Here is a 46,472-nt window from a genome sequence, read left to right as displayed (position 1 = left end):
GCCGGGCGGGTGCCGTGGGGGTGGTGCAGTGTTCGGGTGGTTGATCGGGGGGTTGCCGGGCGGATGGTTTTCACCGCCGGCCCGGACGCCGGATTGTTCAACGGCCGTCACGCCGCGTCAAGGCGGGAAAGCGTGCCTTGACCCGGCGTGACGGCCGCTGATGCGGCTGCGTATCGGGCCGGCGGGGGAGTGTGGCCGGAGGGTGGGGCTGGTGGCGGGTTGGGCTGCGGGGTGCGGCTGGGTTCGGGGCTGGGGTGCGGGCTTCGGCGCCTTCGGCACTCGGGCTGCGGCAGGTTCGCGCGCGGCGGGCTTGCGCTGCGGGTTCGCCACATTCGGCGCTCGGGCTGCGGCAGGTTCGCGCGGCGGGTTCGCCGCCTCCGGCGCTCACGCTGCGGCGGCCTTGCACCTCGAGTCGCCGCCGGCTGCACCGCCGCGCAACCCTCCTTTTGGTCTGGACAATTTACATATTGGTCTAGACAATAGGAACCTCCCCTGACTGGAGGACCCGATGAGGCGTTTCCGACTGTCTGCCATCCTCGCCGCGTTCGTGCTGGCGCTCTCCGGCCTTGCCGTTGCTCCCGCCGGTGCCGCCAACCTTCTGGCCAACCCCGGCTTCGAAGCCGGGTCGCTGTCCGGCTGGACCTGTGCCAATGCCGCCGTTGCCGCCACCCCTGTGCACGGTGGTGGCTATGCCCTCGCCGGTACGCCCGTCGGTGCTGACTACGCTCAGTGTTCGCAGAGCGTTTCCGTTCAGCCCGGCTCCACCTACTCCGTCTCCGCCTGGGTGCGGGGCAATCCCGTCTACCTCGGGGTCACCGGCGGGCCCTTGACCTGGTCCGGCGATTCCGGCGCCTACAACCAGTTGCACCTCACCTTCACCGCCGGCGCTACCCAGACCTCCGCCCAGCTCTACCTCCACGGCTGGTACGGGGCCGGTACCTACTACGCCGACGACGTCGTCTTCGACGGGGCCGGTGGCGGCACCCCCGGGACGCCCACCGCTCCCGGCACCCCGCAGATCACCGCGGCCACGACCAGCTCCATCGCCCTGAGCTGGGGCCCCGGCGCCGGCGCCGGGACCGTCACCGGGTACCGCGTCTACGAAGGCAGCACCGTCGTCGCCACGACCACCGGGACCACGGCCACCATCGGCGGCCTCACCGCCTGCACCACCCACAGCTACGCCGTCGCCGCCTACAACTCCGCCGGTGAGTCGCCGAAGAGCGGGACCGTCACCGGGAGCACCAGTGGCTGCGTCGATACCGGCCTGCCCAAGCACGCCCTCATCGGGTACCTGCACGCCAGTTTCGCCAACGGCTCCGGCTACGTCCGGATGGCCGACGTGCCCGCCGCCTGGGACATCATCGATCTCGCCTTCGGGGAACCCACCTCCGTCACCTCCGGGGACATCCGCTTCACCCGGTGCCCCGTCACCGAATGCCCGAACGTCGAGAGTGACGCCGACTTCATCGCCGCCATCAAGGCGAAGCAGGCGCAGGGCAAGAAGGTGCTCATCTCCATCGGCGGGCAGAACGGCCAGGTCCAGCTGACCACCACCGCCGCGCGGGACAAGTTCGTCAGCTCCGTCTCCGCCATCATCGACAAGTACGGCCTCAACGGGCTCGACGTCGACTTCGAGGGGCACTCGCTGTCGCTCAACGCCGGTGACACCGACTTCCGGAACCCGACCACGCCCGTCATCGTCAACCTGATCTCCGCGCTCAAGTCGCTCAAGGCCAAGTACGGCTCCGGGTTCGTGCTCACCATGGCGCCGGAGACGTTCTTCGTGCAGGTCGGCTACCAGTTCTACGGCGGGACCAGCGCCGGGGACGCGCGGACCGGGGCCTACCTGCCCGTCATCCACGCCCTGCGGGACTCGCTCACCGTGCTGCACGTCCAGGACTACAACTCCGGGCCCGTCATGGGGCTCGACAACCAGTACCACAACATGGGCGGCGCCGAGTTCCACATCGCGATGACCGACATGCTCAAGGCCGGCTTCAGCGTGGCCAACACCGGCCAGTTCTTCCCCGGCCTGCGCCCGGACCAGATCGCCGTCGGCCTGCCCGCCGCGGTCAGCGCCGGCAACGGCTACACCTCGCCGTCCGAGGTGCAGACGGCGGTGAACTGCCTGGTCAAGGGCACGGGCTGTGGCTCGTACACGCTGCGCGGGGGCACCTCGCCGAGCCTGCGCGGGCTGATGACCTGGTCGATCAACTGGGACAAGTACTATAACTGGGAGTTCCAGAACAGCCACGAACCGTTCCTGAACGCGCTGCCGTGACGTCGGCGGTGTGCCCCGCCGCCGGGGTGGGGCACACTGCTGACGTGGTGAAACCGGCGCTGGGCGAGTCCGTGCTCTCGCGGGTCGTCCGCATCTTCGAGACGTTCGGGCCGGACACGCCGGCGCTGCGCGTCACCGACATCGCGCGGCGGGCGGACCTGCACGTCGCGACGGCATCGCGGCTGGTCGAGGAGCTGGTCGGGCACGGCTGGCTGCGGCGCGACCCCGACCGGCGGATCCGGGTGGGGGTCCGGCTCTGGGAACTCGCGTCGCGCGCGTCGCCGACGCTCGGGCTGCGCGAGGCCGCGCTGCCGTTCATGGAAGACCTGCACGCCGTCGTCGGGCACCACACCCAGCTCGCGGTGCTGGAGGACCGCGAGGTGCTGTTCGTCGAGCGGCTGTCGGCGCCCGGAGCGGTCGTCAACGTGACGCGGGTGGCCGGGCGGCTGCCGCTGCACGCGTCGTCGTCCGGGCTCGTGCTGCTCGCGCACGCCGCCGCCGACCTGCAGGAACGGGTGCTGGCGGGCCCGCTCGAGCCGTTCCGCCGCACGACGCTGACCGAGCCGGCGCGGCTGCGGCGGTTCCTCGCCGACGTCCGGCGCACCGGGTACGCGCTCTGCGCGGGGTTCATCGACGAGGAGACCACGGGCATCGCCGTGCCGCTGCGGGGGCCGGGCGGCGACGTCGTCGCGGCGCTGTCGGTGATCGTGCCGAACGACCGGAACGCGCGGATGCAGATCCCCGCGTTGCGGGCCGCGGCGCGCGGGATTTCGCGGGCAATGGGGAATTCCTCTCACTGAATGAGAACATTGTGGTGACGGGCGGGGGTGGCCGTCCATGCTCGGGCTCTGTCGCGGAAAGGACGTTCTCCAGTGCGCACCCAGGTCGTCATCGTCGGCGCCGGCCCGGCCGGGCTGCTGCTGTCCCACCTGCTCGGGCTCGAGGGCATCGACTCGGTGCTGCTCGAGCGGCAGACCGCGGAGTACGTCCAGGCGCGCATCCGCGCCGGCATCCTCGAGGCGGGCACGGTCGGGCTGCTGCGGGACGTCGGCGTCGGCGCCCGGCTCGACGCCGAGGGCATGGAGCACCGCGGGATCCACCTGCAGTGGCCGGGGCACCGGCACCACGTCGACTTCGCCGGCCTGATCGGCCGGTCGGTGACCGTCTACGGCCAGACCGAGGTCACCAAGGACCTGATGGCGGCGCGGGAAAAGGCGGGCCGCCCGGCGTACTACTCGGCCGCCGACGTCACCCTGCACGACGTCACCGGGAAGCCGTCGGTGACCTTTGTGGACGCCGACGGGGTCGCCCGGAAGGTCGACGCGGACGTCGTCGTCGGCTGCGACGGGTTCCACGGGCCGAGCCGGGCGTCGATCCCGGCGCCGCAGGTGTGGGAGCGGACGTACCCGTTCGCGTGGCTGGGGGTGCTGGCCGACGTCGCGCCGTCGACCGACGAGCTGATCTACGCCTGGCACCCGGACGGGTTCGCGATGCACAGCATGCGCTCGCCGCGGGTCAGCCGGTTCTACCTGCAGGTGGCGCCGGACGAGGACATCGCACGCTGGAGCGACGACCGGATCTGGACGGCGTTGTCCGAGCGGCTCGGCGTTCCCGGGTGGACGCTGGAAACGGGGCCGATCACCGAGAAGAGCGTGCTGCCGATGCGGAGTTTCGTGTCGACGCCGATGCGGCACGGGAACCTGTACCTGGCCGGGGACGCCGCGCACATCGTGCCGCCGACCGGGGCGAAGGGGCTGAACCTGGCGGTCGCGGACGTCGCCCTGCTGGCGACGGCGTTGACGGAGTCCTTCCGCGGCAACGACGAACTCGCCGACGCGTACTCGGAGACGGCGTTGCGGCGGGTCTGGCGCTGCACGCACTTCTCGTGGTGGATGACGTCGATGCTGCACCGCCACGGCGACGACTTCGACGCCCAGCTCCAGCTCGCCCAGCTCCGCCGCACGGTCACGTCCCTCCCGGCGAAGACCGAGCTGGCCGAGAACTACGCCGGCCTTCCCCTGTGACCGTGTGACGGAAGGGGCATCACGCGTGATCCGGCGGGCATCAGCCGCCGGGTGACCCATCGGCTGGGGCGTCCTCCGCGACGGCATCCGGCGGCTGCGCGTCCCGCACCCCGGCACCCTCACCGCGATCCGGCTTCGGCAGCCGGACGGTGAACGTCGAGCCGGCGTCCACTTCGGACTCGACGGTGACCGTGCCGCCGTGCGCCGCGACCAGGTGGCGCACGATGGCGAGGCCGAGCCCGCTGCCGCCGGTCTGGCGGTTGCGGGACTTCTCGGCCCGCCAGAACCGGTCGAACACGTGCGGCAGGTCCTCGGCGGCGATGCCGGTTCCGGTGTCCGCCACGGCGAGCGTCACCGCGTCCACAGTGGACGAGGTGTGGATGGTCACCCGCCCGCCCACCGGTGTGTGCCGGATCGCGTTCGTGACCAGGTTGCCCACGACCTGCCGGAGCCGGACGGGGTCGGCCGTCAGCGCGGTCTCGCCGTCGGCCGCGACGGTGAGCGTGACGCCGGCCGCGGCGGCCCGGTCGGCGTGCGCCGCGGCGACGTGGTGGGCCAGCTCGGCCGCGTCGAGCGGTTCGGGGTGCAGCCGCAGCTGCCCGGCGTCGGCGGCGGCGAGGTCCTGCAGGTCGTCGACGATGTGCTGCAGCAGCACGGTTTCCTCGAGCAGGGACGCGGTCAGGGCCCGGTCGAACGGCAGGTGCCCGTCTTCGGCGGCCTCCAGCCGGCCGCGGATGACGTTGAGCGGGTTGCGCAGCTCGTGGGCGATGTCGCTGACCATCGCCTTGCGCTGCTCCTCGATGCGTTCGCGGCGCGCGGTGAGGTCGTTGAACGCGGCGGCGAGGTAGCCGACCTCGTCGCGGGACTTCACCGGCGCCGGCCGGTCCTGCTTCGCCGCCTCGGTCAGCGCGCGCAGCGGCCGGGAGAGCCGGGTCGCGACCAGCGAGGTCAGCGCGACGGCGAGAACCAGCACCCCGCCGGTCACCGCGAGGATCCGGGTCAGGTTCTCCCGGGACAGCGTGAACGTCGGCAGCTGCGAGCCGCCCGGGCCGAGCGTGAAGAGCAACGCGGGCGGCGCGACGTACGGCGTGAGCTGCTCGCGGCGGCCCGCGTCCAGGCAGCCCTGGGTGGGCCGCTGGTCGGCAACGCCGAAAACCGCCAGGTCGAGGCCGATTTTCACGGTCTCGGCGCCCTGGCTCTGCAGGCAGCGGTTGACGGCGTCGTTCAGGCTGATGAGCGCGGCCGCCTCGGTCGGGGTCGCTTCGGCCAGCTCGTAGAGCCTGCACTTGCTCGCGAAGTAGCGGGCGGACAGCGGGTCCAGCCCGGCCAGCTGCGGCCGCCCGCTCGGCGAGTCGCGCACCTGGCTGGGCAGGCCGACCGAGGCGAGGCACGCGGCCGTCCTCGTGGCCAGGGCGGTGAGTTGTCCGCGTTCGGCCGGCGGCAGCTTGAACGGGCCGGCCGCGCGCGGGTCGATGCCGCTCGTCCCGGCCTCGGGCAGCAGCACCGGGTCGACGTGCAGCGGGTCGACCGACGCGGTCGCCTTGACCGGCAGGGTGACCGGCGCGCCGCCGGAGTCGCCGAGGACGCGGCGGTCGAGCGTGGTCAGCACGATCCGGCGGCCGGTCTGCTCCGACAGCGTCCGCAGCCGGGGGCCGACCTGGCCCCACGTGTGGTTCACCGCGGCGAAGCCGAGCAGCTCGGTGTAGATGGTGGCGTCGCCGGAGAGCGCCTGGCCCTGCTCCTGCTGGATCGCGCGGGTGGTGGTCTGCACGGCGAGCCACGCGGTCGCCGCGATGGAGGCGAGCGCGATGAGCAGGGAGACGGCGGTGAGCCGGACGACGAGGCTGCGCCGCCGCGGGAAGCTAGGCGTCATCTTCCGCCGTCAGCTTGTAGCCGACGCCGAAGACGGTCCGCAGGTAGACGGGCTTCTGCGGGTCCGGTTCGAGCTTCTTGCGCAGGTTGAGCACGTGGACGTCGATGATCCGGGTGCTGACGAACCGGTCGTCGCCGCGGGTCAGCTCCAGCAGCTGCCGTCGGGTGAACACCCGGCCGGGCTGCCGGATGAGGGTCTCCAGCAGCTGGAACTCACCCGGCGTCGTCTCCACCGGCCGGCCGTCGACGGACACCTCGTGCCGCACCGGGTCCAGCCGCAGCCCGCCCGCGCGCAGGGCGGTGTCGGGCGGTTCGCGCCGGCCGGCGGTCCGCCGGAGCAGCGTCCGGACCCGCGCCATGAGCTCGCGCGGGCTGTAGGGCTTGGTCAGGTAGTCGTCGGCGCCGAGGTCGAGCCCGAGCAGCAGGTCGTCCTCGGTGGCCCGGGCGGTGAGCATCAGCACCGCGACATCGGACTCGCCCCGCAGGATGCGGCAGACGTCAAGCCCGTCGACCTTCGGCATCATCACATCGAGGACCAGCAGATCGGGCCGCTCCCGGCGGGCCGCGTCGAGCGCCGCCCGCCCATCGGGGGCCAGCACGACGGTGTGGCCCTCGCTTTCGAGGTAGAGCCGGAGGACTTCAGCCTGCTTCTCGTCGTCCTCGGCGACCAGTACACGTGCGCACACGGCGTCGAGGGTAGGCGTCCTGACGAGGTGATCACCCGATCCTGACCGGATCTTCATACCTTGGAGGCCGGCACGGCTTCGCCGGGCAGGCGCCCGAGGACGAAAGGAACCGGGCCGGGAGCAGTTCGCTCCCGGCCCGGTCGCCGTCAGGTCAAACTCGAACAGGGTCTTGCATCAGGATCCTGAGCCCCCTTCGGCACCCATCGCACGTTCGCGAACGATGCCTGGAACGCGCCGTCGGTGTACACCAGGAACGGGGTGTTGATGTGCTCGAAGTCCAGCCCGTTGTTGAAGCAGGACACCGGGATCTTCACCGTCGTCTTCGCGCCGCCCGCGAGGTCCGTGAACAGCTTCGTCGCGTTCACCTCGGAGAAGCACGGGTAGACGCAGTGCATGCTGATCACCGTCCGGTTGGCCGGTGCCTGCTGGACGATCGTGTCGAACTCCAGCGCCGCGTCCGCGTTGAGGTAGCCGCGCAGGTCGTTCGTGCCCGCCGTGTTCTGCATGTACAGCTGGGCCGCGCCGGTGCCCGTCCAGGTGGCCTTCAGGCCGTCGCCCTGGACGTTGACGTCCGTCGGGACGACGTTGAGCTCGCTGTGCGACGCCGTGCCGTCGGGGCCGATCACCGTGCCGCCCCAGTTCTCCGCCGAGCCGATCTGGCTGGTGTACGGCGGGACGTCGGTGCGGTCGAAGATCGACAGGTCCTCGGTCGCGGTTCCGCCGCCGCCGGTCGAGCCGCAGGCCGCCGGGCCCGGCGTCTCGTCCAGCTGGCCGATCGTGGTGCGCTGGCCGGTCTTCAGGCCGTAACCGAGCTTGAACAGCGGGTCGTAGCCCTCGGTCCACGGGTTGAGCGGCGACTGGCACGCGCTCTTCGGCCACGAGTACGACAGCGTGCCCTGGTAGCCGTTCCCGTCCTTGCCCTTGACCAGCATGTCCGCCACGCCGCCGCCCTCGGTGCCGGGCAGCCAAGCCGCCACGAACGCGTCGGAGCGGTTGATCTCCTTGTTCACGTACAGCGGCCGGCCGCTGACGTACACGGTGACGACCGGGGTGCCCTTGCCGCTGACCTTGTCCAGCACGGCCAGGTCCTCGGGGTAGAGCCGCGACGCCTCGAGGGTCTTGCGGGTCAGGTCGCCCACACCCTCGGCGTACGGCGTCTCGCCGATGACCGCGATGACCGCGTCGAAGCCCTTCGGGTCGACGGTGCCGGTGGCGTCGAACGTGACGTTCGCGTCGCCCAGGTCCTGCTTGAGGCCGGTCAGGATCGAAGTGGCGTTCGGGAAGTCGGCGTTGGTGTTGCCGGTGCCCTGCCAGCTGAGCGTCCAGCCGCCGGTCTGGTTCTGGATGTTGTCGGCGCTCTTGCCGACGACCAGGACCTTCGACGCCGGCTTGAGCGGCAGCACGTTGCCGTTGTTCTTCAGCAGCGTCTGCGACTCGCGGACCGCGTCGCGGGCCAGCCAGTTGTCCTTCAGCGCCTCGTCGGAGTTGGCGTAGGAGCGATCGGACGGCTTCTGCGACTCGAACAGGCCGTCACGCAGCTTGACGCGCAGGATGCGGGTGACGGCGTCGTCGATGCGGGACATCGGGATCTGGCCGCCCTGCACCTGGGCGACGGTGTTGGTGATGAACGCCTTCCAGTCGTTCGGCACCATCACGATGTCGATACCGGCGTTGATCGCCTGCGGGCACGAGGAGTTCGTGCACCCGGTGACCTGGCCGATGCCGTTCCAGTCGGACACGACCAGGCCGTCGAAGCCCATCTTGCCCTTGAGGATCTGGTTCAGCGCCTTGTCGCTGCCGTGCAGCTTGCCCTCGTTGATGCCGAGGTCGGCGTTGGTCCAGCTGTTGAACGACACCATCACGGTCTGCGAGCCGGCGGCGAGCGCGCCGTAGTAGCCCTGGCCGTGGATGTTGATCATGTCGGCCTCGGAGGACGGGTTGACGCCCTGGTCCTGGCCCTTGAGGGTGCCGCCGTCGCCGATGAAGTGCTTGGCAGTGGCGATCACGCCGTTGTAGCCGATGCGCTTGGTGGCGCCGTCCTGCAGGCCGTTGATGGCTTCGAAGCCGTACGCGCGGGTGATGCGCGGGTCCTCGGAGAAGCCTTCGTAGGTGCGGCCCCAGCGGTCGTCCTGGACGACGGCGAGGGTGGGCGAGAAGGCCCAGTCCTGGCCGGTGGCGCGGATCTGCCGGGCGGTGGCGCCGGCGACGTCGCGGACCAGGCAGGGGTCGTGCGCGGCGCCGAGGCCGATGTTGTGCGGGAAGACGGTGGCGCCGTAGACGTTGTTGTTGCCGTGCACGGCGTCGATGCCCCAGATGACGGGGATCTTCGTGCGGCTGGTCTTGGAGGCGTTCCAGTAGGAGTCGGCGAGGTTCAGCCAGTCCTGCTGGGTGGCGTGCTTGTTGCCGCCGGGCCACGAGCCGCCGCCGTTGAGGACCGAGCCGATGGCGTACTGGCGGACCTCGTCGGGGGTGATGGCGGCGATCTCGGGCTGCGTCATCTGCCCGACTTTTTCCTCGAGCGTCATGCCCTTGAGGATTTCGGCGATCCGCTGCTCGTCGCCGGCCTTCCCCTTGAGCCGGCTGTCGACCTTCGGCCAGTCCGCGAGGGTCGGCAGGCTCTTCTCGATCTTGGCGCAGCCGTCCTTGTCTTTGGCGGGCTGCCCGATGACGGGCTGAGCCGGCGCGTCGGCCTGGGCCGGCGTCGCTTGGGCCGCGGCGCCCAGCAGGCTCAGGCTCATCAGCGTGACGAGCGAACTTCGGCGCGCACGTGTCCACGCGCGGGATCTTCTGGCCATGGTCTGGTCCATTCTGCGATGAACGGCGGACCGGCCGATCCTCACCGGGCGACGGGGACGGCGTCAATAGGTTTCGAGGTAGTTATTTCTCGGCATAAAATAAGAGTCGTCCGGCGAGCGGGTGACGTGTTGTCCTGTCTAGCTCTTGCTGCGGGGGCGGGCAAGGTCCTTGCGGGCAGGGGTGTTGCCTCTTCGACCGGGACTGTCCCGGTCACCGAACCGCGGCGCCACAGGTGAATTCGACGAATTCAGCCGAGCACCGAGCCCGGCAGCTCCTCGAAGATCAACCACGTCCGCGTCGACCGCACCCCCTCCAGCGCCTGCAGCCGCTCCAGCACCACGTCCCGCAGCGTCGAGTTGTCCGGCGTGCGGACCAGCAGCAGGATGTCGAAGTCGCCGCCCACCAGCGCCACGTGGTCCACGTACGGGATCTCGTGCAGGTCCGTCGCCATCGTGCGCCAGGACGTCTGCTCCACCGTCACCATGATGTACGCCGACGTGCCCAGGCCCGCGCGGCGCGGGTCGATCCGGGCGCCGAAGCCCGTGATCACCCCCTCCGCCATCAGCCGCTCCAACCGGGCGTACGCGTTCGTCCGTGAGATGTGCAGGCGCTCCGCCAACGCGCGCACCGCCAGGCGGCCGTCCGCCGACAGCTCCGCCAGCATCGCCCGGTCCGTCTCGTCCAGGGCCGGGACCGTTCGTCCCGCCCACCCCCCGTGGGGCAGGGTCTCGGTGGACGTTTGGTCCCCTGAAGCCGCCTCAGGAGGCCGTTTGTCGCTCATTTCCGCCAACCCTTGAACAGAACACCGCCGAGAACCACCATTTCAGCATCATATGTCTGCGAGAGGTGGTGCGCGTCATGGTTGTGGAGACCCTGCTGCCGTCCGCAACCCCGGTGCGGTTCGTCGCCGAAGACGGGAGCCGGGCCGGCGAGCACGGCGCGTACGGCGAACCCGGCGGGGAACGGCTCAAAGAGGCCTACCGGCTGATGGTCCTGGGCCGCCGGTTCGACGTGCAGGCGACCGCGCTCACCAAGCAGGGCCGCCTCGCCGTCTACCCCTCCAGCGCCGGGCAGGAAGCCTGCCAGGTCGCCGCGGCGCTCGCCCTCGGCAGCAAGGACTGGCTCTTCCCGACCTACCGCGACTCCGTCGCCCTCGTCGCCCGGGGCCTGAAGCCCGGCGAAGTCCTGACGCTCCTTCGCGGCGACGCGCACTGCGGCTACAACCCGGCCGAGACGCGCGTAGCGCCGCAGTGCACTCCGCTCGCGACGCAGACGCTGCACGCCGCCGGGCTCGCGCACGCGATGCAGCGTCGCGGCGAAGACGCCGTCGCGCTCGCGCTGATCGGCGACGGCGCCACCAGCGAAGGCGACTTCCACGAAGCGCTCAACTTCGCGGCCGTCTTCAAGGCGCCCGTCGTGTTCTTCGTGCAGAACAACCGCTTCGCCATCTCGGTGCCCTTCGAGAAGCAGAGCGCCGCCGCCGCGCTCGCGTACAAGGGCATCGGCTACGGCATGCGCTCGGAGCAGGTCGACGGCAACGACGCCGTCGCCGTCCTCTCCGTCCTCGACGACGCTGTGAAGCACGCCCGCGAAGGCAACGGGCCGGTCCTCGTCGAGGCCCACACCTACCGCATCGACGCCCACACCAACGCCGACGACGCCACCCGCTACCGCGACGCCGGCGAAGTCGCGAAGTGGCGCGAAGCCGACCCGCTCAAGCGGCTCGAAACCTTCCTCAAGACGGAGAACCTCCTGCAGGACACCGAAATCGAAGCGTTCGCGGCCGACGCCGAGGTGTTCGCCCGGTCCGTCCGCGACACCCTCAACGCCGAGCCCGAGCTCGACCCGCTGTCGCTGTTCGACCACGTCTACGCCGAACCGACCCGCCAGCTGCAAGCCCAGCGCGCCACCCTCGAAGCCGAACTGGAGGCCTGATGACGACCACCATGGCGCAGGCCCTCAACGCGGCCCTGCGCGACGCCCTCAAGGAAGACGACCGTGTCCTCGTGTTCGGCGAGGACGTCGGCACGCTCGGCGGCGTCTTCCGCGTCACCGACGGCATCACCGCCGACTTCGGCGAGGAGCGCTGCTTCGACACGCCGCTGGCCGAATCCGGCATCGTCGGGTTCGCCGTCGGAATGGCGATGGGCGGGTTCCGGCCGGTCGTCGAGATGCAGTTCGACGCCTTCGCCTACCCCGCGTTCGAGCAGATCACCTCGCACGTCGCCAAGCTGCGCAACCGCACCCGGGGCGCGCTGGAGGTGCCCATGGTCATCCGGATCCCCTACGCCGGCGGCATCGGCGGCGTCGAGCACCACTGCGACTCCAGCGAGGCGTACTACACGCACACGCCGGGCTTGCGCGTCGTCACGCCGGGCACCGCGCAGGACGCCTACGACCTGCTGCGCGACGCCATCGAGTCGCCCGACCCGGTCATCTTCCTCGAACCGAAGTGCCGCTACTGGTCGAGCGAAGAGGTCACCTTCACACGCAGCGGCCCGGCCATGGACCAGGCCGTCGTCCGCCGCCACGGCAAGGACGTCACGCTCATCGCGTACGGCCCGATGGTCGCCACCGCACTGGAAACCGCCGAGGCCGCGACGGCCGAGGGCTGGGACGTCGAGGTCGTCGACCTGCGCTCGCTGGCGCCGTTCGACGACGAGACCGTGACGGCGTCCGTGCGCCGCACCGGGCGCGCGGTCGTCGTGCACGAGGCCGCCGGCTTCGGCGGGTACGGCGCCGAGGTCGTCGCACGCGTCACCGAGCAGTGCTTTCACCAGCTGCACGCGCCCGTCCTGCGGGTCACCGGGCTCGACATCCCGTACCCGGCGCCGAAGCTCGAGCGCCACCAGCTGCCGGACGTCGACCGGATCCTCGACACGATCGCGCGCCTGCAGTGGGCCGACACGCCGGTGGTGGCCGGTGCCTGACTTCCTGCTGCCGGACCTCGGCGAGGGCCTGACCGAGGCGGCGATCGTGGACTGGCGGGTCAAGGTCGGCGACACCGTCGACGTCGACCAGGTCGTCGTCGAAGTGGAGACGGCGAAGGCGGCGGTCGAGGTGCCGGTGCCGTTCGCCGGCGTGGTGTCCGCGCTGCACGGCGAGCCGGGGCAGCTGCTGCCGGTCGGGGCGCCGCTGCTGAGCGTCGGCGGGTTCGCCGAGCCGGGCGTCACGACGTCGGCCGGCAGCGGCAACGTCCTGATCGGCTACGGCACCGCGCCCGCCACCCGCCGCAAGCGCGCGCGGCGGCCGGTGAGCGCCACCGCGCCCACCCGGCCGACGCACGCACCCGCCGTGATCTCGCCGTTCGTCCGGAAACTGGCGTCCGACAACGGGATCGACCTGGCGAAGGTCGACGGCAGCGGCCCGGGCGGGATCATCCGCCGCGCCGACGTCGAGGCGCTGCTGAAGAAGCCGGCCGGGGGTGGCCGGCGGATCCCGCTGACCGGGGTGCGCAAGGCCGTCGCCGACAAGCTGACGGCGTCCCGGCGCGAGATCCCCGAGGCCACCGTGTGGGTCGACGTCGACGCGACCGGGCTGGTCGCCGCGCGGGCCGCGCTGAACGCCAAGACGGACCGGCCGGTGAGCCTGCTCGGGCTGATCGCGCGGTTCGCCGTCGCGGGCCTGCGCAAGTACCCGGAGCTGAACTCGCGCGTCGAAGGCGACGAGATCGTGCTGCTGGACCGGATTCACCTCGGGTTCGCCGCGCAGACCGACCGTGGCCTGGTGGTGCCGGTCGTGCGGGACGCCGGATCGCTGTCGACGCGGGACCTGTCGGCGGCGATCGGCGACCGCGCCCGCACGGCCCGGGAGGGCAAGCTCGCGCCGGCGGACCTCACCGGCGGCACCTTCACGGTGAACAACTACGGCGTCTTCGGCGTCGACGGCTCGGCCGCGATCATCAACCACCCCGAGGCGGCGATCCTCGGCATCGGCCGGATCATCGACCGGCCGTGGGTGGTCGACGGGGCGCTGGTGGCGCGGAAGATCTGCGAACTGACGCTGGCCTTCGACCACCGCGTCTGCGACGGGGGCACGGCCGGCGGGTTCCTGCGGTTCGTCGCCGACTGCGTGGAGTCGCCGGTGACGGCCCTCGGCGACCTGTGACGACTCACCGGCCGCGTTGGCCGGTGGCGACGTCGGCGGCACTTAAAGTGGCCGGGTGACGACTCCGGCCCAGCACGACCGTGACCTGGCGGAGGGGCGCGTCGCCCGGCTCAAGCAGGACCTGCGGGACGGGCTCACGCCCCCGCCGGGCGACGTCGCGGCGATGGACGAGCTCGTGGCGACGGCCCACCGGCTGCTCGACGCCGAGCTGGCGTTCGACGAGGCCCGCCGCCGGCTCGCGGACGCCGAGCTCGAGTCCCGGCACGCGGCGACGCAGCGCGCGGTGGTCTGGTTCGCGGCGGCGCCCGTGCTGGTGCCGCTAGTCGCCGGGGCGCTGGTGCTGTTCGGCGTGCTGTCGCCGGGTTGGCTGGCCGTGCTCGTCCCGTTGTTCGGCGCCGGCCTGTGGATCGGCTTCGCCCCGGTCCGCCGGGCCCCAGCGGTGATCCGCGAGCGGACGCGGGCGGCGTGGGCGGGCAGCGTCACGGCGCTGGTGCTGGTCCTCGCGCTGGTTCCGTGGTCCGGGACGGTGGTCTGCACGGTCCTGACGGCGCTGGGCGCCGCGGGCACGATCGCGCTGCTGTGGCGGGAAAGCCGGATCCCGTGAGCCACGGCTACGCGACCTACGGCGACGACCCGGAGTTCTCCCAGGAGTACCTCGAGCCGCCGGACCCGACCCGGCGCGACCTCGACGAGCTGTTCGCGGCGGTGGACGGGCTGCGCGAGGCCGGCGACCGCCTGGGCCAGGACGTCGCCGACCTGACCGAGCGCCTTGAGAGCAGCGCCCCGGACGGGGAGGACGACCGGATCGACCGGCTCGCCCGGCAGCTGGAGCGGCTGCAGCAGCAGGTCGGCGTCCTGGAGCGCGCGGTCCGCGTGTCCGACGGCGTCCCCCAGGTGAACCTCGACGACGTCGCCCCGGAAACGCGCGCGCTCGCGGCGGAGGCGGCCCGCTGGGACGACCTGCACAAGGAGCTGGTGACGAAGGAGCAGCGCGCGCGGTACGCGGAGGAGATCGCGCACCTGGACTCGGTGCGGTCGGCGCTGTCCCGGTGCGACACCGACCTGCTGGAGGTGGTGTGCGTCCTGGCGTCGACGGACCGCGGGGCGCGGGCCCGGGGGGACGCGGAGTCGTCGTTGCGGGCGTTGTCGACCCGCCGCCGGACGCTGCTGGACGAGGAGATCCCGGCGGCGGCCGCGGCGGCGGACCAGGCACGCCTGGCGTTGCGCGAGGCGGACGCGGTCGAGACGCGGGTGGTACCCCAGCTGGAGCGAGCCGAGCGAGCGTGGCACGACCTGCAGGTCCGGCTGCGGACGCGCATCACGGACGCACTGGGGTCGAACGCGCTCCTGCCGACGTGGTTCGGCACCGCGCTGGGCGTGGCACCCCCCTCGGGGACCTCGGGCGACGTGTGGATCCGGACGGCGGCGTCGGTGCTGGCGTACCGGGTGACGTTCGGGGTGACGGATCTGGCGTTGCCACTGGGAACGCCGGCGGGGGAGGACACGGATACGACGGAGCGGCGGTGGACCTGGCGAGCACGGCTGGAGTCCGACCTCGACGCCCTCTCGCCCTAGCTGGGTCAGCTTGCGAAGAGTTCGATCAGCTTCGTTGTGATGGTCATCGCCGGTTTCGCGATGTCAGCGGCTTTCGACACGATGTTCTGGATGGTGGTCAGTTTGGACTTGACCACTTCCTTGTCGGAGTCCGCTGCGGCCAGCTCGCGGGTGACCTGATGAACCTCCTGAGCGACCTGCTCCTTCTGCGTGTCCGAGAGAGTGGTGCTGGTGAGGGCCAGCCGGAGCAGTTCGGTCAGCTGTTCCCGCTCCGGACCGGGTGCGTGGGTCTGCTGGAAGTCCTGGATGACCGTGTTGACCGGGCGGTTGACGAAGGTGGTCTGGCCGTGGAAGGTGAAGTTCTCCGTCACGCGGGCTCCTCCGTGGTAGGTGAACACGTTGTAACCGTGGAATTCGTACGGCGCCGCGGCAGCCGAGGGCTGCGGACGCAGTTCGTCGAGAATCCGGCGATGTGCTGCGGCTACCCGGTCGAACGCCGGATCGTCGCCCGTCCCCGCCGAGGTGATCGCAGCCAGCAGTTCTTGCGGCCGGTCGGCGACTTCTGCCGGGTTTCCCTGCCGGGGCTCATCGTAGTGTCGCGAATCCTCCAGCGCGGCCTCGACATCGTATCGCCGCGGTTCCTGGTCGATCGCCCGCTCGATCTCGCCGAACAGCCTACGCAGATAGCGGGGATCGACCGCTTCGATGGGAAAGACCAGCGTTTCCGCAAGAGCTCCGCTGCGGAAAATCGCCAAACACGGCAGGTGCGCGGGCTGGATTCCCAGTTCGCGGGCGACCTCATAGCACAGGTGGCGGTCGTACGGCTTCCAGGACAGCCACCGCATCGACGAGAACATGCGGACCAACGGTGGTTCCAGGTGCTTCCGCCAGTAGCTTCTAGCGGTTTCCCAGCTCTGCGGGCGCTCAACCACGAAGACGCCCAGTTTCGGTCCCGACAGGGCGTTCAGTTCGTCGAAATGAGTTCGAACGTAGGTGGCCAGTGCGACGTCCTCATCGGTGTACAGCAGCGCTCCCCATAGTCGGGGTCCGGCCGTGCTCTGCTGAGCCTTCGTGACGAGCTGCAGGTTCCGGATCAGCCTTTCCGGGTGGCCGGCCGCCCCGAGCATGTATGCGCCGGGAGGCTCCCGGTTCACGCACAGGACCACCAGGTCACCATCGGAAAGTTCTGCTTCGGCCACCGTGGAATCGGCGTCGAAGCGCATGTCGGTGACCGAGCTGGCGAGCCACACGTCGGAAACCCGGCTGATGTCCCAGTGGATCGGCAACTCGTCCCGCCCGGCTTCGTCGGACGCGGCCAGGCCGCGGGACTTGGCGGCTTGATACATCGTTGCGGTCAGGTCGCCGATGAACGTTGCGGAGGTGGTCTCGACGGAAACGCATCCGGCGAGAACCCGGTGGTCCAATTCGTGCCAGCGCCGTTGATATTCCGGCTCGTCCCGGTCGGCGTACTGCGGTAGTTCACTCATTTGCCAGGCGATGCGATTGCCGTAGGCAGCGTAGCCGGTGACCGTCCAGTCGCCTTCGAACACCATGGCCCACAGGTGCACGAAATCCTCCTTGCGGCCGGGTACCTCAGGCAATCGTCCCGGTTGCCGGCCGTGTTACGGATGCTGTTCGCGCAAGGCTGCTTCCAGTTGGCGGTGCAACTCGCCCAAGCGGGTCCTGCCCGGCTTGCCCGGCGGGAACTTCCGCAGCAGGGCGCTCACCTCCGGTGGTGCCTGCGACAGCGCCCACTCGATCTCCGCCGCTGCCGAACCGCCCGCCAGCTCCCGCGCCAACGCTGCCTGCTGGGCCGGGCCGACGATGTGCTTCACCTGGTGCGGGGACTCCAGGGGGTGCAGGTAAGCCGCGCCGGCTGCGCCCACTGCCGCGCGTGCCGCGGCCGAGGCGGCAGCGTCGGACGTTCCGCCCGCTGCCGCCAGTGCGGCCCAGGCCGCCGTGCGCAACGCCTTCGTGCGCGGGGCGCCGGTGGCGAACTCCTGGGCCGCCGCGATCGCTGCCGCCGGGCGGGGGTCGTCCGGGATCAGGGGCACCACCCGCGCCGCGCAGGCCGCGGCCCAGCCCGTCAACGCCCGCAGCTCGTCCAGACTCAGCTCCATGCCCCTGAAGCTTATCCTTGAACCACCGGTTGAGACTCCGGGCGGTGCAGGGCCTGGCGGCGCAGGCGGTTGAACAGCTTCGCGTTGTTCCACGCGAAAACCCCCACCGTGACGCCGTCCCGGGAGAACGTCGCCACGAACGAGGACGACGAAGGGGCGCCGTCCACGTACGAAAGCGTGTCCTCCGGATGGGGGTGGCCGGCCAGCTGCAAAGTGCCCGAGTACTGGTCGGACCAGACATAGCCGCTGGGTGTGTACGTCCGCGCGGTGTGCCCGGCCAGCAGGTTGGCCACCGCGACCGGTGCCTGCTCGGACGCGTTCGTCCAGTGCTCGTGCCGCTGTCCCGCGTACCGGGCCACGTCACCCACCGCCACCACCTGAGGCAGCGAAGTGACCAGTCCCGCGTCGGTGTGGACGCCGTTGCCGACCGTCAACCCCGAGCCCGCCAGCCACTCGGTCGCCGGGGCCATGCCGACTCCCGTCACGACCACGTCGGCCGCGACGAGCGAACCGTCGGCCAGCCGGACGCCGGCCGCTTCCAGGCCGGTCACCGGCACCCCGCAGCGCAGCTCCGTGCCGTGCTCCGCGTGCAGCCGGGCGCAGACGGCGGCCAGCTCCGGGCCCAGCACGGGCGCGAGCGGCGCGGGCAATGCCTCCAGGACGACCACGTCGAGGCCCAACGACCGGCACGTCGAGGCCACCTCGGCGCCGATGAATCCGGCCCCGACGATCACCACCCGCACGCCGGGCACCAGAGCCGCGCGCAAGGCCAGCGCGTCGTCGAGCGTCCGCAACACGAAAGCGCGCTCGAAGCCCGGCAGCCGGCGCGCCCGGCCGCCGGTGGCGATCACGACGCCGTCCGCGTGCACCGATGTGCCGTCCGACAGCAGCACCCGACGCGCAGCAGGTTCCAAGGCCGTCGCCCGCACGCCGAGCCGGAAGTCCAGGGCCAGCGATGCCAGGTCGCCGGCGTCGAGCAGCTCCAGCGACTCCCGCGACGCCGTCCCGGCCAGGAAGGCCTTCGACAGCGGCGGCCGGTCGTAAGGCAGGTGCGGCTCGTCGCCGATCAGCACGATCCCGCCGTCGTACCCCTGCGCGCGCAGCTCCTGCGCCGCGCGGACCCCGGCGAGTGAAGCGCCGACGATCGCGACGCGTTTCACGCGGCGTCCTCGCCGGCCACGCCCCGGACGTAGATGACGCCTTCGTCGACGACCACGGCGTACGTGCGCACCGGGTCCTTCGCCGGCAGGCAGGTCGGCATGCCGGTGCGCAGGTCGAACAGCGCCGCGTGCAGCGGGCACTCGACGAAGCAGCCCTCGAGCCAGCCGTCGGCCAGGGAGGCGTCCTGGTGGGTGCACGTGTCGCCGATGGCGTACAGCTCGCCGTCCTGGGTGTGGAACACCGCGATGGCGGGCGGCCCGGGGAGCCGTACCGACTCACCGGGGGGCAGTTCGTCCACCGTGCACGCGCGCATCATGGGTCCTCCGAGACTGTTGCGCATAGGGGAACATCAACTGTGATCCGCAACAAAGTCTGAATCCCCCGGAGGACGTCGTCAAGGGGTACGCCCGGGTAGTTTTCGTTACCGGATAACGGGTGTTCCGGGCACGCCGAAGGCCCGTACCGAGGATGGCGGTACGGGCGCTGCGACGCCGGAGGCTAGTTCTCCCCGTGCCGGTAGAACGGCAGCTTGAGCGGGGCCAGCGGGGTGTTGCCGAGGATCAGGTCGGCGGCCTTCTCGGCGGTCATCATCACCGGGGCGTAGATGTTGCCGTTGGTGATGTAGGGCATCACCGACGCGTCGACCACGCGCAGGCCCTCGGTGCCGTGCACCCGCATGCTCTGCGGGTCTACGACCGCCAGGTCGTCCACGCCCATCTTGGTCGTGCACGACGGGTGCAGGGCCGTTTCCGCGTCCTTGGCGACCCAGTCGAGGATTTCTTCGTCGGTCTCGACGGACGGCCCCGGCGAGATCTCCCCGCCGTTGTACGGCTCCAAAGCGCTCTGGTTGAGGATCTTCCGCGCCACCCGCACGGCTTCGACCCATTCCTTCCGGTCGGTCTCCGTCGACAGGTAGTTGAACTTGATCGCCGGGTGCTGCCGCGGGTCGGTGGAAGTGATCTTCACCGAGCCGCGCGTGTCGGCGTACATCGGGCCGACGTGCACCTGGTAGCCGTGGCCTTCCGTGGGCGCCGAGCCGTCGTAGCGGATCGCCACCGGCAGGAAGTGGAACATCAGGTTCGGGTACTCCACCTCGTCGTTGGACCGGACGAACCCGCCGCCCTCGAAGTGGTTGGTGGCGGCCGGCCCGGACCGCAGGAACAGCCACTGCGCACCGATGTAGGGCCGCTTCCACTTCGCCAGCGACGGCTGCATCGACACCGGCTGCTTGCAGGCGTACTGGATGTACACCTCGAGGTGATCCTGCAGGTTCTCCCCGACGCCCGGCAGGTCCTTCACGACGTCGATGCCGAGCTTCTCCAGCTCCGCCGCGTTCCCGACGCCGGACAGCTGCAGCAGCTGCGGGGTGTTGATCGCGCCGCCGCAGAGGACGATCTCCTTGCCGTAGACCTCGCCCGGCACGCCGCGGCCCTGTGCGTACTCGACGCCGACCGCACGTGTGCCGTCGAAGAGGACCTGCGAGACGAACGCGCGCGTCTTCACCGTGAGGTTGGGCCGGTCCATCACCGGGTGCAGGTAGGCGCCCGCCGCCGACAGCCTCCGTCCTTTCCGGACGTTCCGGTCGAAGGCTGCAAAACCTTCCTGCCGGTAGCCGTTGACGTCGTCGGTGCGCGGGTAGCCCGCTTCCTCGGCGGCGTCGAAGAACGCCTGGAACAACGGGTTCGACGCCGGTCCGCGCTCCAGTTCGAGGGGGCCGTCGTGGCCGCGCCACGGGCCATCCGGCGGATCGGCCAGGCAGTTCTCCATCCGGTTGAAGTACGGCAGGCAGTGCGCGTAGTCCCAGGTGGACATTCCGGGATCACTCGCCCAGCGCTCGTAGTCCATCGGGTTGCCGCGCTGGAAGATCATCCCGTTGATGCTCGACGAGCCGCCGAGCACCTTGCCGCGGGCGTGGTAGATGCGCCGCCGGTTCATGTGCGGCTCGGGCTCGCTGCGGTAGCCCCAGTCGTAGAACTTCGACCCGATCGGGAAGGTCAGCGCGGCCGGCATGTGGATGAACACGTCCCACTTGTAGTCCGACCGGCCGGCCTCCAGGACGAGGACCTTGTTCGCGGGGTCGGCCGAAAGCCGGTTCGCCAGCGCGCAGCCCGCCGAGCCACCACCGACGATGACGAAGTCGTAGGTTTCGGTACTCATGGCGCCTCCTGAAGAACCTTATTCAGCCGTCGGCCGGCGCGAGAGTCACCACCGGCAGGTATGTCACGTTTCATGCGCCGTCCTGACCAGAATGAGGTTCTCAGCCGGGCAGGGTGTCCGGGGTCGCGTCGGGCATGTGCTCGGGGCTCGTGTGGGACGAACCCCAGGTGCGGCGCCGGACGTACAGCATGATCGCACCGATGATCACGATCAGCCCGGTGACGATCACCGCGCCCCACTGGAAGTACCAGTGGTCGGAGCCGTAGACCTCGGCGCGCGGCCAGATCAGGTTGATCGTCATGGCGCCGCCGTAGAGCACCGCGACCAGGTTCACCAGCGTGCCCCAGCGGCCCAGCTTGAAGTACGGGCCGTGCTCCGGGCGCGGCCAGTGCCCGCGCAGGCGGCGCACCAGCATCGGGCCGGTGACCATCAGGTAGGGGATGTAGAACAGGATGATCGCCGTCGAGGTCAGGATGAAGAACGCGCGCTGGTTGCCGAGGTTGATCAGCAGCACGACGATCGTCAGGCCGCCGGTGAGCAGCGCGGGCAGCACCGGGGTCTTCGACCGCGGCGACACCTTCGCCATCGCGCGGCTGAACGGCAGGCGCCCGTCGCGGGCCATCGCCCACGTCATCCGGATCGCCGCGGTCTGCACCGCGAGGCAGCACACGGTGATGGCGATCGCCGAGCAGATCAGGAACGCGTCGCCGAGCCCCTCGCCGAGGGTGCTCTTCAGCAGGTACGGCATGCCGGACGTGCTGAGCTCCTTGGCGCTCAGGTCGCCGACGGCCATCATGCCGAACAGCATGATCAGGCCGCCCACGATGAACGCGGCGGTGATGGCGCGCAGGATCGCGCGGGGCGCGTGCCGCCGCGGCTGGGTGGTCTCCTCGGCCAGCGAGCCCGCGGTGTCGAAGCCGTAGAAGACGTACGCGCTCATCAGCGACGCCACCAGGAACGCCCCGAGGTACCCGAACGACTGGCTCTCACCGGTGCCGGCGGTGTCGAAGACCAGGCCGGGGCCGCGCTTGATGTGGATGGCCAGCGCGATCACCAGCAGGATGCTCGCGCCGAGCTCGACCGCGACGCCGAAGTTGTTGATCTTCGCCATCAGCTTGACGCCGATGATGTTGACGATCGTGGCGAACACGACCAGCACCAGGGCCAGGATGATGGCGTTCTGGGCGCCGCCGGGCGTCGAGGTGAGGCCGGCGTCGTCGTCGCTGCCGACGAGCTGGAACGCGGTCGACACCTGCGGCAGGATGATCTGGTAGGCCACCGCGACGGCCGCCGCCGTCACGATCGCGCCGATGATCATGATCCAGCCGGCCAGCCACGACGTCGCCGGTTTCGCGATCTGCTTGGCCCACTGGTACACCGAGCCGGCGAGCGGGAACTGCCCGGCCAGTTCGGCGAAGCACAGGGCGACGGCGAGCTGGCCGAGGAAGACGAGCGGCCACGTCCAGATGAACGCCGGGCCCCCCGACCCGAAGCCGAAGAAGAAGAGCTGGAACACGCCGGTGAGGATGGAGATGTAGCTGAAGCCGGCGGCGAAACTGGAGAACGACCCGAGCGAGCGCTCGAGTTCCTGGCGGTAGCCGAACTTCTCGAGTTCGGAAGAGTCGTCGGCAGCAGGCCCCCCGCCCGCCGGTTTTTCCTGGGTGGTCATCGCGTGCGTCCTCACGTGGTGGGTGGGGGAGGGATCAGCCCTTGAACCAGTGCTGCGGAACGGGATCGATGTTCTGGTAGATGTGCTTGCTCTCCTGGTATTCGGCCAGCCCGGACGGCCCGAGTTCGCGGCCGATGCCCGATCTGCCGAACCCACCCCACTCCGCCTGGGGCAGGTAGGGGTGGTAGTCGTTGATCCACACGGTGCCGTGGCGCAGGGCCCCGGCGACGCGCTGGGCGCGGGACGCGTCCGACGTCCACACGGCTCCGGCGAGCCCGTACTCGGTGTCGTTGGCCAGCGCGATCGCGTCGGCCTCCCCGGCGAACCGTTCCACGGTGACGACCGGGCCGAAGACCTCTTCCCGGACGATCGCCATGTCCCGCGTACAGCCGGAAAACACGGTGGGACGCAGGAAGAAACCGGTTTCGTACTCCGGTCCCTCGGGGCGCTTGCCGCCGGCCCGGAGCGTCGCGCCCTCCTGGAGAGCGCTTTCGATGTACCCCTCGACCTTGGCGCGGTGCTGCGCCGAGACGAGCGGGCCGGTCTCGGTCGAAGGGGCCAGGCCGTCGCCGACGCGGATGCGGTCGGCACGCGCGGCGAGGTCCGCCACGAACCGGTCGTGGATCCCGTCCTGGACGATCAGCCGGGCACCCGCCGAGCAGACCTGTCCGGAATGGACGAACGCGGCCAGCAGGGCGTAGTCCAGTGCGGTTTCGTAGCCGGCGTCGTCGAACACCACGTTCGGGTTCTTGCCGCCGAGTTCGAGCGCGACCCGCCGGACGCCCTTCGCGGCGGCCGTCATGATCTTCTCGCCGGTCGCGTAGCCGCCGGTGAAGGAGACGAGGTCGACGCCCGGGTGCTCGACCATCGCCGCGCCGACCCGGCCGTCGCCGAGGAGCAGGTTGACCACGCCGGGTGGCGTGCCTGCCTCCTCGAGGAGGGCGACCAGCTTGATCGTGGTCAGCGGGGTGACCTCGCTCGGCTTGAGCACCACGGTGTTGCCCGCGGCCAACGCCGGCGCGACCTTCCAGGACATCTGCAGCAGCGGGTAGTTCCACGGCGCGATGAGCGCGCAGACGCCGACCGGTTCGTGCACGATCCGGCTGACGACGGTCGCGCTGCCCGCGTCGACCAGGCGGCCGGCGTCCTTGTCCGCGAGGTCGGCGTAGTAGCGGAAGACGTTCGTCACATCGTCGATGTCGATGCGGCCTTCGCCGAGCGTCTTGCCGGTGTCGAGGCTCTCCGTGCGGGCGAGTTCCTCGCGGTCGCGGACCAGCAGGTCGGCCGTCCGGCGCAGCAGTGCGCTGCGTTCGCCGGCGGTCGTCCGCCGCCACGGACCCGCGTCGAACGCCTTCCGCGCAGCTTCGACCGCGGCGTCGACCTCTTCGTGGCCCGCCTCGGCGAGGGTGGCGATGACCTGGCCGGTGGCGGGGTTGAGCACATCGAACATGCGGCCCTTCCCGGAGCGGTAGTGGCTGCTTCACGTCCAGAGTGCGTACATTTGTACGCGAAGTGTGTACAGATGTCCACAAGGAGGCCCGGTGGCGAACAGCGAACCCGGCGCGACGCGGCGCCGCGGTCCGAACGATCCCGAGCGCCGCGCGCGGATCGCCAAGGCGGCGATCGAGGTGGTGGCGCAGCGAGGGATCGACGGGGTCACGCACCGCTCGGTGGCGGCGGCGGCCGGTGTCCCGCTCGGCTCGACGACCTACCACTTCGCGACCCTGGACGACCTGCTGGAGGTCGCCCTGCACGAGGCGGCCGAGAAGAACGTCCACGCGCTGAAGGAGTGGGAGTCGGCGCTGCCGCCGGACGCCGACTTCGCCGCGGCGCTCGCCGAACTGGTGATGGGCTACATCAACGAGCAGTACCGGGACACGGTCGTCGAGTACGACCTGTACGTCGCGGCCCTGCACCGGCCGGCGCTGCGCAAGGCGAGCGCGGCCTGGGACGACGCCCTGATCGCGTTCTTCGGCTCCCGCACCGATTCCCTCACCGGCCGGTTGCTGGCCGGGTTGTTCTGCGGCCTCCTGATGCAGGCCGCGCTGGCCGACCCGCGCCCCACCCGCGAGGAGATCGAAACCCTGTTCCGCCGGGCGATCGAGGGACCGCCGGGCCGAACTTGTTGACAGCCGTGCGTGGCGGCAGTCACTCTGTTCCGGAGTGAGCAACAAGACGCGTTCTGCGCAACTCCCGTTCTGATCCGCGGAGAGGACCACGCCGGTGACCGCAATCGATCTCCCGCCGAGCCTGCTCGCCACGTTGCCCGGCAGCTCCTACACCGACCCGGCGATCTTCGCGGCCGAGCAGGCGAAAATCTTCGAGGCCGACTGGTTCTGCGCCGTGCGCAGCGCCGACCTCGCCGGGCCGGGAGCGTTCGAGACCGTGCAGATCGGCCGGGAGAGCGTCCTGGTCTCACGGGGGCGGGACGGCAAGCTGAACGCGTTCCTCAACGTCTGCCGCCACCGCGGCGCCCGGCTGTGCACGTCGGAGAGCGGCACGGTCAAGCGTGCCTTCCAGTGCCCGTACCACGCCTGGACGTACGGCCTCGACGGCAAGCTGATCGCGGCGCCGAACCTCACCGGGATGCCGGACGTCGACCGCACCGAGTTCGGGCTGACCCGGCTGCACCTGCGCGAATGGCTCGGGTACGCCTGGGTCTGCCTGGCCGGCGAGCCGCCGTCGTTCGAAGAGACGGTGATCGGGGCCGTCACCGAGCGGCTCGGCGGGCCGGCCGAGATCGACGCCTACGGCATCGACGGCCTCGCGCTGGGCAAGCGCATCGAGTACGACGTGAAGGCGAACTGGAAACAGATCATCGAGAACTTCATGGAGTGCTACCACTGCGCGACGATCCACCCGGAGCTCACCGAGGTGCTCCCGGAGTTCGCCGACGGTTACGCGGCGCAGTACTACGTCGGCCACGGCGCCGAGTTCGGCGGCGGGATCAAGGGTTTCACCGTCGACGGCAGCGAAGGCGTCGACCGCCTGCCCGGCGTCACCGAGGCCCAGGACCGCAAGTACTACGCGATCACCATCAAACCGGGCGTTTTCGTCAACCTGGTCCCGGACCACGTGATCATCCACCGGATGTTCCCGCTGGCGCCGGACCGGACGCTGGTCCGCTGCGACTGGCTGTACCTGCCCGAAGTCGTCGATTCCGGGCGCGACCTGAGCCGGTCGGTCGAGCTGTTCCACCGCGTCAACCTGCAGGACTTCGAGGCGTGCGAACGCTGCCAGCTGGCGATGGGCTCGCGGGCGTACGCGCGGGGCGGGGTACTCGTGCCCAGCGAGCACCACATCGGCGCCTTCCACGACTGGGTCCGCGCCCGGTTGAGCGGCTAGATCAGCGCGCGGATGGCGGCCTCGAACCCGGCGACGTGCTCGAGCGTGAGGGCAGCGGCCTTCTCGCCGTCGCCCTCGATGATCGCGGTGAGGAGCGGGACGTGTTCGTGGACGTGGCCGGCCATCCCGGGCAGCCGGGGCACGAACACGCACCAGATCCGGGTGGCCAGGTTGTCGTACCGGATGAGCGTGTCTTCGAGGAACGGGTTGTGCACGCACCGGTAGACCGCCCGGTGCAGGGCGAGGTCGGTGCGCAGCAGGTCGGCGTTGTCCCGGCCCGGGACGTCGGCGTCGAGCTGCGCGCGCAGTTCGGTCAGGGTGGCCCGGTCGGCCGCGGTCGCGCGCTCGGCCGCGGCGGCCGTCGCCATCGGTTCGAGCGTGCGCCGGACCTCGGAGATGTGCGCGAGGTCGGAGATGTTGACGTCGGTGGCGAACGTGCCGCGTCGCGGGTAGGCGACGACCAGGCGTTCGGACTCCAGCCGCTTCAGCGCCTCGCGGATCGGCGTCCGGCCCATGCCGAGCGCGGCGCCGAGCTCCTCCTCGTTGAGGGGCGAGCCCGGCGGGATGTCGAGCATGACCAGGCGATCACGGACGAACAGGTACGCCTGTTCGGCCAGCGACGGGGGATTGACCTGCGGATGCATGGCGCTTAGCCTACATCGACGATTGATATATCAGAAGTCGACCACGGAAGGTTCGCGATGACCGACCTGCCGGAGCACCCGGACTTTCTCTGGGACAACCCCGAGCCTCGCCGGAGTTACGACGTCGTCATCGTCGGCGGCGGTGGGCACGGCCTCGCCACCGCTTACTACCTGGCCAAACAGGGCATCAGAGGTGTCGCCGTGCTCGAGAAGGGCTGGCTCGCCGGCGGGAACATGGCCCGCAACACCACGATCATCCGCTCCAATTATCTCTGGGACGAGAGCTCCGGCATCTACGAGCACTCCCTCAAGCTGTGGGAAGGGCTCGAAGAGGACCTCGGCTACCCGATCCTGTTCAGCCAGCGCGGGGTGCTGAACCTGGCGCACAGCCTGCAGGACGTCCGCGACAGCGTCCGCCGCGTCGAGGCCAACAAGCTCAACGGCATCGACGCCGAATGGGTGGACGCCGACGGCGTCAAGGAGATCTGCCCGATCGTCAACACCTCGCCGGACGTCCGCTACCCGGTGCTCGGCGCGACTTTCCAGCCACGCGCGGGTATCGCGAAGCACGACTACGTGGCTTGGGGTTTCGCGCGTGCCGCGCACGAACTGGGCGTCGACCTCATCCAGAACTGCGAGGTCACCGGCATCACGACCGGCGGCGGCCGGGTCACCGGCGTCGAGACGTCCCGGGGCCGGATCGCCGCGGGCAAGGTGGCGCTGTGCGCGGCCGGGCACACGTCGGTGCTGGCTCGCATGGTCGGCCTGGACCTGCCGCTGACGTCGCACCCGTTGCAGGCGCTGGTGTCGGAGCTGCTGGAACCGATCCACCCGACGGTCGTCATGTCGAACGCCGTGCACGTCTACGTTTCCCAGGCGCACAAGGGCGAGCTCGTCATGGGCGCCGGCATCGACAGTTACCACGGGTACGGCCAGCGCGGCTCGTTCCACATCATCGAGCAGCAGATGGCCGCCGCGCTGGAGCTGTTCCCGGTGTTCGCGCGGGCGCACCTGCTGCGGACGTGGGCCGGGATCGTCGACACCAGCCCGGACGCCTCGCCGATCATCGGCCTGACGCCGGTGGAAAACCTGTTCCTCAACTGCGGCTGGGGCACCGGCGGTTTCAAGGCGACCCCCGGCGTCGGGGACGTCTTCGCGGCGACCATCGCCCGCGGCAAGCCGCACGAGTACGCCGAGCCCTTCGCCCTCGACCGGTTCACCACCGGTGCCCTCGTCGACGAGCACGGCGCCGCCGCCGTGGCGCACTAGGAGCGTTCTGATGCACCTGATCCCCTGCCCTTGGTGTGGGCCGCGCGAGGAAGCCGAGTTCCACTACGGCGGCCAGGCGCACGTCGCCTACCCCTCGGATCCGTCGGCACTGTCCGATGAGGACTGGGCCAAGTTCGTCTTCTTCCGTGACAACCCGAGCGGACCGTTCGCCGAGCGCTGGAGCCACTCCGCGGGCTGCCGTCGGTGGTTCAACGCCGTCCGCGACACGCGCACCCACGACCTCCTGGCGGTCTACCGCCTCGACGAGCCCAGGCCGGTGATCTCATGACCCGGCTGTCCGGCGTCCCGCTCAAGTTCACCTTCGACGGCCGCGAGCTGACCGGTTTCCTCGGCGACACCCTGGCGTCCGCGTTGCTGGCCAACGGCATTCACCAGGTCGCCACCAGCATCAAGTACGGGCGACCGCGCGGGATCTTCGCGGCCGGCGTCGAAGACTCGAACGCCTTGGTGCAGATCGAAAACCCGTTCCCGGAGCCGATGCTGTCGGCGACGACGGTCGAGCTGTACGACGGTCTGGAGGCGCGCGGCCTGCGTGGTCAGGGCCGGCTGGCCGCCGAGCCGGACCCGGCCCGGTACGACGCGAAGCACGCCCACTGCGATGTCCTGGTCGTCGGCGCCGGACCCGCCGGCCGCGCCGCCGCTGCCGCCGCTTCCGGCCGGGTGCTGCTCATCGACGACCAGCCCGACGGCGAGGCGCCCGAAGGCGTCCGGTTCCTTTCGCGCACCACGGCGTTCGGTGTCTACGACGACGGTTTCGTGCTTGCCCTGGAACGCCGAGGCGAACCCCCCGAGCGGATCTCGCGGCAGCGGGTCTGGCGGATCCGGGCGAAGCGGATCATCATCGCGACCGGTGCGCACGAACGGCCGATCGTCTTCCCGGACAACGACCGTCCCGGCATCATGCTCGCGTCGGCCGCGCGCACGTACCTGAACCGGTACGGCGTCCTGGCCGGGCGGCGCGTGGTCGTGTTCACCACCAACGACTCCGCTTACGAGGCTGCCTCCGAGCTGGCCGGAGCCGGGGCCGAGATCGTGCGAATCGTCGACGCTCGCGAGGGCTACGGCGTCATCGGCACCGACGGCGGCGAGCACATCACCGCCGCCCACGTGGCGAAACTGGGCTCGATGGCGGGGGAGCGGGTCGAGTGCGACCTGCTGCTCGTGTCCGGCGGCTGGAACCCGGCCGTGCACCTCTACAGCCAGGCCCGCGGCACCCTCCGGTACGCCCCGGAACTCGGTGCGTACGTCCCGGACGGCTCGCTCGCGAACGTGACCGTCGTCGGCGCCGCCGCCGGCGAAGGGCTGCCGGAGACCGAGGTGCTCTGGCAGGTCCCGGCGCCCGAGTCCGAAGTGGACACCCGGTTCGTCGACCAGCAGCGCGACGCCACGGTGTCCGACGTCCTGCGCGCCACCGGTGCCGGCCTGCGTTCGCTGGAGCACGTCAAGCGCTACACGACCATCGGGACCGCGCACGACCAGGGCAGGACCTCCGGCATGCTCGCCGCCGGCATCACCGCCGAAGCTCTGGGTGTCGATCTCGCCGACCGCCGTCCGACCACGTTCCGGCCGCCGTACACGCCGGTGTCGTTCGCCGCACTGGCCGGGCGGAACCGCGGCGAGCTGCACGATCCCGTGCGTGTCACCACGATCCACCCGTGGCACGTCGGGCACGGCGCCGAGTTCGAGAACGTCGGCCAGTGGAAGCGGCCGTGGTACTACCCGCGGCCCGGCGAGCCGATGGCCGACGCCGTCCGGCGCGAATGCCGCGCCGCGCGCAACGACGTGGCGTGCATGGACGGGTCCACGCTGGGCAAGATCGACGTCCAGGGCCCGGACGCCGGCTGGTTCCTCGACATGCTCTACACGAACCTGATGAGCAACCTGAAGGTCGGCCGGATCCGCTACGGCGTGATGTGCGGTGTGGACGGCATGGTGATCGACGACGGCACGGTGATCCGCGTCGGCGAGGAGCGGTTCCTGGTCACCACGACCACCGGCAACGCGGCGAAGATCCTCGAGTGGATGGAGGAGTGGCTGCAGACGGAGTGGCCGCACCTGGAGGTGTTCGCCAGCTCGGTCACCGAGCACTGGGCCACGATCCCGCTGGTCGGCCCGCGTTCCCGGGAAGTCCTCGGCCGCCTGGCCCCGGTTCTTGACGTCTCGAACGAAGCCTTCGGGTTCATGACCTGGCAGGACGCGGAGGTGGCCGGCCTCCCGGCGCGCGTGTGCCGGATCAGCTTCTCCGGCGAACTGGCGTATGAGATCAACGTCCCGTCGTGGCACGGTCCCGCGCTCTGGCAGTCCATAGTGGACCAAGGGGTCACGCCGTACGGCACCGAGACCATGCACGTCCTGCGCGCCGAGAAGGGCTACCCGATCATCGGCCAGGACACCGACGGCACGGTCACCCCGCAGGACCTCGGCCTGTCCTGGGCGGTGTCGAAGAAGAAAGCCGACTTCATCGGCAAGCGCTCGTTCGCCCGCGCCGAGAACAACCGGCCCGACCGGAAGCAATTCGTGGGCCTGGTGCCGGTCGATCCCTCGGTGCTGCTGCCGGAGGGGTCGCAGATCATCGAATCCGGAACCGTCGGGAACCCGCCGGTGCGGATGCTCGGCCACGTCACGTCCAGCTACGACAGCGCCGCCCTCGGCCGTACTTTCGCCCTCGCCTTGGTGCGCTCCGGCCGCGCACGGATCGGCGAGACGCTGTACGTGCCGGTCGGCGATCAGGTGGTGCCGGTGACCGTGACCGAATCCGTCCTCTTCGACAAGGAAGGAGCCCGCCGTGACGGTTGACGCGGTCGACGAACCGTTCCGCACCCAGCTCACCGTCCGCCTCCGCGGCGGGCAGACCTTGCTCGGCGTCCCCTTGCCGGACCCGTGCACCTTCACCAGCGGCAGCGGCGCCGACGTCCTGTGGATGGGCCCCGACGAGTACCTGGTGCTCGCCGAACCCGGCCGCCAGGCCGAGCTGGAAGCGGCACTTTCACGGGGAAGTGCCGCCGTCGTGGATGTGTCGGCGCAGCGCAACGTCGTGCGGCTCACCGGGTCGCACGCGGCCGACGTGCTGGCGCACGGCTGCTCGATCGACCTGGAGGTGGCGCCGCCGGGTACCTGCGTGCAGACCCTGCTGGCGCGGACCGGGATCGTGCTCATGGTCCGGGAAGAGGGCTACACGATCCTCGTGCGGCAGTCCTTTTCGGACTACTTCAAGGCTTGGCTGGCCGACGCGAGCCTGGAGTACGTCTCGTGACCTTCACCCTGACCCTCAAGTGTCCCGAACGCGCGGGCATCGTGCACGCCGTCACGACGTTCCTCGTCGGGCAGGGCTGCGACATCGTCGAGCACCAGCAGTTCGACGACGACGTCCGCGGCTCGCTGTTCCTGCGCACGTCGTTCACCTGCACCGAACCGACCACAGTGGACGACCTGATCCGCGCGTTCGCCCCGGTGGCCGGGGACTTCGGCATGGAGTTCGGCGTCTCCGACGGGACGCCACCGCGGGTCCTCGTGATGGTGTCGAAGTTCGGCCACTGCCTCAACGACCTGCTGTTCCGCTGGCGTGCCGGCGGACTCGGCGCGGAGATCGCGGTCGTCGTCTCGAATCACGAAGACCTGCGGCCGATGGCCGAGGCGGCCGGCGTGCCGTTCGTGCACGTCCCGGTCACGCCGGACACCAAACCGGAGGCCGAGCAACGGCTGCTCGACCTGATCGGGGAGTACGAAGTGGACCTGATCGTGCTCGCCCGCTACATGCAGGTGCTGTCCAACGAGCTGTGCCAGAAGCTCGAAGGCCGCGCGATCAACATCCACCACTCGTTCCTGCCCGGCTTCAAGGGCGCCAAGCCCTACCACCAGGCCTACGACCGCGGCGTCAAGTACGTCGGCGCGACCGCGCACTACGTCACCCCCGACCTCGACGAGGGCCCGATCATCGAGCAGGAGGTCCAGCGCGTCGACCACACGTACTCGCCGCGCGAGCTGGTGACCGTCGGCCGCGACGCCGAGGCCCTCGCCCTCTCGCGTGCGGTCCGCTGGCACTGTGCACGCCGTGTCCTGCTCAACGGCAACAGCACTGTTGTGTTCCGGTAGAAGGAGTTCCGCCATGAGTGCACCGAAGGTCGTGATCATCGGCGCCGGCATCGTCGGCGCGAACCTCGCCGACGAGCTGACCGCCCGCGGCTGGACCGACGTCACCGTGCTCGACCGGGGCCCGCTGCCGCGCACCGGCGGCTCCACTTCGCACGCGCCCGGCCTGGTGTTCCAGACCAACCCCTCCAAGGCGATGACGGACTTCGCTCGCTACACCGTCGAAAAGCTGCTGAGCCTGGACTGCTTCCTCCAGGTCGGCGGGATGGAGGTGGCGACCACCCCGGCGCGCTGGGAGGACCTCAAGCGCAAGCACGGCTGGGCGACGTCGTGGGGCGTGCCCGGCCGGCTGATCGACGCGGCCGAGTGCGTCGAGCGGTGGCCGCTCCTGGACGGTTCACGGATCTTCGGCGCGCTGCACGTCCCCACCGACGGGCTCGCGCGGGCCGTGAAAGCCGTCGAGGTGCTGGCCGCGCGGGCGGGTTCGCGCGGGGCCCGGTTCATCGGGTCCACGAAGGTGACCGACGTTCTGACCGACCGCGGGCGCGTCACCGGCGTCCGGACCGACCAGGGCGACTTCCCCGCCGACGTCGTCGTCTCGTGCGCGGGGTTCTGGGGCCGCGAAATCGGCGCGATGGTGGGTATGGACGTCCCGCTGCTGCCGCTGGCCCACCAGTACGTGACGACCGGGCAGGTCGCGGAACTCGCCGGCCGCAACACCGAGGAAATCGAGGCGAGCCTGCCGATCCTGCGGCACCAGGACCAGGACCTGTACTTCCGCGAGCACGTCGACCGGCTCGGCATCGGCTCCTACGCGCACCGGCCGATGCCGGTCGACGAGTCCACTCTGGATCCGACGGTCTGCGGGACGGCCATGCCGTCGATGCTGCCCTTCACCGAGGACGACTTCGCGCCGTCGTGGGAGGAGAGCAAGCTGCTGCTGCCCGCGCTGGGCGCGACCAAGGTCGAAGAGGGCTTCAACGGAATTTTCTCCTTCACCCCGGACGGCCAGTCGCTGGTCGGCGAGTCGGCCGACGTCCGCGGATTCTGGCTGGCCGAGGCGATCTGGGTGACGCACTCCGCGGGCATCGCCAAGGCCGTCGCCCAGCTGCTCGTCGACGGGCATGCGGAAGTGGACACCCACGACATCGACGTCCACCGCTTCGAGGAGGTCCAGCTCGCGCCGTCGTACGTGCGCGAGACGGCGCAGCAGAACTTCGTCGAGGTCTACGACATCCTGCACCCGTTGCAGCCCAAGCTGTCCCCGCGCGACCTGCGGGTGACGCCGTTCCACGCGCGGCAGCGCGAGCTGGGCGCGGTGTTCCTGGAGGCGGGCGGCTGGGAGCGGCCGCACTGGTTCGAGGCCAACGCGCCGTTGCTGAAGAAGCTCCCGCACGACGCGCTCCCACCGGCGCGGGACGCGTGGTCGGCGCAGTTCCACTCGCCGATCGTGGCCGCCGAGGCGTGGCACACGCGCAACGGTGTCGCGCTGTACGACATGACTCCGTTGAAGCGGGTCGAGATCAGCGGGCCGGGATCGCTGGAGCTGCTGCAGTCGCTGACCACCAACCAGCTCGACAAGTCGGTCGGGTCGGTGACGTACACGCTGATGCTCGATGCCGCGGGTGGCGTGCGCAGCGACGTCACGGTGGCCCGCCTGGAGCCGGAGGTGTTCCAGGTCGGCCTCAACGGGAACATCGACGTCGACCACTTCGTCAAGCACGCACCGGCCGGCGTGCAGGTCCGGGACATCACCGGCGGGACGTGCTGCATCGGCGTCTGGGGCCCGCTGGCACGGGACCTCGTGCAGCCACTGTCCCATGAGGACTTCTCGCACGCCGGCCTGAAGTACTTCCGGGCGCGCAGGGCGCGGATCGCCGGCGTGCCGGTGGTTGCGATGCGACTGTCCTATGTGGGTGAACTGGGCTGGGAAATCTACACCGGCGCGGACAACGGCCTGCGGCTGTGGGACGCGTTGTGGGCGGCCGGGCAGCCCCTGGGCGTGATCGCGGCCGGGCGGGCGGCGTTCAACAGCCTGCGGCTGGAGAAGGGTTACCGGCTGTGGGGCACCGAAATGACCACCGAGCACGACCCGTACGAGGCCGGCGTCGGCTTCGCGGTGCGCCTGGCGAAGGGTGACTTCCTGGGGCGGACCGCGATCGAGGGCCGGACGCCGGCACGCCGGTTGCGGTGCCTGACGATCGACGACGGCCGCACGGTCGTGCTGGGCAAGGAACCGGTGTTCGTCGACGGCGTGGCCGCCGGGTACGTCACGAGTGCCGCGTACGGGTACACGGTGGGCCGTCCGATCGCCTACGCGTGGCTCCCGGCGTCGGCGGACGTCGGCAGCAGCGTGGAGATCGAGTACTTCGGCCGCCGGGTCGCGGCCACCGTGGCCGCCGAGCCACTGGTCGACCCCGGCATGGAACGGATCCGGCGGTAACGCCGGTCACGTCCGGTCACCTCCGGTCACCTCCGGCTCCCGAACGGGTAATCCACAGCAAGTCCATGGAAGCGCACCAGGAAATTCTCAGGATTGGGGCGTTTCCTGGTGTGGGCCGGAGGCTGGTCGAGAGCTGGAGCTGTGCATGAGCGAGTACGACCGAGGACCGCAGGGCGGCGGCGAGTACCCGTACGGCTACGGCCAGGGCGGCTACTCGCCGGACTACTACGGCCCGAACGGTTACCCGCAGGACCACCGGGGCCACCACCAGCACCAGTACGACCAGCCCCGTGACCAGTGGGGACGCCCGTACCCGCCGTACCCGCAGCCGATCTACGCCTACCCCCAACCCGCCTACCGGCCGCCGCCGCGCCGGCGGCACCCGCTGCGCGCGCTGAGCGTCGCCGTCGTGGCGATCGCGCTGGCCGTCGTCGCCGGGCTGGGGATCGGGCACCTGATCTCCGGGGCGGGCGCCCCCACCGCGGGCGGCAACCAGAACTTCGGCTTCTCCGGGCAGCCCAGCGAGGCGAAGACGGTACTCGACGTCGACGCCGTGTCGGCGAAGGTCAACCCGGCCATCGTGAACATCACCACCGAGCTCGGGCTGCAGGGCGCGGCCGCGGCGGGCACCGGCATCGTGCTCACCGCCGACGGCGAGGTGCTCACCAACAACCACGTCGTGGCCGGCGCGACCAGCATCAAGGTCACCAGCATCGGCACCGGCGACACGTACCAGGCGGAGGTGGTCGGCTACGACCGCACCGAGGACGTTGCCGTCATCCAGCTGCGCGGCGCGTCCGGGCTGCCCACCGCGACCATCGGCGACTCGTCGAAGGTCGAGGTCGGCGACCAGATCCTCGGCCTCGGCAACGCCGGCGGCCGCGGCGGCGACCCGGTGCCCGCGCCGGGCACGGTGACGGCGCTGGACCAGTCGATCACCGCCTCCGACGAGTCCAGCGGCTCGTCCGAGCAGCTCACCGGGCTGATCCAGGTCCGGGCGAACATCGAGTCGGGCGACTCCGGCGGCCCGCTGGTCAACGCGGACGCCCAGGTCATCGGCGTGGACACGGCCGCGTCGACCGGCTACCAGCTGAACGGCCGCCGCAGCGGCGGCGCCGGCCAGGGTTTCGCCATCCCGATCAACCAGGCCGTCGACATCGCCCACGAGATCGTCGCGGGCACGGCCTCGGACAAGATCCACATCGGCAAGACGGCGTTCATCGGCGTCTCGGTATCGGACGGCCAGGGCGGGGCGAGGGTCCGCGAGGTCGTCCAGCGCGGCCCGGCCCAGAAGGGCGGCTTGACGGCCGGCGACGTGATCACGGCAATCGACGGCAGGCCGACCGCCTCGGCGACCGCGTTGACGAACGTGATGGACACCCACCACCCGGGCGACCAGCTGACCCTCACGGTGACCGGCGCCGGCGGTGGTGAGCGGCAGCTCCGGGTGAAGACGGTCGAGGGCCCGGTGGGCTAGCCCAGGGTTTCCGCCAGTACCTCGCGGTGCGTCTGCTTGGCCGCGAGGTACTTCTCCCGGCCCGCGTCGGTGATCGTCACGAAGATGCCGCGCCGGTCCAGCTCGCACAGGGCGCGCTCGACCAAGCCCTCCTTCTCCAGGCGGGCGACCAGCCTCGACGTGGCGCTCTGGCTGAGGTGGATGGCGCCGGTGAGGTCGGCCGAACGGCACTTGAAGTCGCAGGTCGCGAGGCGCTCGAGGGCCTCGAACTCGTTCGCGCCGATGCCGTGGCGCTCCTGCAGGCGGCACTCCAGCGTGCTGAACACGGCCGAGTAGCGGGCCAGCAGCTCGTGCCACTCCTGGACCAGACCCTGCTCACCAGCGACGTCGCTCACGGCGACCAACTTAGCATGCAGGGGCATCAGATGCAAACGCATTTAATGCTTGGACATTAGATGCGCGTGCATGTAATGTCGCCGCCATGAGCTCTTCCGTGTCCTTGTCCACCACCTCGACCCGGTGGGATGCACGTCTCTGGGGTGTCCTGCTCACCGTTTCGATCGTCATCGGCCTCGACGCGCTCGACGTGTCGATGGTCGGCGTCGCGCTCCCGGCCATCCAGGCCGACCTCGGCCTGTCCACCAACGCGCTGCAATGGGTCGTCAGCGGCTACGTGCTCGGCTACGGCGGGCTGCTGCTGCTCGGCGGCCGCACCGCCGACCTGCTCGGCCGCCGGCGCGTGTTCCTCGTCGCCGTCGCGATCTTCGCGCTCGCCTCGCTGCTCGGCGGCCTCGTCGACGACGGCGCCCTGCTCATCGCGAGCCGGTTCATCAAGGGCCTGGCCGCCGCGTTCACGGCGCCGGCCGCGCTGTCCATCATCACCACGACGTTCCAGGAGGGCCCGGCCCGCAACAAGGCGATCAGCATCTTCGCCGTGTTCGGCGCCAGCGGCTACTCCGCCGGCCTGGTGTTCTCCGGCCTGCTGACCGAGGTCGGCTGGCGCTGGACGTTCCTGCTGCCCGCCCCGATCGCCCTGGTGGCGCTGGTCGCGGCGTGGAAGCTGATCCCGTCGTACCGCGCCGAAACCGGCGGCGGCTACGACTTCCCGGGCGCCATCACCGGCGCGGCCGGTTCGCTGCTGCTGGTGTTCGGCGTGGTCGAGGCGCCGGAGGTCGGCTGGGCCGCCCCGCGCACGCTGATCACGTTCGCCGTCGCGCTGGCGCTGCTGGTGACGTTCGTGGTGATCGAGAAGCGCAGCCGCCACCCGTTGCTGCGCCTGGGCATCCTGCGCTCCGGCCGGCTGGCCCGCGCGAACCTCGGCGGCGCGCTGTTCTTCGGCGCGTACATCGGCTTCCAGTTCGTCGTGATGCTGTACCTGCAGCGGGTCCTGGGCTGGTCGGCGCTGCAGACGGCGCTCGGCTTCCTGCCGGCGGCGCTGATCGTGGCGTTCGGTTCGCCGCGCATCGAGCCGCTGATCGACCGCGTGGGCACGCCCCGCACGATCTTCGCGGGCGTGGTCGCGCACGTCATCGGCTACGCGCTGTTCCTGCGCATCGACGAGCACTCGGGGTACGCGGGCAGCGTGCTGCCGAGCATGGTCCTGCTCGGCATCGGCTTCACGCTGGCGTTCTCGTCGCTGAACATCCAAGCCACGGCGGGCATCTCGGACGACGAGCAGGGCCTGGCGGGCGGCCTGCTGAACACGTCCCTGCAGGTGGGCGGCGCGATCGGCCTGGCGGTGGTGACGGCGGTCCTGACCGCCAACGGCGGCCGCGAGGCGTCCCCGGCCGCGTTGCTGACCGGCCTGACGCCGGCGTTGAGCGTGGTCACCGGGATCGCGGTGCTGGGCCTGCTGGTCGCGATCAGCGGCCTGGCGGCCCGGAAGCAGCCGGCCGAAAAGCCGGTCGTGGAAGAGGACCTGCTCGCGCTCGCGGACTGATCGGGAAAGGCGGAAGGACCACCATCGCTGGGGGATGGTGGTCCTTCCGCGCACCCGCCGCCCAAAACGCCCCAATGTGGCGTTGAGTGCGTGGGATGCACCGAACGCCGCTTTGGGTGCGTTGGACGCACCGAACGCCACATTGGGTGCGTTGGATGCACCGAACGCCACATTGGGGCGCCGGCCGGGTGAGCACGGCGCCGGAACTGTCGGTGCCTTCCGCTAGCGTGGAAATCGGGGGCTGCTCAGGCAGCCACCACCGCGTTCCGGAGCCTGCCGCGGAAGCGCAAAGCCGCCACCGCTGTCACCGCGATCCCCGCCGCCGCCAGCAGAACCGCCGTCCGCAGTCCGTCCACAGTGGCCAGTCGCAGGGCCTCGCCGGAAAGGCCGTGCGTGCCCGCGTCGGCCACCGCCACGAACACCGCGAGCCCCACCGAACCGCCGACCTGCTGGGCCGTCGACGCCACTCCGGACGCCACCCCCTGGTCCGCCGCCGGGATGCCGGCCGCCGCCGCGCCGAACATCAGCGTGTAGCCCGCCCTGGCCCAGGCCCAGCACCACCAGCGCGGGAACCAGCGCCGCATAAGACGCTTCCGAAGTCATCGACAGCCCCAGCAAGGCCGCCCCGGCCCCGCCCACCACCAGCGAACCCACCAGCGTCGGGCGGGTTCCGCAGCGGGTCGCCAAGCGGCCCGCGGCCTGCGAGCCCGCCGCGATCGCCGGCATCGGGACGCCGAACGCCAGGCCGGTCGCCAGCGCGCCGTAGCCGTGGACGCCCTGGAAGTACCCGGGTCAGGAAGTACAGCAGCGTGCCGAACGTGCCCATGTACAGGAACGTCACCACCACGCCCGTCCCGAGGTTGCGGTCGCGCAGCAGCCGGGGCGGCAGCAGCGGGTCGCGGCTGCGGCGTTCGATCGCGGCGAACGCGCCCAGCAGGGCGAAGCCGGCCCCCGCGCCGAGAGCCCAGCCCGGTTCCGGGCCTTCGACCAGGGCGAACACCACCAGCGTCGTGCCGGACGTCGCGGTCAGCGCGCCGGCCCAGGTCGAACCGGCGGCCGGGCTGCCGCGCCGGATCCGCCGCCAGCAGGGGGAACGCGAGCGCGGCGGCGGCCGCGGCCGGCGGGACGTTCACGAAGAACACCGCCGCCCAGCCGAACGCCTGCGTCAGCACGCCACCCAGCAGGGACCCCAGTGCTCGGCGGCCGGGCGTGCGACCTGTTCGGCCCGCGGCGGGTCTTCGCACTCGCGGCCCGGGCCGGTCAGAGCCTGGGCGGGGCGCTGCTCTTCCCGGCGACCCTGACCCTGGTCAGCACGTCGTTCCCAGGAGCGCCCCGCCGAAGGCCACGGCGTAGGCGCTCACCACCCACTGCAGGCTCTGCGCGCCGAACCCGAGTTCCCGGCCGATGTCCGGCAGCGCCACGTAAACGATGTTGCAGTCCAGCGAAATGATCAGCTGCGCGAACGCCAGCAGCGCCAGCACCGCGCCCGGCCGGCGGCTCACCGGGCCACCCGCTCGTCCGTGCCCGGCACCTTGGCTCCCGCGATGGCGATGCGGTTCCACGTGTTGATGGTAAAGATCAGCGCGAGCAGCTGGGCCAGCTCCTCCTCGCCGAACTGGCCGGCGGCGCGGGCGTAGACGTCGTCGGGGACGCCGTCGCCGATGAGCGTGACGGCTTCGGTCAGGGCCAGCGCGGCCTGCTCCTTTTCGCTGAAGAAGTGGCCGGCTTCGTGCCACACCGCGACCATGTGCAGCCGCTCCTCGCTCTCGCCGGCCTTGCGGGCGTCCGAGGTGTGCATGTGCAGGCAGTAGGCGCAGCGGTTGAGCTGCGACGCGCGGATCTGGACCAGCTCGACCAGCGCGGGGTCGAGCCCGGCGCGGGCGGCGGCGTCGAAGCCGATCAGGGCCTTGAAGGCCTTCGGGGCGGTCTTGGCGAAGTTGAGGCGGGAGTTCGTCATGACCAGAAATTTAGGGCCGGTTTGACCCGTGTGTAGGGTGCATTTCCGTGCCGGAAGACTGGGTCAATTCGGGGGAGCGGCTGGGCGCCGACCTGCACCTGGCGCTGCCGGGCGGCGGCGGCAGGCGGGCCGCGCTGATCACCGCGCTGCGGGACGCCGTCCGCGCCGGCCGGCTCGCGCCGGGCACCCGGCTGCCGCCCTACCGCTCGCTGGCCGCCGATCTCGGGCTGGCCCGCAACACCGTCGCCGACGCCTACGCCGAGCTGGTCGCCGAGGGCTGGCTCACCGCCGTCCAGGGTTCCGGCACCCGGGTCGCCGAACGCGCCGAGCCGCTCAAGCCGGTCCGGACGCCGAAGGAGGCCCCGGCCGCGCCGAAGCCGCTGCACAACCTGCGGCAGGGGCAGCCCGATGCGACGTCGTTCCCGCGTACGGAATGGCTCGCCGCCGCGCGCCGCGCGCTGAACGTGGCCCCGCACGACGCCTTCGGCCCCGGCGACCCGCGCGGGCGCCGGGAACTGCGGGAGGCCCTCGCCCGGTACCTCGCGCGCGCCCGCGGCGTGCGGACGTCACCGGAGCGGATCGTCGTGTGCTCGGGGTTCGCGCACGCCCTGCGGCTGCTGCTCCCGGCCGTGCTGGCGGGGCCGGTCGCCGTCGAGTCCTACGGCCTCGCGTTCCACCGCTCGATCTTCGCCACGGCCGGCGTGGGCACGGTCCCCCTGCCCCTGGACGAGCACGGCGCCCGCGTCGACGAGCTGACCGTCCCGACGGTGCTGCTGACGCCCGCGCACCAGTTCCCGACCGGCGGCCCGCTGCACCACGACCGCCGCACGGCGGTGCTCGGGCACGTCCGGACGAGCGGCGGCCTGCTCATCGAGGACGACTACGACGGCGAATTCCGCTACGACCGCAAGCCGGTCGGCGCGGTCCAGGGCCTTGACCCCGAGCACGTCGTGTACGCCGGTTCGGTCAGCAAGAGCCTGTCCCCGGCGCTGCGGCTGGGCTGGCTGGTGCTGCCCGGGCACCTCGTCGACGCGGTGCTGGCGGTCAAGGGCGAGCGCGAGGCGTGGGCGGGCGTGCTCGACCAGCTCACGCTGGCCGGATTCCTCGCCTCCGGCGCCTACGACCGGCACATCCGCCGGATGCGCCAGCGCTACCGCCGCCGCCGCGACCAGCTCGTGGCGGCGCTCGCCGGACGGGCCCCGCACGTGACGCCCACCGGCATCGCCGCCGGCCTGCACGCCGTCCTCCGCCTCCCGCCGGGCACGGAAAAGGCCGCGCTGAAGGCGGCGGCGTGGCAGGGACTCGCCCTGGACGGGCTGGCCGCGTTCCGGCACCCGGACAGCGGGATGTCCACAATGGACGGGCTGGTGGTCGGCTACGCGACCCCGCCGGAGCACGCCTACCCGGCGGCGCTGGATGCGCTGTGCCGCGCGCTGCCGCCCGCGTGAGAGCCAGGCCGGCGCTGCGGTTGCCGTCCACCGGCGCCCCGCGGCCTGCTGATCCTGCGTGAGCGCTAGCCGACGATGTCGACCTCGAACGGATCGGACGCGCTGTAGTTGATGTCGGCCCACACCGCACCCGGCAGGTCGTAACGCCGGTGCGACGTGAGCCGTGCGTTGTAGCCGCCCGTCTGCGCCGGGTTGTGGCCGACGCCCTGGTGGTCGTTGCCCCAGGCGTAGATGTTGCCCACCCACATGGGTTTCGCGAAGCCGTCGCCGCCCAGCCGGGGCCGGATGACGACCGCCGCGCCGGGGCTGCCGGACAGGAATACGCGCACCGTGTTCTCTTCGTTGTTCGGCGGGGTGACGGTGATGCGTTCCATGATCTCCACTCCAGTCGAGGCCGGTTCGGATCCGTCCACGCCGGGCCAGTAGTCGGCGACGGACGAGACGTCGTAGCCCGGGGCCACGTTCCCCAGGTACTGCTTGGCGACCGCGCCGGCCGGGATGGCGGGATCGCCGTTGTAGTGGGCGATCCAGTAGTGCGGCTCGGCGATCCCGGCGGAGGAGAACGCGGACCGCACCGACGGCCAGGTCGAGAGGCTGCAGTAGATCGTCGGGTCCGCGCCCGCCGCGCGGCGCATCCGGACCCAGCCGGGCGCCTCACCCGGGTCGGCGTCGCCGGGCTCGACGTCGAGGACGTGCCCGTCGTTCGTGCCCGCCTTCTTGACGATGGTGACCTTGACCGCGTTCGGAAAGCGCGCCCAATCCGCGGCCGACCAGGGGGCCAGCTTGATCCGGTCGATGTATCCCGCGACCATCCGGGCGTCGCCGGGGATGTTCGCGGCCGTGACCGCGTCGTACATCGTGCGCACGGTGCGTCTCCGTTCGGTGCCGTATCGCCGTTTCGGGGACGGCGAAATCATCCCCGTGATTTCGCCATCGTGCTGATACCCACGTTGGACGGAGGTCAAGCGGAAAACGTCACGCGATTCCGTGCCATCACCAAAATGGCCGCACGACGCAATTCCTTCACCGCCGGTTCACGAGCCGGTGGTGACGTTCCGCTTCCGGTACTGGCTTCCCGCTCACCCGGCTGGCAAGCTGCCAGCACCTCATGACGGAAGGGACGTGCATGGCGGCACACCCGGCGCGGGCCCGGCGGATCGACGCACGGGTCGTCGTCCTGAGCGTGCTGCTCGTGGCCGCCCTGCTCGCTTGGGCCGGCGTCGGCTACCTCAAGGACCGGCTGGCCGGCGGCGGCTGCGACACGACGACCCCGGTGCGCGTCACGGCCGCGCCGGACATCGCCCCGGTGCTGACCGCGCTCGCCCGGACCGTCCCGGCGGGCGACTGCTACGCCGTGGAGGTCACCGCGAGCCCGTCGACGGCCACCGCGACCGCCCTCGAGGCCAACGGCGCGACCGGCCCCGACGTGTGGGTGCCGGAGTCGAGCGGCTGGCTGCTGCAGGCCCGCGACGGCGGCGCGTGGAACCTGCCCGAGTCCGGCCAGCCGGTGGCCAGCTCGCCGGTGGTGCTGGCGCTGACCGACGACGTCGCGAAGCAGGCCGGCTGGCCGGCGAAGTCACCGTCCTGGTCAGACGTCCTCGCGGGCGGCCCGGTCGGGTTGCCCGACCCGGGCCGGGATCCGGCCGCGATCGCCGCCCTGATCGGCCTGCAGCAGCTGACGAAGGACGCGCCCGACCCGGCCGCGGCGTTCACCGAGGAGATCCGCCGGCTCTCGGCGGTGAAGGAGCCGTTCACCGCGTGGCCGGCGTCGGAGCAGTCGGTGCTGGCCAAGAAGCTCGTCGCCGCCTACCCCGCGGTCGGCGTGCCCAGCTTCGACTACCCGTACGTCGTGCTGCCGCGGGCGTCGGAGGCGTCGCGGTCGGCAGCCGAGCGGTTCCTGCGGCTGCTGCTCGACCAGACCTCGACCAAGGCGTTCGCCGACGGCGGGTTCCGGACGCCGTCCGGGCAGCTGCTCGGCGACCGGCCCCGGGACACCCGCACGAACGCCGCGCCGCGCCCGGCCGGGCCGCCCGCGCCCGAAGCGATGTACGGCGTGCTCCAGGCGTGGGCCGGGGTGAACCTCAGCGCCCGCGTCCAGGTGCTGCTCGACGTGTCCGGGTCGATGGCCGCCACCGTGCCCGGCACCGGCCGCAGCCGGATGGCGCTCACCCTCGAAGCCGCGACGCAGGGGCTGGGGCTGTTCAAGCCGACGACCGAGATCGGCCTCTGGCTGTTCTCGACCAAACTGGACGGCAGCAAGGACTACAAGGAACTGCTGCCGATGCGGTCGATCGCGCAGCAGCTCGCCTCGGGCGGGGTGGCGACGCTGCAGGCGGTCAAGCCCAAGCCCGGCGGCGCGACCGGGCTGTACGACTCGATCCTCGCCGCCTACCAGAACGCCCGGCAGAGCTGGCAGCTCGGCCGGATCAACGTCGTCGTCGTGCTCACCGACGGCCGCAACGAGGACAGCGACTCGATCGGGCTGCCCGGCCTGCTCGCCGAGCTGGGCCGGCTGCAGGACCCGCGCAAGCCGCTGCCGGTGATCGGCATCGGCATCGGCCCGGACATCGACGCGAGCGAGCTGCGGCAGGTGTCCGCGGCGACCGGCGGCGAGTCGTTCACCACGCCGGACCCGCGCAAGATTTCCGACGTCTTCTACCAGGCGTTGAGCAAGCTCATGTGCCAGCCGCCCGCCTGCAAGAATTGAGGATCCCCGTGTTGGTGGAGATCGAAAAGCCGTCGCCACGGGCGATCCGAAGACCGGCCGCGCTGGTCCTCGCCGCGTTCGTCGCGGGGGTGGTCCCGTTCGCGCTGTACACCTGGGCCGCCCTGCACGGGAGCCTCGCCCAGGACGACTTCGTCGTCACCCACCAGGCGGCCACGGCCGGGCCGTTCGACCTCGGCTACCTGTTCCAGGACTACCACGGGCACCTGCAGCCCGGCGGGTTCTTCCTGGCCGTCGTGCTGACGTGGTGGGCGCCGCTGAACTTCGGCGTCCTGATGCTGCCGGTGCTGCTCATGCGGGCCGCCGCCACCGTACTGTTCTGGTGCCTGCTGGTGCGCTGCTTCGGCCGCCGCTGGGCAATTCTGGTGCCGTTCACCGTGGTCACGGCGTCGACGTTGCTGCTGGTCCCGACGCTGTGGTGGTCCTTCGGCATCCAGCTGGTGCCGGTGGTGCTGGCCGCGGCCGGCGCGCTGCACGCGCACGTCCGGTACCTCGGCGACGGCGGCCGCTGGTGGCTCGGTGTCTTCGCGTGGACGCTCTTCGGGCTGGCGTTCTACGAGAAGGCCGCGGTGATCCCGGTGCTGCTGGCCGGGGTGACCGTCCTGCTCGGACGGCCGTTCCGGACGCACGCCCGCTACTGGGCGGGCCACGCCGGGCTGCTGGCCGCGTTCGTGACCGTCTTCTTCGTGGTGACGTCGAGCCAGGTCGGCCAGGGGACGCAGCCGATGTCGGCGGGCACGGTCGCCGACCTGACCGGCCGGATGCTCGGCGACACCCTGTTGCCGGGCCTGGCCGGCGGGCCGTGGTCCGGCCCCGGTGCGGGCGCGACCTGGGCACCGTCGCCGTTCGCGGTGGTCGCCGTGCTGCTGGTGGCCGCCCTCGCGGTGCTCATCGCCGGCGGGCGCGCCGGCGGCCGGCGCGCGTGGACGGCCTGGGCGCTGTTCGGAGCGGTGTTCGCGGTGGACGTCGCCCTGCTGGCGCTGACCCGGCTGAGCGAGGTCGGCCCGTCGGCGGGCGACGACCCGCGGTACGTCGCCGACCTGGCGTTGGTGGCCGCTTTCTGTGGCGGGTTCGCCTTTCTTTCCCCCGGTGGGCCGTCCGGCGGAAAGGGTGAACGGCCGATCGCCGCACTCCTCTGTGTCCTGCTGCTCGCCAGTTCCTCGGTGGGATTCTCGCGGCTTTCCCCGGCGCTGCGGTTCGAGCATTCCGGGCAGTACGTCGCAAATGTGCGGGCCGCCGTGGCGGAAGATCCCGAGCTGGCCTTCTACGACACGTTCGTGCCGTCCGATGTGGTGCACGAATGGTTCGGTGCGGACTCCCGGGCGTCGCGGGTGGTCGGCCTGCTGCCCGGCACCCGCTTCGACCAGCCGGCCGGCCGGATGCACGTGCTCGACGCGACCGGCACCCCGCACCGGATCACCGGCGTCGACCCGGTTTCCCGCGCCCTGCCCGGCCCCGTCCCGAACTGCGGCAACGCGATCGGCGAAACGCTGGTGCGCATCCCGCTCGACACCCCGGTGCTGGGCCGGTACCTGCTCAAGCTGGACTACTACACATCGGACGGTGGCGAAGGGCTGGTCGAGCGGACGCCGGTGTGGTTCCAGCCCGGCCTGCACACGGTGTACCTGCCGGTGGACGGTCTGTTCGACCACATCGGTGTGCAGCTGTCGAGCCCGGGCGCGCCGGTGTGCGTCGCGAAGATCGAGATCGGGAAGCCGGTGACTCAGTAGGGGTCGTACGGGCTGTCGTGGCCGAGCAGCCGCGCGAGCGGCCGCAACCGCAGGCGCAGCAGCACCTTGAGCACGACGTTGCGCAGGAACCACGGCAGCTGGGCCAGCACGCGCAGCCGGTCGCGGGCGGTCGGCGGGGTCAGCCGGAACCGCGCCAGCGACGTCGCCCGGTCCAGATAGGTGTACCGGCGTCCGAAGAGGACCTTCGCGATCGTGCCGAGGGTGACGCCGATCGAGGAAAAGCAGTCGTGGACCAGGATTTCCGCGCCGGGCGGCAGATGCTCCGACCAGCGCAGGTCGTCGGTGCAGGTCCAGTAGTCGTGCTTGCCGTCGATGTAAAGCAGCTGTAGGGGCCGGTCCCAGTCAGGGCGCAGTCGCGTGCTGTAGCCGGCGACGAGCTCGACGACGTCGTCGAGGCCGGCCCGGCGGATGTTGCGCTCGAACAGCTGCCGCGTCGGCGATCCGCCGAACAACCGGCCGTCGACGAACGGGTCGACCGCGATCACCGTGGCCCCGGCCGTGCGGGCGGCGGCACCCAGGACGATCGTCGAGCGGCCCTGGTGGCTGCCGATTTCCAGGACGACGTCGCCCTTTTCCAAGCGGCACACGGCGTTCCACAGCACTTCGCCCTGCGCGCGCGTCATCCAGCCCTTGACCGGCTCGGCCAGAGCCCAGGCATCTTCGAAGGAGATGGCGCACCTGCCTGAGGTCGGGACTGCTGTCGTCAGCAAAACTGTCGGCACATGGTAGCCAGGTTTCGGCCTAGTATCTACCGGATGGTAACCGCCACCCGCGAACGGTCCCGGGACGACGCCCCGCCCACCGGCGGCGCCCGGAAGTTCCCGGTGGGCGCGTTCTTCCGCCGGCCGGGTACCTGGATCGTGCTGGCCCTGACCACGTTGTCGTTCCTGCAGATGCCGGGGAAGACGACGTTCGACACGAAGCTCGACCTCGCCGTCGACCCGCTCGCCTTCCT

Annotated in this window: 40 protein-coding genes and 1 pseudogene (1 of these 41 cut by a window edge); 23 read left to right on the top strand and 18 right to left on the bottom strand. The window is 71.0% G+C overall.

Features of this window, described 5'->3' with window-relative positions; translation table 11 throughout:
* The first annotated feature begins 508 nt into the window (after positions 1-508).
* From C2L59_RS19390 to C2L59_RS19380, 3 genes are all read left to right on the top strand, one after another.
* On the top strand, positions 509-2,284 hold the full coding sequence (locus tag C2L59_RS19390; RefSeq protein ID WP_103350897.1) for a chitinase: 1,776 nt from the start codon (positions 509-511) through the stop codon (positions 2,282-2,284).
* Between the two features lie 47 nt (positions 2,285-2,331).
* Entirely contained in the window at positions 2,332-3,084 is a 753-nt protein-coding gene (locus tag C2L59_RS19385; RefSeq protein WP_103350916.1) for an IclR family transcriptional regulator, read from the top strand.
* Between the two features lie 72 nt (positions 3,085-3,156).
* Positions 3,157-4,308 carry a 4-hydroxybenzoate 3-monooxygenase gene (locus tag C2L59_RS19380; protein ID WP_103350896.1) on the top strand — a complete coding sequence of 384 codons (1,152 nt, stop codon included), beginning with the start codon at positions 3,157-3,159 and terminating at the stop codon, positions 4,306-4,308.
* Positions 4,309-4,348: 40 nt separating this feature from the next.
* On the opposite strand, the gene C2L59_RS19375 is transcribed toward C2L59_RS19380, so the two are convergent.
* The 4 genes from C2L59_RS19375 to C2L59_RS19360 all read right to left on the bottom strand — a co-directional run bounded on the left by C2L59_RS19375 (position 4,349) and on the right by C2L59_RS19360 (position 10,326).
* Positions 4,349-6,181: a cell wall metabolism sensor histidine kinase WalK gene (locus C2L59_RS19375; RefSeq protein WP_103350895.1), complete on the bottom strand. Its 1,833-nt coding sequence runs from the start codon at positions 6,179-6,181 to the stop codon at positions 4,349-4,351.
* Positions 6,171-6,866 (bottom strand): response regulator transcription factor, encoded by a 696-nt coding sequence (locus C2L59_RS19370; RefSeq protein ID WP_103350894.1) that lies wholly within the window; start codon positions 6,864-6,866, stop codon positions 6,171-6,173. Before C2L59_RS19370 ends, C2L59_RS19375 begins: the two co-directional genes overlap by 11 nt.
* Before the next feature lie 146 nt (positions 6,867-7,012).
* A complete protein-coding gene (locus tag C2L59_RS19365) occupies positions 7,013-9,604 on the bottom strand; it encodes an exo 1,3/1,4-beta-D-glucan glucohydrolase (RefSeq protein WP_103350893.1) in 2,592 nt (863 codons plus the stop codon).
* A gap of 305 nt (positions 9,605-9,909) precedes the next feature.
* Positions 9,910-10,326, bottom strand: a complete 417-nt coding sequence (locus C2L59_RS19360) for an Lrp/AsnC family transcriptional regulator (protein ID WP_233223578.1) — start codon at positions 10,324-10,326, stop codon at positions 9,910-9,912.
* Between the two features lie 194 nt (positions 10,327-10,520).
* On the opposite strand from C2L59_RS19360, the gene pdhA reads away from it, so the two are divergent.
* From pdhA to C2L59_RS19335, 5 genes are read left to right on the top strand one after another with little or no spacing between them, the layout of a single operon-like run.
* Positions 10,521-11,597 carry a pyruvate dehydrogenase (acetyl-transferring) E1 component subunit alpha gene (gene pdhA, locus C2L59_RS19355; RefSeq protein ID WP_199199147.1) on the top strand — a complete coding sequence of 359 codons (1,077 nt, stop codon included), beginning with the start codon at positions 10,521-10,523 and terminating at the stop codon, positions 11,595-11,597.
* Positions 11,597-12,592: an alpha-ketoacid dehydrogenase subunit beta gene (locus tag C2L59_RS19350; protein WP_103350891.1), complete on the top strand. Its 996-nt coding sequence runs from the start codon at positions 11,597-11,599 to the stop codon at positions 12,590-12,592. Before pdhA ends, C2L59_RS19350 begins: the two co-directional genes overlap by 1 nt.
* Positions 12,585-13,769, top strand: coding sequence for a dihydrolipoamide acetyltransferase family protein (locus tag C2L59_RS19345; protein WP_103350890.1), 1,185 nt, complete (start codon positions 12,585-12,587; stop codon positions 13,767-13,769). Before C2L59_RS19350 ends, C2L59_RS19345 begins: the two co-directional genes overlap by 8 nt.
* A gap of 55 nt (positions 13,770-13,824) precedes the next feature.
* Positions 13,825-14,373: a hypothetical protein gene (locus tag C2L59_RS19340; protein ID WP_103350889.1), complete on the top strand. Its 549-nt coding sequence runs from the start codon at positions 13,825-13,827 to the stop codon at positions 14,371-14,373.
* Positions 14,370-15,344, top strand: a complete 975-nt coding sequence (locus tag C2L59_RS19335) for a hypothetical protein (RefSeq protein WP_103350888.1) — start codon at positions 14,370-14,372, stop codon at positions 15,342-15,344. Before C2L59_RS19340 ends, C2L59_RS19335 begins: the two co-directional genes overlap by 4 nt.
* A 5-nt stretch (positions 15,345-15,349) precedes the next feature.
* On the opposite strand, the gene C2L59_RS19330 is transcribed toward C2L59_RS19335, so the two are convergent.
* From C2L59_RS19330 to C2L59_RS19300, 7 genes and pseudogenes are all read right to left on the bottom strand, one after another.
* Positions 15,350-16,891: a hypothetical protein gene (locus C2L59_RS19330; protein ID WP_103350887.1), complete on the bottom strand. Its 1,542-nt coding sequence runs from the start codon at positions 16,889-16,891 to the stop codon at positions 15,350-15,352.
* 54 nt (positions 16,892-16,945) lie between these two features.
* Positions 16,946-17,443 carry a putative immunity protein gene (locus tag C2L59_RS19325; RefSeq protein ID WP_103350886.1) on the bottom strand — a complete coding sequence of 166 codons (498 nt, stop codon included), beginning with the start codon at positions 17,441-17,443 and terminating at the stop codon, positions 16,946-16,948.
* An 11-nt stretch (positions 17,444-17,454) separates the two neighbouring features.
* Positions 17,455-18,603 carry an NAD(P)/FAD-dependent oxidoreductase gene (locus C2L59_RS19320; RefSeq protein WP_103350885.1) on the bottom strand — a complete coding sequence of 383 codons (1,149 nt, stop codon included), beginning with the start codon at positions 18,601-18,603 and terminating at the stop codon, positions 17,455-17,457.
* Positions 18,600-18,920: a bifunctional 3-phenylpropionate/cinnamic acid dioxygenase ferredoxin subunit gene (locus tag C2L59_RS19315; protein WP_103350884.1), complete on the bottom strand. Its 321-nt coding sequence runs from the start codon at positions 18,918-18,920 to the stop codon at positions 18,600-18,602. Before C2L59_RS19315 ends, C2L59_RS19320 begins: the two co-directional genes overlap by 4 nt.
* A 182-nt stretch (positions 18,921-19,102) precedes the next feature.
* The gene (gene betA, locus C2L59_RS19310) at positions 19,103-20,761 is read right to left on the bottom strand and encodes a choline dehydrogenase (protein ID WP_103350883.1); all 1,659 of its coding nucleotides are present in this window, start codon (positions 20,759-20,761) and stop codon (positions 19,103-19,105) included.
* A gap of 100 nt (positions 20,762-20,861) precedes the next feature.
* Entirely contained in the window at positions 20,862-22,430 is a 1,569-nt protein-coding gene (locus tag C2L59_RS19305; RefSeq protein ID WP_103350882.1) for an amino acid permease, read from the bottom strand.
* A 34-nt stretch (positions 22,431-22,464) separates the two neighbouring features.
* Positions 22,465-23,886 (bottom strand): annotated as a pseudogene (locus C2L59_RS19300) (aldehyde dehydrogenase family protein); the annotation flags it as partial.
* A gap of 85 nt (positions 23,887-23,971) precedes the next feature.
* Between C2L59_RS19300 and C2L59_RS19295 the strand changes: the two are divergent.
* Together C2L59_RS19295 and C2L59_RS19290 are read left to right on the top strand one after the other, a co-directional pair.
* Positions 23,972-24,559 (top strand): TetR/AcrR family transcriptional regulator, encoded by a 588-nt coding sequence (locus C2L59_RS19295; RefSeq protein WP_103350880.1) that lies wholly within the window; start codon positions 23,972-23,974, stop codon positions 24,557-24,559.
* Between the two features lie 94 nt (positions 24,560-24,653).
* A complete protein-coding gene (locus C2L59_RS19290) occupies positions 24,654-25,775 on the top strand; it encodes an aromatic ring-hydroxylating dioxygenase subunit alpha (RefSeq protein ID WP_103350879.1) in 1,122 nt (373 codons plus the stop codon).
* Here the strand turns inward: C2L59_RS19290 and C2L59_RS19285 are convergent.
* Positions 25,772-26,419, bottom strand: coding sequence for a GntR family transcriptional regulator (locus tag C2L59_RS19285; RefSeq protein WP_103350878.1), 648 nt, complete (start codon positions 26,417-26,419; stop codon positions 25,772-25,774). The two genes, C2L59_RS19290 and C2L59_RS19285, sit on opposite strands and share 4 nt — an antisense overlap.
* Before the next feature lie 57 nt (positions 26,420-26,476).
* Between C2L59_RS19285 and C2L59_RS19280 the strand changes: the two genes are divergently transcribed.
* From C2L59_RS19280 to C2L59_RS19250, 7 genes are all read left to right on the top strand, one after another.
* Positions 26,477-27,688, top strand: a complete 1,212-nt coding sequence (locus C2L59_RS19280; RefSeq protein ID WP_103350877.1) for a sarcosine oxidase subunit beta family protein — start codon at positions 26,477-26,479, stop codon at positions 27,686-27,688.
* A gap of 10 nt (positions 27,689-27,698) precedes the next feature.
* The gene (locus C2L59_RS19275) at positions 27,699-27,977 is read left to right on the top strand and encodes a sarcosine oxidase subunit delta (RefSeq protein ID WP_103350876.1); all 279 of its coding nucleotides are present in this window, start codon (positions 27,699-27,701) and stop codon (positions 27,975-27,977) included.
* Positions 27,974-30,505 carry a 2Fe-2S iron-sulfur cluster-binding protein gene (locus C2L59_RS19270; protein WP_103350875.1) on the top strand — a complete coding sequence of 844 codons (2,532 nt, stop codon included), beginning with the start codon at positions 27,974-27,976 and terminating at the stop codon, positions 30,503-30,505. The genes C2L59_RS19275 and C2L59_RS19270 overlap by 4 nt, the downstream gene beginning before the upstream one ends.
* A complete protein-coding gene (locus tag C2L59_RS19265; protein WP_103350874.1) occupies positions 30,495-30,962 on the top strand; it encodes a sarcosine oxidase subunit gamma in 468 nt (155 codons plus the stop codon). Before C2L59_RS19270 ends, C2L59_RS19265 begins: the two co-directional genes overlap by 11 nt.
* A complete protein-coding gene (purU, locus tag C2L59_RS19260) occupies positions 30,959-31,801 on the top strand; it encodes a formyltetrahydrofolate deformylase (protein WP_103350873.1) in 843 nt (280 codons plus the stop codon). Before C2L59_RS19265 ends, purU begins: the two co-directional genes overlap by 4 nt.
* A 13-nt stretch (positions 31,802-31,814) precedes the next feature.
* The gene (locus tag C2L59_RS19255) at positions 31,815-34,241 is read left to right on the top strand and encodes an FAD-dependent oxidoreductase (protein ID WP_103350872.1); all 2,427 of its coding nucleotides are present in this window, start codon (positions 31,815-31,817) and stop codon (positions 34,239-34,241) included.
* A gap of 145 nt (positions 34,242-34,386) precedes the next feature.
* Complete coding sequence (locus C2L59_RS19250; RefSeq protein WP_103350871.1) at positions 34,387-35,718, top strand: S1C family serine protease; 1,332 nt, start codon at positions 34,387-34,389, stop codon at positions 35,716-35,718.
* Here the strand turns inward: C2L59_RS19250 and C2L59_RS19245 are convergent.
* Complete coding sequence (locus C2L59_RS19245) at positions 35,715-36,092, bottom strand: MarR family winged helix-turn-helix transcriptional regulator (RefSeq protein WP_103350870.1); 378 nt, start codon at positions 36,090-36,092, stop codon at positions 35,715-35,717. The genes C2L59_RS19250 and C2L59_RS19245 overlap by 4 nt on opposite strands.
* 86 nt (positions 36,093-36,178) lie before the next feature.
* Here C2L59_RS19245 and C2L59_RS19240 point away from each other — a divergent pair, with 86 nt between their 5' ends.
* Positions 36,179-37,636, top strand: coding sequence for an MFS transporter (locus C2L59_RS19240; RefSeq protein ID WP_103350869.1), 1,458 nt, complete (start codon positions 36,179-36,181; stop codon positions 37,634-37,636).
* 245 nt (positions 37,637-37,881) lie between these two features.
* On the opposite strand, the gene C2L59_RS49100 is transcribed toward C2L59_RS19240, so the two are convergent.
* The gene (locus tag C2L59_RS49100; protein WP_103350868.1) at positions 37,882-38,220 is read right to left on the bottom strand and encodes a hypothetical protein; all 339 of its coding nucleotides are present in this window, start codon (positions 38,218-38,220) and stop codon (positions 37,882-37,884) included.
* 234 nt (positions 38,221-38,454) lie between these two features.
* Here C2L59_RS49100 and C2L59_RS49095 point away from each other — a divergent pair, with 234 nt between their 5' ends.
* Entirely contained in the window at positions 38,455-38,937 is a 483-nt protein-coding gene (locus C2L59_RS49095; RefSeq protein WP_146060403.1) for a hypothetical protein, read from the top strand.
* Positions 38,938-38,943: 6 nt separating this feature from the next.
* Here C2L59_RS49095 and C2L59_RS49090 read toward each other — a convergent pair whose 3' ends face one another.
* Both C2L59_RS49090 and C2L59_RS19225 read right to left on the bottom strand, forming a co-directional pair.
* On the bottom strand, positions 38,944-39,138 hold the full coding sequence (locus C2L59_RS49090) for a hypothetical protein (RefSeq protein WP_233223577.1): 195 nt from the start codon (positions 39,136-39,138) through the stop codon (positions 38,944-38,946).
* Complete coding sequence (locus C2L59_RS19225; protein ID WP_103350867.1) at positions 39,135-39,593, bottom strand: carboxymuconolactone decarboxylase family protein; 459 nt, start codon at positions 39,591-39,593, stop codon at positions 39,135-39,137. The genes C2L59_RS49090 and C2L59_RS19225 overlap by 4 nt, the downstream gene beginning before the upstream one ends.
* A 47-nt stretch (positions 39,594-39,640) precedes the next feature.
* Between C2L59_RS19225 and C2L59_RS19220 the strand changes: the two genes are divergently transcribed.
* Positions 39,641-41,041, top strand: a complete 1,401-nt coding sequence (locus tag C2L59_RS19220; RefSeq protein WP_103350866.1) for a PLP-dependent aminotransferase family protein — start codon at positions 39,641-39,643, stop codon at positions 41,039-41,041.
* Positions 41,042-41,106: 65 nt separating this feature from the next.
* Here the strand turns inward: C2L59_RS19220 and C2L59_RS19215 are convergent, their stop codons facing one another.
* Positions 41,107-41,907 carry a hypothetical protein gene (locus C2L59_RS19215; RefSeq protein ID WP_103350865.1) on the bottom strand — a complete coding sequence of 267 codons (801 nt, stop codon included), beginning with the start codon at positions 41,905-41,907 and terminating at the stop codon, positions 41,107-41,109.
* 260 nt (positions 41,908-42,167) lie between these two features.
* On the opposite strand from C2L59_RS19215, the gene C2L59_RS19210 reads away from it, so the two are divergent.
* Positions 42,168-43,748, top strand: coding sequence for a substrate-binding and VWA domain-containing protein (locus C2L59_RS19210; RefSeq protein WP_103350864.1), 1,581 nt, complete (start codon positions 42,168-42,170; stop codon positions 43,746-43,748).
* An 11-nt stretch (positions 43,749-43,759) separates the two neighbouring features.
* Positions 43,760-45,496 carry a hypothetical protein gene (locus C2L59_RS19205; protein WP_103350914.1) on the top strand — a complete coding sequence of 579 codons (1,737 nt, stop codon included), beginning with the start codon at positions 43,760-43,762 and terminating at the stop codon, positions 45,494-45,496.
* Here the strand turns inward: C2L59_RS19205 and C2L59_RS19200 are convergent.
* On the bottom strand, positions 45,490-46,140 hold the full coding sequence (locus C2L59_RS19200) for a class I SAM-dependent methyltransferase (RefSeq protein ID WP_233223576.1): 651 nt from the start codon (positions 46,138-46,140) through the stop codon (positions 45,490-45,492). The genes C2L59_RS19205 and C2L59_RS19200 overlap by 7 nt on opposite strands.
* Positions 46,141-46,272: 132 nt before the next feature.
* On the opposite strand from C2L59_RS19200, the gene C2L59_RS19195 reads away from it, so the two are divergent.
* Positions 46,273-46,472, top strand: partial view of an alpha-(1->3)-arabinofuranosyltransferase gene (locus C2L59_RS19195; RefSeq protein WP_103350863.1) — the start only. It continues 3,814 nt past the right edge of the window; the window shows 200 of its 4,014 coding nt (coding positions 1-200); the start codon lies at positions 46,273-46,275; its stop codon lies off the right edge, out of view.

Origin of the sequence: Amycolatopsis sp. CA-128772 (assembly GCF_002904295.1) — a bacterium.
Classification (GTDB): Bacteria; Actinomycetota; Actinomycetes; order Mycobacteriales; family Pseudonocardiaceae; genus Amycolatopsis.
The sequence above is the reverse complement of the archived record's forward strand: the minus strand, read 5'-3'. Positions and strand labels throughout refer to the sequence as shown.

Coding starts and splice junctions, on each gene's coding strand:
- C2L59_RS19350 (WP_103350891.1), top strand. CDS start 11,597: ATGACGACCACCATGGCGCAGGCCCTCAACGCGGCCCTGCGCGACGCC.
- C2L59_RS19325 (WP_103350886.1), bottom strand. CDS start 17,443: ATGGAGCTGAGTCTGGACGAGCTGCGGGCGTTGACGGGCTGGGCCGCG.
- pdhA (WP_199199147.1), top strand. CDS start 10,521: ATGGTTGTGGAGACCCTGCTGCCGTCCGCAACCCCGGTGCGGTTCGTC.
- C2L59_RS19315 (WP_103350884.1), bottom strand. CDS start 18,920: ATGATGCGCGCGTGCACGGTGGACGAACTGCCCCCCGGTGAGTCGGTA.
- C2L59_RS19240 (WP_103350869.1), top strand. CDS start 36,179: ATGAGCTCTTCCGTGTCCTTGTCCACCACCTCGACCCGGTGGGATGCA.
- C2L59_RS19285 (WP_103350878.1), bottom strand. CDS start 26,419: ATGCATCCGCAGGTCAATCCCCCGTCGCTGGCCGAACAGGCGTACCTG.
- C2L59_RS19280 (WP_103350877.1), top strand. CDS start 26,477: ATGACCGACCTGCCGGAGCACCCGGACTTTCTCTGGGACAACCCCGAG.
- C2L59_RS19210 (WP_103350864.1), top strand. CDS start 42,168: ATGGCGGCACACCCGGCGCGGGCCCGGCGGATCGACGCACGGGTCGTC.
- C2L59_RS19250 (WP_103350871.1), top strand. CDS start 34,387: ATGAGCGAGTACGACCGAGGACCGCAGGGCGGCGGCGAGTACCCGTAC.
- C2L59_RS19360 (WP_233223578.1), bottom strand. CDS start 10,326: ATGCTGGCGGAGCTGTCGGCGGACGGCCGCCTGGCGGTGCGCGCGTTG.
- C2L59_RS19305 (WP_103350882.1), bottom strand. CDS start 22,430: ATGACCACCCAGGAAAAACCGGCGGGCGGGGGGCCTGCTGCCGACGAC.
- betA (WP_103350883.1), bottom strand. CDS start 20,761: ATGAGTACCGAAACCTACGACTTCGTCATCGTCGGTGGTGGCTCGGCG.
- C2L59_RS19270 (WP_103350875.1), top strand. CDS start 27,974: ATGACCCGGCTGTCCGGCGTCCCGCTCAAGTTCACCTTCGACGGCCGC.
- C2L59_RS19255 (WP_103350872.1), top strand. CDS start 31,815: ATGAGTGCACCGAAGGTCGTGATCATCGGCGCCGGCATCGTCGGCGCG.
- C2L59_RS19200 (WP_233223576.1), bottom strand. CDS start 46,140: ATGACGCGCGCGCAGGGCGAAGTGCTGTGGAACGCCGTGTGCCGCTTG.
- C2L59_RS19275 (WP_103350876.1), top strand. CDS start 27,699: ATGCACCTGATCCCCTGCCCTTGGTGTGGGCCGCGCGAGGAAGCCGAG.
- C2L59_RS19375 (WP_103350895.1), bottom strand. CDS start 6,181: ATGACGCCTAGCTTCCCGCGGCGGCGCAGCCTCGTCGTCCGGCTCACC.
- C2L59_RS19390 (WP_103350897.1), top strand. CDS start 509: ATGAGGCGTTTCCGACTGTCTGCCATCCTCGCCGCGTTCGTGCTGGCG.
- C2L59_RS49100 (WP_103350868.1), bottom strand. CDS start 38,220: ATGCGGCGCTGGTTCCCGCGCTGGTGGTGCTGGGCCTGGGCCAGGGCG.
- C2L59_RS19365 (WP_103350893.1), bottom strand. CDS start 9,604: ATGAGCCTGAGCCTGCTGGGCGCCGCGGCCCAAGCGACGCCGGCCCAG.
- C2L59_RS19225 (WP_103350867.1), bottom strand. CDS start 39,593: ATGACGAACTCCCGCCTCAACTTCGCCAAGACCGCCCCGAAGGCCTTC.